Origin of the sequence: Inquilinus sp. NPDC058860 (assembly GCF_042743185.1) — a bacterium.
Lineage (GTDB): Bacteria > Pseudomonadota > Alphaproteobacteria > DSM-16000 > Inquilinaceae > Inquilinus.
Genome location: NZ_JBHYMS010000049.1, coordinates 1 through 55,619 on the forward strand (window position 1 = coordinate 1; position 55,619 = coordinate 55,619).

Below are 55,619 nucleotides of genomic sequence, written 5' to 3' on the forward strand. Positions count from 1 at the left end.
GGGCCCCGTCATCGCCGCCCACGGCGCCCTCTATCCCCGCGATAGAGACGTGGACGCGATGGTTGGGCGCCACCACCACCAACCACAGCCGCGGCGGCCTTGGCCCGCCCAGCACGCAGGCCAAGGCCGCCCGCAGCGTCTCGCCGCCGCTGAGGTCGCCGACCCGGCGCAGCGCCGCGTCGGCCCGGAACAGGAAGCGCGCCAGCGCCGCCCGGCAGGCATTGTCGGTCGCCTCCGGATGCATCGCCCGGAAGTTCTGCAGGATGGTGCGATCCGGCCGCAGCCCGCCGGCCCGCTGGTCGAGCACGGCGATGCCGCCGCCGAAGCGGCGGACCCGGCCCTCATCCGGCTGCAGCTCGCCGGCCGCGAGGCGCAGCAGCGTCGACTTGCCGGCGCCGTTCGGCCCGGTCACCGCCACCCGCTCCGGCCCGGCCAGGATGAAGGACAGGTCGCGCAGCACCGGTCGGGTCGCGCCGGGCGGCGACCAGGAGACGTGCTCGAAGGCGAGGACCGTGGTGCCGACGGCGAGCCCGGTGGACGGCAGCGAGGCCGCCAGAATCTCGGTGCGCTCGATCGCGGCGCGGGCCCCGGCCAGGGCCGCCTCGGCGGCCTCCTGCCGCCGGTCGTGAAGGCCGCTCTGGCGCGCCTGGGTGTGCCCGGCCCACTCCTTGGCGGCATCCAGCAGCAGCTTGGACTGGCTTCCGCTCGCCCGGGATCTGCGGGCTCGGGAATCGCTGCGGGCCTTCCGCTCCACGGCCGCCTGCCGCTCCCGCGCCAGCCGCGTCACCTCCTTCTCGGCATGGATCAGGCCACGCTGCGCCGCCTCGGCATCGGCCTCGCGCCGGGCCCGGTACTCGTCCCAGTTGCCGCCGTAGACCCGGGCGCCGAGGCCGGACAGCTCGACGATCCGGTCCATCCGGCGCAGCACCCCACGGTCGTGGCTGACCACCAGGGCGCCGCCGCGCCAGCTTTCCAGCAGGTCGCGGACGGCGTCGCGGCCGTCGGCGTCGAGGTTGTTGGTCGGCTCGTCCAGCACCAGCATGTCCGGCGGGTCGACCAGCAGCCCGGCCAGGGCCAGCCGGGTGGCCTCGCCGCCGCTCAGGGTGCCGAGCGGCCGGCGCAGGTCGAGATCGGCGGGCAGGCCCAGCCTGGGCAGCGCCGCGGCCGCCCGCTCCTCCACCGTCCAGTCGGCGGCGGCGAGGTCCTCTTCATTGCCCTCCCCCGCCAGCAGCCGGTCGAGCCGGGCCAGGGCCGGAGCGATGCCGAGCGCGTCGGCGGCGGTCATGCCGGGCGAGACCTGCACGGCCTGGGGCAGCAGGCCGATCCGGCCCTGCCGCAGGATGCGGCCGGATTGCGGCGGGATCTCGCCCAGCAGCAGGCGCAGCAGCGTCGACTTGCCGACGCCGTTGCGGCCGACGAGGCCGGTCCGCTCGGCCCCGAAGGCGAGCGTCAGATCCTCGAACAGCGGGCGGTGGTCAGGGGTGTGGTGGGACAGCGACTCGGCGGCAAGGAGAAGCATGACGGCTCGACGGAGGCAGCGTGACGGGGCGGGTGAAATGCCGTTCCGTCCTGCGTTCCATCGGGGCCTCTCCTGCTGTGTGAGGCCGGCAGCATAGCCGCAAAAATTATCCAGGCAAACCAGGGCACAGGCGCGCATCCTTGCGGCGGGGTGGGAATGAGGCCTGAGATGGCGGATGAAGAGACGGTCCGGCGGGCCGCGCTGGCCCTGCCGGAGGTGACGGAGGAGGCGCATTGGGAGCGGCCATCCTTCCGGGTCGGCGGCAGGATCTTCGCCGTGCTGCGCCCGGCGGAGCGTCGGGCGGTGCTGAAGCTGCCGCACGACCACCAGGAGATGCTGTTCGCGGCGCGTCCCGAGGCCTTCACACCGGCGCGCTGGGGCCGGCTGGTCTGGACCTTCGTCGCGCTGCCGCAGGTCGATGACGAGCAGATGGCGGCGCTGGTGGCCGAGGCCTGGCGCGAGGTGGCGCCGAAGCGGCTCGCGCGGCGGACGCGGTCCAGATGAGCCTGGAACTCCAATCGGTTGGGCAGAAAAGCTAAAGACGTTGGTTGGGTTCGCTCTTGCGAACCCGACACAGGATCAAGCCGTAAGATGTTGGGTTCGCGTGCGCGAACCCAACCTACGGATCAATGCACCGCCATCTCGGCCCGGATCTTCTGGCGCAGCAGGTCGATCGGCGCCAGCCGGTCGCGCTGCGCCTCGAAGTGCCAGAAGGTCCAGCCGTTGCAGGAGGGGGCGCCCTGCAGCGCCGCGCCGACCCGGTGGATCGACCCGGCGTGGTCGCCCTCGCTGTTGCTGGCGATCAGCGTGCCGTCGGCCCGCACCTTGGCGACATAGCGGCGCTGGGTGTCGAACAGCCGGTCGCCCGGCCGCAGCATGCCGCGCTCCACCACCCAGCCGAAGGGCACGCGCGGCGCCTGCCGCTTCGACAGGGTGTCGAGCATGCTCGGGTCGACCGGCGACTCGATCGCGGCGATGCGCTGGGCCGCCACGCGGGCATAGGCCTCCTCACGCTCGACGCCGATGAACCTGCGGCCCAGGCGCTTGGCCACGGCGCCGGTGGTGCCGCTGCCGAAGAACGGGTCGAGGATGGTCTCCCCCGCCCGGGTCGAGGACAAGAGGACGCGCCACAGCAGCGCCTCGGGCTTCTGCGTCGGATGCGCCTTGCGGCCGTCGATCTTCAGCCGCTCGCCGCCGCTGCAGATCGGCAGCGTCCAGTCGCTGCGCATCTGCAGCTCCTCGTTCAGCGCCTTCATGGCGTCGTAGTTGAAGGTGTAGCGGCTGTCGGGCGACTTGGCGGCCCAGATCAGCGTCTCATGCGCGTTGGTGAAGCGGGTACCGCGGAAGTTCGGCATCGGGTTCGACTTGCGCCAGACGATGTCGTTCAGGATCCAGAAGCCGAGATCCTGCAGGATGGCGCCGACCCGGAAGATGTTGTGGTAGGTGCCGATCACCCACAGCGTGCCGTCGTCCTTCAGCGCGTGGCGCGCTGCGGCCAGCCAGTCCCGCGTGAAGCGGTCATAGGTGGCGAGGTCGCTGAACTTGTCCCATTCCGCATCGACGCCGTCGACCCGGCTCTCATCCGGCCGGCGCAGCTCGCCCCCCAACTGCAAATTGTAGGGCGGGTCGGCGAACACGCAATCGACCGAGCCGGCGGGCAGCGACCGCATCGCCGAGATGCTGTCGCCGAGGACGATCCGGCAGCCCGGCGGCAGGCGCTCGGTGATGATGGGTGATTCGCTCATGAGGCGACGATGATTCGCCGCGGAGTCGCCGTCAATCCCCCGCTTGAATCAGCCTGTTATGGCGAGTCGCTGCAGCACCGGGGCAAAAGACCGCCGGTGATGCTCGCAGACCCCGATGCGGTCGAGCGCGGCGATGTGCTCGGGCGTGCCGTAGCCGACATTGCGTTCCCACCCATAGCCGGGATGAAGGGTGGAGAGACGCAACATCTCGTGGTCGCGCACAACTTTTGCGAGGATCGAGGCGGCCGCGATCGACAGCGACAAGGCGTCGCCGCCGACCACGGCCCGGCCGTCGCAGGGCAGCCCGTCGGGCACCTTGTTGCCGTCGACGAGCGCGATGTCGGGACGCTCCGGCAGGGCATCCAGCGCCCGGCGCATCGCCAGCATGCTGGCCTGGAGGATGTTGATTCGGTCGATCTCCTCGACCGAGGCCCAGCCGAAGCCGACCTGCGCCACCGCCCGGATGCGCGGCACCAGCGCCTCGCGCCGCTGCGCCGTCAGCACCTTGCTGTCGTCGATCAGGGCCGCGAGATCGGGGTCGAGCGGCCGGGTCAGCACCACGGCCGCGGCCAGCACCGGGCCGGCCAGCGGGCCGCGGCCGACCTCGTCCAGCCCGGCGACGTTCCGCACCGGCGCGCCGCACTCGATCTCGAGACTCCAATCCGGCATGCCGACCCTCCTGCCCCAGGGCATAGCGCCGGCGAGACGAAGAGCCAAGCCCGTAGCGTCCCGCAGTCCGAATGCGGCTACGCGGGCTGATCCGAAAGGTCGAGGCGACGCTCGATCCGGTCGAGCCGGTCATGAATGCGCTCGAATCGTCCACCGATTTCGGCGCGGAACTCGGCACCGTCGCGCTCCAGATGCGCCAGATGCCGCTTGATCGCGGCAAGGCGCACGCGCTGTTCGCGCTGTTCCGACCGCATCTCCGCCACATCGGCACGGACGGCACGTAGAAGCTCGATGACGAGGTTTTCAGGCTCGGTCGTCATGATACGAATCAGCGGTGAGCCGTGTGGGATGTCAAACCGTTGGCCAACACGCCCCCTCAGAACAAGCTCATCTGGTCGCCCGGCCGCGGCGGCGGGGAGAACTGGGTGATGTCCAACGTCCAGCGCTTGCGGTCGAGGCCGAGCCGGCGGACGGCGTGGTTGAAGCGGGCGCGGATCAGGTCGGCCACCGGCCCCTCGCCGCGATGCCGCTCGCCGAAGCCCGACTTGTAGAGTCGGCCGCCGCGGGTCTGGCGGATCAGCGACATCACCCGGCCCGCCCGGTCCGGCGCATGCGCCTGGAGCCATTCCTCGAACAGGCCGGCGATCTCCAGCGGCAGCCGCAGCAGCGTCCAGCCCGCCGCCGTGGCGCCGGCCTTCACCGCCGCCTCCAGCACCTGCTCCAGCGAATGGTCGTTGAGGCCCGGGATCATCGGCGAGGTCAGCACGATCACCGGGATGCCGGCCTGGGTCAGCTGCCGCATCGTCTCCAGCCGCCGCGGCGGCGTCGCCGCCCGCGGCTCCAGCGTCCGCGCCAGCTCGCGGTCCAGCGTCGACAGCGAGATGCAGACCGCCGCCAGCCCCTTCGCCGCCATCGGCGCCAGGAGGTCGATGTCGCGGGTGATCAGCGCCGATTTGGTGACGATGCCGAGCGGATGGTTGAAGCGCGACAGCACCTCGATCACCCGGCGGGTCAGCTTCAGCTCGCGCTCGATCGGCTGGTACGGATCGGTGTTGGTGCCCATCGCCATCACCGCCGGGACGTAGCCGGGCCGCCGCAACTCGGCCTCCAGCAGCTCCGGTGCGTCCGGCTTGTAGAACAGCTGGGTCTCGAAATCGAGGCCGGGCGACAGGCCGAGCCAGGCATGGGTCGGCCGGGCGAAGCAGTAGATGCAACCGTGCTCGCAGCCCCGGTAAGGGTTGATCGACCGGTCGAACATGATGTCCGGCGAGTCGTTGCGGGTGATGATGGTGCGGGCGGTGTCGACGTGCAGCTGCGTGCGCAGCGGCGGCTCCCCCTCCTCATCCTCCGGCGGCAGTCCCGCCCAGCCGTCGTCGACCCGGTGGCGGGTTGCGGCCTCGAAGCGGCCGGTGCGGTTGCTGACCGCACCGCGGCCCTTGCGCGGCTGGTCGGGCAGCTCGTCGAGTTCGGGTGGCTTGATCGGCATGAGAACAAATATAGAACATAAGAGCCGGCTTGCCAATCCCCTCCGGGCAGCCCCACATGTCGGCCGCAGGCGGCGCCGAGACTCGTCTTGACGCCCGGGCACGAAGGGACTATCAAGCGCCCTCGTTTTTCTTGGGGCCGTCGTTGGCCCGAACTGGGACCGACAATGGCCAACCACAAGTCCGCCGAGAAGCGCATCCGTCAGACCGAGCGTCGCACGGTCGTCAACCGCAATCGCGTCAGCCGCATCCGCACCTTCGTCAAGAAGGTCGAGGCGGCGATCGAGTCCGGCGACAAGGCCGCCGCGGCCGAGGCCTTCAAGGCGGCGCAGCCGGAGATGCATCGCGGCGTCACCAAGGGCGTGCTGCAGAAGAACACGGTCGCGCGCAAGCTGTCGCGCCTGTCCGGCCGCATCAAGGCCCTCTAAGCCCGGAACACCGACAAGCCGTTCCGCGACGGCGGTCGCGGGACGGCTTTCTCATGTCCAGGGGAACGGTGGATGCGGCACAACCGGCCGCCGTCCGGGACCGTTTTTTGCGTTTTGGGATGGTCCGGATTTGTTCCGTTGCCAGCCCGCGCCCACCCTGCATATGATCATCTTTCGCCCGCGCGTCAGCAGGTGAAGATGGTTTCAGGACACAACTTGCCCGGCTACCAGCCTTCCTCGCGAAGATTGGCAGAAGTCTGCGAGTGTCTCTGAAAAATACTTAAGCAGCTTCTATTACCCGATCTTTCGGCTTCATAAGTAGCCGCGAGGAATTGTTCCTGCATGTCGGTCGTGATACTCTGATTATTACAGTTTGAGTTCTGGAGCATGGCAGCCGCGCATCCGACATCGGGTGCCGCTGGTGGTGGGAACGGGTAAAGTCCGGGTCGCTGGCGGGGCCGCGCATCGCGGCCGCCGGAGTCGAATGAGGGGTCGGAAGGCAGCATGTCGTCGATGGGGGGAGTCATCGCATCGATCGATCAGCAATGGGCCCGGGTCTGCGGCCGGTTGCGCGAGGAGGTGGGCGAGGGCGCCTTCAAGAGCTGGCTGCGCCCTGTCGTCGTGGTCGATCTCGATGGCGGCGAGGTCCGCATCGCCGCCCCCACCCGCTTCATGCGCGACTGGGTCGCCGCCCACTACGCCGACCACATCCGCCGGCTGTGGCACTCCGAGAACCCCGACATCCACAGCGTCGACGTGATCGTCGTGCCGGACCGGCTGGCGAAGCCCCCGGCCGCGGACAGGCCGGCGGCGACCGCCCCGGCCTCGCGCGCCGAGTCGCGGCCGACCGCGACGGCGGAGCGCCCGCCCGAATCGGCGGCCGAATTCGGCGCCGTGCTCGACCAGCGCTTCACCTTCGACAACTTCGTCGTCGGCAAGCCGAACGAGCTGGCCCATGCCGCCGCCCGCCGGGTGGCGGAGGCCAACAGCGTCACCTTCAACCCGCTGTTCCTCTATGGCGGGGTGGGCCTGGGCAAGACCCACCTGATGCACGCCATCGCCTGGCACATCCGGCAGAAGCACCCGGAGCGGCGCGTGCTGTACATGTCCGCCGAGAAGTTCATGTACCAGTTCATCCGGGCCCTGCGGTTCAGGGACACGATGACGTTCAAGGAGATGTTCCGGTCGGTCGACGTGCTGATGATCGACGACGTGCAGTTCATCTCCGGCAAGGACTCCACCCAGGAGGAGTTCTTCCACACCTTCAACGCCCTGGTCGACCAGAACCGCCAGGTGGTGATCTCGGCCGACAAGTCGCCCTCCGACCTCGAGGGGATGGAGGAGCGGCTGCGCTCCCGCCTCGGCTGGGGCCTGGTCGCCGACATCCACCCCACCACCTACGAGCTGCGGCTGGGCATCCTGCAGGCCAAGGCGGAGACGGCGCGGGTCGAGATCCCGGCCAAGGTGATGGAGTTCCTGGCCCACAAGATCACCTCCAACGTGCGCGAGCTGGAGGGGGCGCTGAACCGCATCACCGCCCATGCCGAGCTGGTGCACCGGCCGATCACCCTGGAATCGACCCAGGAGCTGCTGCACGACCTGCTGCGCGCCTCCGACCGCCGGGTCACCATCGACGAGATCCAGAAGCGCGTCGCCGAGCACTACAACATCAAGGTCGCCGACATGCATTCGGCCCGCCGCGCCCGCACCGTGGCCCGGCCGCGGCAGGTGGCGATGTACCTGTCGAAGCAGCTCACCCCCCGCTCGCTGCCGGAGATCGGCCGCAAGTTCGGCGGCCGGGATCACACGACCGTGATGCATGCCGTGCGCAAGATCGAGGAGCTGTGCAGCGAGGACCGCTCCTTCGCCGAGGATGTCGAGCTGCTGCGCCGCATGCTTCAGGTTTGAACCCGCCGACTCCGGAGGCTGCTCGGCAGCCGGTCGGCAGGCCCGGAAAATCTGTCCGGCGCCGTGTCCGGCCCTGCGCCTGCCTCTCGCCACCGCCGCAGGCTTTCGGCTATAGTGCGCCCCCGCCGCGTCGGCCGGGCTCCTGCCCGCCCCGATGAACTGTCCGGCGGCCGGCATCGTCGAAGTGGAATCGGGATGAAGCTGATCATCGAGCGTGCCGCCCTTCTGAAGGGCCTGAGCCATGTGCAGAGCGTCGTCGAGCGGCGCAACACCATCCCGATCCTGTCCAATATCCTGCTGCGTGCCGATGGCGGCGCGCTGCGCCTGACGGCCACCGACATGGATCTCGAGATCGTCGAATCCGTGCCGGCCGAGATCCAGGCGCCGGGCGGCACCACCGCCCCGGCCCACACCCTCTACGACATCGTCCGCAAGCTGCCGGACGGCAGCCAGGTCGAGATCGAGACCAACCCCGACGGCGGCTCGCTGACGCTGCGCGCCGGCCGCTCGAACTTCCGGCTGGGCTGCCTGCCGGTCGAGGATTTCCCGAGCATGGCGGGCGGCGAGCTGAGCCACCGCTTCACCATCGCCGCCGGCGACCTCAGGGTGATGATCGACCGGACCAAGTTCGCGATCTCGACCGAGGAGACGCGCTACTACCTGAACGGCATCTACCTGCACGCCGCCACGGCCGACACCGTGCCGGTGCTGCGCGCCGTCGCCACCGACGGCCACCGCCTGGCCCGGGTCGAGATGCCGCTGCCGGACGGCGCCGACGGCATCCCCGGCGTGATCGTGCCGCGCAAGACCGTGATGGAGCTGCGCAAGCTGCTGGACGAGAGCGGCGAGACGGTCGAGGTGCAGCTGTCCGAGACCAAGACCCGCTTCACCCTGCCGGGTTCTGCGGGCGACGGCGTGGTGCTGACCTCGAAGCTGATCGACGGCACCTTCCCGGAATATGAGCGGGTGATCCCGAGCGGCAACGACAAGATCCTCGAGGTCGACGCCAAGGAGTTCGCCAAGGCGGTCGACCGCGTCTCCACCATCTCGACCGAGAAGAGCCGGGCGGTGAAGCTGACGATCGAGAACGGCTCGCTGACCCTTTCCGCCAACTCGGCCGAGCAGGGCAGCGCCACCGAGGAGATCGAGGTCAGCTACGAGGCGTCGAAGATCGAGATCGGCTTCAACAGCCGCTATCTTCTGGACATCACCCAGCAGATCGAGGGCGACGGCGCCCGCTTCGCCATGGCCGATGCCGGGTCGCCGACCATCGTCCGCGACACCGCCGATTCCAGCGCGCTGTACGTGCTGATGCCGATGCGGGTGTGACGGCTTGAACACAGGACAGCGGGCATTCGGGGCGAAGCATCCGCTTCGGATGCCTTGAGCCACATGTCCCAGGACCCCATGCCGGAGCAGGCGGCCGCCTCGTCCGGGCGCACCCCGGGAGCGGGGGGCCGGATCGCGGTGACGCGCCTGACGCTGACCGAGTTCCGCTGCTACGGCCAGCTGCGGATCGAGCTGGACCCGCGCCCGGTGGTGCTGACCGGGCCGAACGGCGCCGGCAAGACCAACCTGCTGGAAGCCGTGTCCTTCCTGTCGCCGGGCCGCGGCCTGCGCCGGGCGCCGCTGCCGGAGGTGACGCGCCGCCAGGCCACCGGCGGCGCCGGCTGGGCGGTCGCGGCCCGGCTGCTGACCCCGACCGGCGAGATCGCGCTGGGCACCCGGCTGGAGCCCGGCGAGGGCCGCCGCGCCGTGCAGATCGACGGCCGACCGGCGCAGAGCCAGGCGGCGTTCGGCGCCCGGGCGCCGATGGTCTGGCTGACGCCGCAGATGGACCGGCTGTTCGGCGACGCCGCCAGCCAGCGCCGCCGCTTCCTCGACCGGCTGGTGTTCGGCTTCCACCCCGACCATGCCGGGCAGCTCGGCGCCTATGAGCGGGCGATGCGCGAGCGCAACCGGCTGTTGAAGGAACCCCGCGCCGACCCGGCCTGGCTGGCGGCGCTGGAGGACACGATGGCGACCAGCGGCACCGCCGTCGCCGCCGCCCGGCGCGAGCTGGTGGCGCGGCTGCGCGGCGCCGAGTCGCTGATGATCGAAGGCCCCTTCCCCCGCGCCGAGCTGGCCGTGGAAGGCCGGATCGAGGCGTGGCTCGAGGATCGGCCGGCGGTCGATGCAGAAGAGGCTTTTCGGAACCTTTTGTGCGATAATCGCCGCATCGACGCTGCGGCCGGAGCCGCGACGGAAGGTCCGCACCGCAGCGACCTGTCCGTCCACCACCGGACCAAGGCGATGCCGGCGGCGCAGTGCTCGACCGGCGAGCAGAAGGCGCTCCTGATCGGCATCGTTCTTGCCAATGCCCGCCTGCTCGCCGGGGAACGCGGCGCCCCGCCCCTCCTCCTCCTCGACGAGGTGGCGGCGCATCTCGACGAGGCCCGTCGGGCAGCGTTGTACGAGGAGATCCTGGCGCTCGGCGCCCAGGCCTGGATGACCGGCACCGATCCGGCGCTGTTCGCGCCGCTCGGGGACCGGGCCCACCACCTTGGCGTCGACGACGCCCGGGTGGCGGCCCGGGACGCCGTTTGAAATGGATGAAGAAGTATGTCGGATTCTGCGATCCCGAACGACAACGGCGCCTATGATGCCGGTTCCATCACCGTGCTGCGCGGCCTCGAAGCGGTGCGCAAGCGGCCGGGCATGTATATCGGCGACACCGATGACGGCTCCGGCCTGCACCACATGGTGTACGAGGTCGTCGACAACGCCATCGACGAGGCGCTGGCCGGATACTGCGACACCGTCACGGTGACGCTGAACGCCGAGGGCTCGGTCTCGGTGACCGACAACGGCCGCGGCATTCCGGTCGCGATCCATGAGGAGGAGGGCATCAGCGCCGCCGAGGTGGTGATGACCCAGCTGCACGCCGGCGGCAAGTTCAACCAGAACTCCTACAAGGTGTCGGGCGGCCTGCACGGCGTCGGCGTCTCGGTGGTGAACGCGCTGTCGGAGACGCTGGACCTGCGCATCTTCCGCGACGGCCACGAATGGCACATGCGCTTCCGCGACGGCGAGAGCGAGGCGCCGCTGGCGGCGGTCGGGGCGCAGGGCGAGAACCGCGGCACCCATGTCACCTTCCTGCCGTCGAAGCAGACCTTCACCAAGACCGAGTTCGATTTCGGCACGCTGGAGCACCGGCTGCGCGAGCTGGCCTTCCTGAACTCCGGCGTCGCGCTGACCCTGACCGATGCGCGGGGGCCGGAGCCGCGGGTCGTCGAGATGCATTACGAGGGCGGGCTGAAGGCCTTCGTCAACTACCTCGACAAGGCCAAGCAGCCGCTGCACGGCGAGCCGATCACGGTGACGTCGGAGCGCGACGGCATCACGGTCGAAGTGGCGATGCAGTGGAACGACAGCTACCACGAGACCATGCTGTGCTTCACCAACAACATCCCGCAGCGTGACGGCGGCTCGCATCTGGCCGGGTTCCGCGGCGCGCTGACGCGGCAGGTGAACAGCTACGCCACCGAGAGCGGCATCCTGAAGAAGGAGAAGGTGGCGCTGACCGGCGACGACGCCCGCGAGGGGCTGACCTGCGTCCTGTCGGTGAAGGTGCCCGACCCGAAATTCTCCAGCCAGACCAAGGACAAGCTGGTCTCCTCCGAGGTCCGGCCGGTGGTCGAGGCGGTGGTCAGCGAGATGCTGGCGACCTGGTTCGAGGAGCACCCGAACGACGCCAAGCGGGTGATCCAGAAGGCGGTCGAGGCCGCCACCGCCCGCGAGGCGGCGCGCAAGGCGCGCGAGCTGACCCGGCGCAAGGGCGCGCTCGACTTTGCCTCCCTGCCCGGCAAGCTGGCCGACTGCCAGAACCGGGACCCGGCGGAATCCGAGCTGTTCCTGGTCGAGGGCGACAGCGCCGGCGGCTCGGCCAAGCAGGGCCGCGACCGCAAGTTCCAGGCCATCCTGCCGCTGCGCGGCAAGATCCTGAACGTCGAGCGGGCGCGGATCGACAAGATGCTGGGCTCGGCCGAGATCGGCACGCTGATCACGGCGCTGGGCACCAGCATCCGCGACGAGTTCGACGCCGACAAGGCGCGCTATCATCGCATCATCATCATGACCGACGCCGATGTGGACGGCAGCCATATCCGCACCCTGCTGCTGACCTTCTTCTACCGGCAGATGCCGCAGCTGATCGAGCGCGGCTACCTCTACATCGCCCAACCGCCGCTGTACCGCGCCGCCCGCGGCAAGGAGGCGGTGTATCTGAAGGACGATTCCGCGCTCGAGGCCTATCTGATCGACAGCGGCATGCGCGACCTGGTGTTCACCCCCTTCGACGGCGCCCAGGTGGCCGGCCTCGACCTGCGCGCCCGGATCGTGCAGGCGCTGGAGGTGAAGCACCAGCTGACCCCGCTGATCCGCAAGGTCGGCAGCCGCATGGTGGTCGAGCAGGTGGCGATCGCCGGCGCGCTGGCGTCGCGCATCGTCAACGACCCGACGCTGGCCACGGAGACCGCGACCTACATCTCCAACCGGCTCGACGCGCTGGAGCCGGAGTTCGAGCGCGGCTGGCAAGGGTCGCAGCTGCCGCCGCAGGGCAACCAGCCCGGCGGGCTGGTGTTCCGCCGCACCCTGCGGGGGGTGACCGAGGGCCGGGTCATCGATTCCGACATCATCCGCTCGGTCGAGGCGCACAAGCTGGACCGTTTGGCCGGCGAGCTGCAGGCGCTGTACAAGCGGCCGGGCGTGCTGACCTGGATGAACCCGAAGGGCCCGGCCCAGGAATGGCCGATCACCGGCCCGATCGACCTGATCGACCGGGTGCTGGAGCAGGGCCGCAAGGGCCTGGCGGTGCAGCGTTACAAGGGCCTGGGCGAGATGAACCCGGACCAGCTGTGGGAGACCACGCTGGACCCCAATGCCCGGGTGCTGCTGCGGGTCGAGGTCAAGCACGCCGACGACGCCGAGGAGGTGTTCTCGACCCTGATGGGCGACGTGGTCGAGCCGCGCCGCGACTTCATCCAGGAGAACGCGCTGAAGGTGACGAACCTGGACGTGTGATCCGGCAGGTCGGGAAGTGCCTTCGGCCCCTCCCGCGGGGCGGGAGAGGCAAAGAAGTCCGGGCGTCGTAGGTTGGGTTCGCGGCAGCGAACCCAACAGGATCGGAGGGCCGCGACGGCGGCGGCATGTTGGGTTCACGAAGGCGCGAACCCAACCTACGCGGTCATCCCGTGTCCGGGGATTTGGGCCTGCGGCCGGCCGGCTGGCCTCGATCAGCTCCGCCACCTCCGGCCGCTCCACCCGCTCGCACATCTCGGCGGCGCGGGCCGATCATCGCCGACAGCGCCCGGCCGGAGACCATCAGCTACATGCAGCGCCAGGGCTTCGGCAGCATCACGGGATCGATCAAGGGGGCGGGGTCGATGCAGGACGGGGTCGAGTTCCTGAAGGCGCACGACATCCTGGTGCATCCGCGCTGCCGGCACCTGATCGACGAGCTGGCGCTGTACAGCTACCGCACCCACCCGAAGACCGGCGCGATCCTGTCCGAGCTGGAGGACTGCGAGAACCACGCCGTCGAGGGGCTGCGGCGGGGCGGCTATGACAGCTCGATGAAGTGGGTGTGAGGGACAGCGGCGCCTGCTTCGGCGAGGGCGGAAACTGCGGGCGGGAATCCGGGCTTGTCGGGCATTCAGCCTCCGATCGCCCATGTCACCCTAATTCTTCTGTCTCAGTCCAGGGGTGCAGTCCATTGCGGTCTCCCGGCGCACCCGTCACCGAATTCACACTATGCCGTCCGCTCGCCGATCCAGTCGCTCAGAACTGCAGCACCGTGATGGAGGTGGGGTCGAGGGTGAGGATGAGGCGATTGCCCACTGGGGCGACAGAAGACTTGGCTCGATACACGGGAAAGAGATCATCGGGCCCGGCGCCGGACAGCGCCGTGACGGTCGCCGGCCTGGGCGCGTATTGGTTGAGCGTCAGCTCCGTGGATGTTTCCGCCATGCTCTTGTTGATGAGCCAGACGTTGAGACGCCCGCTCTCCGGATCGTGGCTGGCGAACGCACGGACGGTGGCGGTGCTGGTCGTCGCCACCATCCGCTCGAGCGAGAACCGCGAGAGCAGGCTGACGGCTATTCCCTGCGGCGCCAGCGTATTGTCCGGCTTGAGCGCGTCGGATTCGCTGCCGATATAGTTCGGCCAGATGTTGCCGGCGGCGTTTTGCTGGACCCAGCGTGTGTTCCAGAACTGGGTGAAGGCGACCCGCGCATCCTGCTGGAACTGTGCGAGCATATCGAGCGTCATCAGGGCGTGGCCGAGATCCCCCTGGGTCCAATTGCCAACGACGCCGAAGGTGAGGCCACCGGTTTCCGTGACCGCGATCTTGATGCGGTCGCGGTGCTCGGGATAGCCCTGCAACGCGCTCCACGCCGCGTCGATCGCGCCGATCGGGTCGAGGTCGGCACCGGCGTAATCCGGATAGCCGGCGAAGGTGTAGGCGTCATAGGCATGCACCGACAGGAAGCCGATCTCGGGTCCGGCGCCGGCAAGCAGGGTGGTCCAATCGGCCTTGCTCCTGGCGTAGACGCCGCACAGGATCGAGGGGTCGGCCTGTTTCATGGCCCCGCAGAACGCCACCACATCGGCGGCCTGCTGCCGGCGGCCCGGATCGCCGCCCATATACCCGGGGATGGAGGTTTCATTGCCGATTTCCCAGTAGCGAATGCCATAGCCCCTGACGATGTTGGCGTAGCGCACCCACGCCTTTGCGGCATCGAGCGCCTGCTGCCGCGTCAGCGACGTGCCATCGGGGAATGCCGGCTTGTAGATGCCGTCATAGGCGACCACCATCACCGGCGTGCATCGGCCCGCTTTGCAATCGGCCATGAACGTGTCGAAATCATAGGGCGGATGCGCCCAAGTGCCGGAAGCGCTCGCGCTCGGACGCCAATAGGCCGGGTCGTTCGACGGCCAGTCTTGTGAGCTGATGCGCGCAAGGCGGGGATTCGGCGCATCGAACGGCGGCGTCGACCACAGATAACCGTCGCTTTTCTCGCCGCCTGGATACCGCCAATACGTCGCGCCCATCTCGGTCAGTGCGGCGGGCAGGGTGCGCGCGCCGGCGACGCGGTTGGCCTGATGATCCCACCAATAATCGGTGTTGATGCCAAGCCGCGCGCCGTTTGCCGTGCCGGTGTTCAGCACGGACGCCGCATCGACGGCGACGTATTCGACAGCCGCGGCGGGCGCGCTGGCGAGGATCGCCCCGGCGCAGATCAGAGACGGCAGGAGGCGAGAGAACGGGAGAGCGCGACGTGGCCACATGTCGGACCTCTTCACGATGTCGCGGTGATCTCAGCGACCAGAGTGGCCTCTGACTGTAAACCGGCACGGGCTCGCGGCGCCGGCCTTTCGTAACCCGACGGCCGGCTTCGGCGAACCGGGTGTCGAGGCCCTCGCAGGCCCGAACGGGAGATCCGGATCGTGACCAAGCGCTTTCCTTCCCTGCCGGCCCTGGCCGGCGCCCTGTCGCTGCTCGCAATCGCCGCCGGGCTGTCGGTGACCGGATCCTCGGCCGAGGAGGCGCAGCTGGTGCCGCCGCCCGCGGTCGACGAGGCCCCCGGCGCGGCGTTGGAGACCGCGGTGCTGGCCGGCGGCTGCTTCTGGGGCATGCAGGGCGTGTTCCAGCACGTCGAGGGCGTGACCGGCGCCGTGTCCGGCTATGCCGGCGGCGATGCCGCGACGGCGCGGTACGAGACGGTCAGCGGCGGCGGCACCGGCCATGCGGAAGCGGTGAGGATCACCTACGACCCGCACCGGATCAGCTACGGCCGGATCCTGCAGATCTACTTCTCGGTGGCGCACGACCCGACCCAGCTGAACCGCCAGGGGCCGGATGTCGGCCCCCAGTACCGCTCGGCGATCTTCCCGGCGGATGCGGAGCAGGCGCGGGTGGCCAAGGCCTATGTCGAGCAGCTGGACCGGGCCGGGGTGTTCGACGCGAGGATCGCCACCCGGATCGAGCCGGGCCACGCCTTCTACCCGGCCGAGGACTACCACCAGGACTACTTGACGCTGCACCCGACCAGCCCCTACATCGCGATCAACGACCTGCCGAAGGTCGAGGCCTTGCAGCGGCTGTTCCCGGAATCCTACCGCGCCGACCCGGTACTGGTCTCGGCGCAGACCAACTGAGGGCAGCGGAGCGGCGACAAATCGCCCCTGGCCAGGACGGCCGTCTTGTCCGACCCTGCATAACCAGGAATGCGCCGGCCGAAATCCCGTGAGAGGACCGGCCGGCGGGCAAGGGACGGGTCTCCATGGGGCTGCTGAAGGCCGGCCGCATCGCTCTTGGAGTCGGGCTGCTGCTGATCGTGGGCGGCGCGGCGGGGCTTGTCGCCTATGCCTGGCGGCCGGCGATCGACCCGGTCGACCCGCCGGCGGCCGCCGGCTTCGACCCGGCGCTGGTCGAGACGGGCGCCGACCTGGCCGCGATCGGCAATTGCGGCACCTGCCACACCGCGCCGGGCGGCAAGCCCTTCGCCGGCGGGCTGCCGCTGCCGACGCCCTTCGGCACCATCACCAGCACCAACATCACCCCCGACCCCGAGACCGGCATCGGCCGCTGGTCCGAGGCGGCGTTCGGCCGGGCGATGCGCGAGGGCGTCGACCGCGCGGGCCGGCACCTCTACCCCGCCTTCCCCTACGACCATTTCACCCTGGTGACCGACGCGGACAACCGCGCCCTCTATGCTTTCCTGATGACGCGCCAGCCGGTCCGGGCGCCGGCGCCGGCCAACGACCTGCCCTTCCCGCTGAACCAGCGCTTCGTGCTGGCCGGCTGGAAGCTGCTGTTCCTGCAGCCGGGACCGTACACGCCCGACCCGGCGCATGACGCCGAGTGGAATCGCGGCGCCTACCTGGCCGAGGGGCTGGCGCATTGCGGCGCCTGCCACACGCCGCGCAACGCCTTCGGCGCGGAGGAGACCGACCGGCGCTTCGCCGGCGGCGTCGCCGAGGGCTGGCACGCCGTGCCGATCGGCAGCGGGTCGACGGCGCCGGTGCCCTGGACCGAGGAGTCGCTGTTCCAGTATCTGCGCGCCGGCTGGCACGGGCTGCACGGCACGGCGCAGGGGCCGATGGCGCCGGTGGCCGACAGCCTGGCCGCGGTGCCGGAGGCGGATGTGCGGGCGATCGCCGCCTATGTCGCCTCGGTGATGGGGTCGCCCGACGCCGATGCCCGCCGGCGCGGCGATACCCTGGCGGAAGCCGTCGCCAACCCGGCCGGCCCCGGCACCCGGCCGCAATCGGCCGGCAGCCAGACCATCGCCGCCGCCGGTCCGGCAGAGGATCCCGGCGCCGCGATCTATGCCGGCACCTGTGCCGCCTGCCACGAGAGCGGCCGCCCCTCGCCCTTCGGCGGCCTCGATCTCCGGCTCAGCTCCGCCATCACCGGCGACAGCCCGGCCAATCTGATCCGCATCATCCGCCACGGCGTCCCGGCGGCGAGCGGCGCCCGCGGCCCGATCATGCCGGGATTCGCCGCCGCCCTGTCGGACCGGCAGCTCACGGCGCTGGCGGCCTATCTGCGCGGCCGCTTCAGCGACCGGCCGGGCTGGACCGGCCTGAGCGATGCCGTCCGGACCGCCAGGGACGGCGAGGCCGCCTCGGCGGCCGCCGGCCACTAGGGAGGAGAGGTCATGATCGAGCTCGAGGTCAACGGCCGCCGGCAGAGCATTTCCGCCGATCCCGACACGCCGCTGCTGTACGTCCTGCGCGGCGAGCTGCAGCTCAACGCCGCCAAATACGGCTGCGGCCTGGGGCAGTGCGGCTCCTGCGCCGTGCTGATCGACGGCGAGGCGGTGTTCTCCTGCGTCGTCCCGGTGCTGCTGGCGGAGAACAAGGAGGTGACGACGCTGGAGGGGCTGGGCACCGAGGACGAGCCCGGCCCGCTGCAGCGCGCCTTCATCGCCGAGCAGGCGGCGCAGTGCGGCTACTGCATCCCCGGCATGATGATGCGGGCCCACGCCCTGCTGCGGAAGACCCTGACCCCGTCGGACGCCGAGATCCGCCGCCAGCTGCAGGGCCATCTGTGCCGCTGCGGCACCCATATGCGGATCCTGCGCGCGATCCGCCGCGCCGCGGAGGAGATGCGGAGCGCGGCGGTCACGCCACGACGGTCGGCGCCGCCGCGGGAGACGGCGCGGTGAGCGCCGGCCTGTCCCGCCGCTTCGTGCTGCAGGGCGCCGGCGGCCTGGTCGTCAGCTTCGCCCTGGCCCCCGCCGGCCTGGCGCAGCAGGCGGCCGAGACGCCGCAGCTGGGCGGCGCCCTGCCCGGCAGCCTGGAGGACGCCCCCTTCCTCGATGCCTGGATCCGGATCGATCCCAAGGGCGCGGTCACCGTCTTCACCGGCAAGGCCGAGCTGGGCCAGGGCATCGCCACCGCCCTGCAGCAGATCGCGGCGGAGGAGCTGGGCCTGTCCTTCGAGACGCCGACCATCGTCACCGCCGACACCGAGCGGACCGCCAATGAAGGCTACACCGCCGGCAGTCATTCGATGCAGGACAGCGGCACCGCCATCCGCCACGCCGCGGCCCAGGTCCGGGAGATCCTGCTGGGCGAGGCGGCGCGGCAGATGGGGGCGCCGGTCGACCAGCTGCGGCTCGAGGCCGGCAACGTGGTGGCGCCGGACGGCAACCGCCGCTCCTACGGCGCCCTGGCCGCCGGCCTGTCGCTCCACGTCGAGGCGCAGCCGGAGTCGAAGCTGACCGACCCCGGCGCCTTCCGGGTCATGGGCCGGCCGCTGCCGCGGATCGACATCCCGGCCAAGGTGACCGGCGGCGAGGCCTATGTGCAGGATCTGCGCCTGCCCGGCATGCTGCACGGCCGGATCGTGCGGCCGCCCAGCACCGGCGCCCGGCTGGCGGCGCTGGACAGCGGCGCGGTCGAGGCCCTGCCCGGCGTGGTCAAGGTGGTGCGCGACGGCAATTTCCTGGCGGTGGTGGCGGAGCAGGAGTTCCAGGCGATCAAGGCGATGCGGCTGCTGGCCGCCGCGGCGCAATGGGAAGAGGACGCCCAGCTGCCGGACCAGTCCCGGCTGGCGGAGGCGCTGCTGGCGCTGCCGGCCCGGGACCTCCCGATCCTCGACCGGCGCGCCGCCGTCGCGCCGTCCGGCCGGACGCTGGAGGCCCGCTATTCCCGGCCCTATCTGCTGCACGGGTCGATCGGCCCGTCCTGCGCCGTGGCGCAGCAGGACCCGGACGGGCTGCTGACGGTCTGGACCCACACCCAGGGCGTCTATCCCGACCGCAGGGCGATCGCCGAGATGCTGGGCCGGCCGCCCGAGCAGGTGCGCTGCATCCATGTCCAGGGCTCCGGCTGCTACGGCCACAACGGCGCCGACGACGCCGCGGCCGACGCCGCCCTGCTGGCCGCCGCCCTGCCCGGCCGCCCGGTGCGGGTGCAGTGGATGCGCGAGCAGGAGCATGCCTGGGAGCCCTACGGCCCGGCGATGGTGGCCCAGGCCCGGGCGACGCTGGACGAGGCCGGCCGCATCGCCGACTGGGATTACGGGGTGTGGAGCAACACCCATTCGATGCGCCCCGGCCCGGCCGGCAGCCTGCTGGCCGCCCGGTACCTGGCCAAGCCCTTCCCGGTGCCGGCGCCCCGGCCGCTGCCGCAGCCGGAGGGCGGCGGCGACCGCAACGCCATCCCGCTCTATACCCTGCCGAGCGCCCGGGTGGTGCACCATTTCCTGCCGGACATGCCGCTGCGCATCTCGGCCCTGCGCTCGCTGGGCGCGCAGATGAACGTGTTCGCGATCGAGAGCTTCATGGACGAGCTGGCGCTGGCCGCCGGCGCCGACCCGGTCGAGTTCCGCCTCGGGCACTTGGACGACCCGCGCGCCCGGGACGTGATCACCGCCGCCGCCGAGGCCTTCGGCTGGAGCCGGGGCAAGCCAGCCGCGCCGGGGCATGGCCGCGGCTTCGCCTTCGCCCGCTACAAGAACCTGGCCGCCTATTGCGCCGTGGCGGTGGAGGTCGCGGTCGAGCGCGAGACCGGGGAGGTGCGCGTGCCGCGCGTGGTCGCCGCGGTCGACACCGGCCAGGTGGTCAACCCCGACGGGGTGCGCAACCAGATCGAGGGCGCGGTGCTGCAGTCGATGAGCTGGACCCTGTATGAGAGCGTCGGCTTCGACCAGGGCCGGATCACCTCGGTCGACTGGTCGACCTATCCGATCCTGCGCTTCGACGCGGTGCCGGACAGCGTCGAGGTCCGCATCATCGACCGGCCCGGCGCGCCCTTCCTGGGCTGCGGCGAGACCGGCCAGGGCCCGGCCAGCGCCGCGCTGGGCAACGGCATCGCCGACGCCGCCGGCCGGCGCCTGCGCGACCTGCCGCTGACGGCGGCCAGGATAAAGGCCGCGATCGGGGTGTGAGGCATCCATGCCACACTCCGTCCCTTCGCCGCCGCGGATGGGAACGATCTCGCGACCCGCATCGTTTCCCACTCTGAATGTTTACAGGCACGGAGATGAGGATGTTGAAGCCGGCTATGCTTATCCTGGCGGCGGCGCTGTCACTGGCGGCGTGCGGCCGCGACCCCGGCACCCGGGCGCTCTCGGGTGGTGCGCTCGGCGCAGGACTTGGCGCCGGCACGGCGGCGATCACCGGCGGCAATGTCGGGACCGGCGCGATCATCGGCGGTGTCGGCGGCGCCGCCGTCGGCGGCCTGACGAACTGTCACGCCGTCGGACGCTGCTGACCCGGAGGTCGGTCGACGATCGGTTCGGGCCTGCGGAGATGCGTCTCCGCGGGCCCGAACTTTTTCCGGCGGGCGGCCGCTATGACCGGACCTTCGCCTGCAATCCGGCGAGCCGGTCGGCGGGGACCGCCGCGTCGAAAGCCGCCATCCGGAGGGCTTCGGACTCATACGCCTCGTCCGGCGCGTCGCCGGCCAGGACGATGGTGTAGCTCGTCACCACGGCGCCGTTCTCGTCGCACAGATCGACGATCCGCTCCGGCATGGCGGCCTCCCGGACCCGCCTCCGTCAGCGCGGCAACGGTCCCACCTTGTCGCCGGAGATCAGCGCGGTCGTCTCCTCACGATGCTCCATGACCGTCTCCTCGCGTCCCGTCTGCACGTATAACGGGAGGAGACGGCTGCTCGGTTCCGTTCCGGATGGTGCGATTTCGGAGCCTGCGGGACCGTTTCCGAACGTGGCCGGCTCACTCCGGCTGGAAGTCCAGCGCCACGCCGTTGATGCAATAGCGCAGCCCGCTTGGCGGCGGCCCGTCCTCGAAGACATGGCCGAGATGGCTGCCGCAGGTGGCGCAGTGCACCTCGATGCGGGTCATGCCGAAGCTGCGGTCGACCGTGGTCTCGACCGAGTCCGGCACCGGGTCATTGAAGCTGGGCCAGCCGGTGCCGCTCTCGAACTTCAGCTTCGATTCGAACAGCCTGCTGCCGCAGCCGGCACAACAGAAGGCGCCCGGCCGGTGCTCGGTCAAGAGGCCGCAGCTGCCCGGCCGCTCGGTGCCGTGCTGCCGCATCACCCGGTACTGGTCCGGCGTCAGGATCTGGCGCCACTCGTCGTCGCTGCGGGTCACGGGATAGGGTTCGGGCATGCTCGATCTCCTGAGCCGGTCCGGGGAGGCGCCGGCGTTCCGACCCTGATATAGGGTGGCATCACGAGTCGACACAGGGAGGATGGCATGGGCGGGCAGGATTTCGCCGGGCGGCGGGTGCTGGTGACCGGTGCCGGCAAGGGCATCGGCCGGGCGACCGCGGTGCTGCTGCACCGGCGCGGCGCCGAGGTGATCGCCGCCACCCGCAGCCCCGAGGACCTGGCGAACCTGGCGCAGCAGATCGGCTGCCGCACCATCGCGGTCGACCTGGGCGACGCCGAGGCGACGCGGCGGGCGGCCACCGAGGCGCTGCCGGTCGACGCGCTGGTGAATTGCGCCGGCACCACCACGCTGGAATCCTTCCTCGATACGTCGGTGGAGAATTTCGACCGGATCATGGCGGTGAACGCCCGGGCGCCGATGATCGCGGCCCAGGTGGTGGCGCGCGACCTGATCCGCCGTGGGCAGAAGGGCGCCATCGTCAACGTGTCGAGCGTGTCGTCGATGATCGGCCTGACCGACCACACCGCCTATTGCGCCTCGAAAGGCGCCCTGGACGAGATCACCCGGGTGATGGCGGTGGAGCTGGGGCCGCACGGCATCCGCACCAACAGCGTCAACCCGGTGGTGACGCTGACGCCGATGGCGGTGAAGGCGTGGAGCGACCCGGCCAAGTCCGGCCCAATGCTGGGCCGCATCCCGCTCGGCCGCTTCGCCCAGCCGGAGGAGGTCGCCGAGGTGATCCTGTACCTGCTCGGCGACGGCTCGGCGATGATGAACGGCGCCATCGTGCCGGTCGATGGCGGCTTCCTCGCCATGTGAGCTGTCAGGGCGCCTCGCGGCACACCGCCTCGACGTTGTGGCCGTCGGGGTCGAGCAGGAAGGCGCCGTAATAGTCGGGATGGTAGTGCGGCCGCAGCCCGGGCGCGCCGTTGTCGCGGCCGCCGGCGGCGAGGCCCGCCGCATGGAAGAGGTCGACGATACCCCGGTCCGGCGCCGCGAAGGCGACATGGGTGCCGGTGACGGGACCGTCCTGCAGGCCGATCCAGAAGAAGGCCCGGCGGCCCACGCCGTAGCCGGCGAAGGTCTCGCCATCGGCATAGAGGCGGGTGATGCCGAGCGGCGCCAGCAATGCGTCGTAGAAGGTCCTCGACCGTTCGAGATCGCCGACGCGGATGGTGACGTGGTCCAGCATCCAATCCTCCGAGCCCGTGGTGCCCCTATCCTACAGCCCCCACAGCCCCGGCTCGAAGCGCCAGGCGGCGATGCCGATGCCGGCCGACGGGACGGCGACGGCCGCCGCCGCGCCCTCGAGCGGCGGCAGGTCGTGCAGGTGCCAGTCGGCGCCGGCGAGATCCGGCGGCAGGACGGGGCGGCTGGTCCGCTCGGCCGGGTCCGCGCTGACGGTGAAGCCGGTGAAGTCGAAGGAGAAGCCGCGGCCGATGCCCTTGGACAGCGCCTCCTTGCGGGTCCAGACCGCGTAGAAGGCGGCGGTCAGCACCGGGCCGGACAGGCCGGCCAGGACCGCCCGCTCCGCCGCCGAATAGGCGATGCCGGCGACCTCGAGCGGCGGCGGGTGCGAGACGGCCTCGACATCGACCCCGACCTCGATCCCCCGGCCCAGCGCCACCACGGCCCAGGGGCCGCTGTGCGAGAGGTTGAAGCGCAGGTCGCCCTCCGCCAGCTCGGGCTTGCCCCAGGAATTCCGGCGGAAGCGCAGACGATTCGGGGGAACGTCGAGCGCGCGGCCGAGCAGCAGCCGCAGCGCCGCATGGGCGACGACGTAGCGGGCCCGCAGCAGGTCGGTGCGGAACCGGTCGGCGCGCTGCCGCTCCTCCGCCGACAGCAGCGCCAGGCCGGCCGCCGGATCGCGCTCGGTGCGCAGGCGCCAGGCATGGATGTGGCCCGGCGGCAGGTCGGGGACGCCCGACGGCATGGCCCAGGTGTCGGACATCGCCCCTCCTCGCCCCGCCCCCTTACCGTCATGCCCGGGCTTGACCCGGGCATCCAGAGATGTCGATGCCGCTCTGGCTGGCCCCTGGATCCTCGGGTCAAGCCCGAGGACGACAATAAAAATTAACTCTACCCTCTTTCACACCCCGAAAACCCTCAACCGGGCACCCGTGGGTCAAGCCCGGCAATGACAATAAGAAGGAGTGGCCCCGCCCTCACTCCCCGTAAGGCAACCAGATGTTCTTCACCTGGGTGGCCCGGCGCAGATAGTCGCGGCCTTGCCCTTCAACATCGGACAGCCAGTCGCGGCGGCGGCCCTGGTTGGTCCAGGTGGCCTTGAGGTTGCCGGCGCTGGCCTTCTCCACCGCAGCACCACCTTCGGCCGGGCCGACATACCAGAGGGCGGCGACGTCGTCGTGCTCGGCCAGGGTCCTGGCCAGGACGTCGCGCTCGCCGGTGACGATGTTGACCACGCCGTCTGGCACGTCGGAGGCGTCGAGCACCTGGTACAGGTCGGTCGCCGCCAGCGGGTGGCGCGGCGACGGCACCGCCACCACGCGGTTGCCCATGGCGATCGCCGGCGCCACCAGCGAGACGAAGCCGAGCAGCGGCGCCTCATCCGGGCACAGGAGGCCCATCACGCCCCAGGGCTCGTTCATCGCCAGCGTCACCTGGCGGGCGCGGGCATCATGCACCTGGCCGTCATATTTGTCGGCGAAACCGGCATAGAAGAAGATCCGCCGCACCGCGGCCTCGACCTCGGCCGCAGCGACCTTGGCCGAGGCGCCGGTCATGGCGGCGATCCGGTGGGCGAACTCCTCGGACCGTGCGGAGAGATTCTCGGCCAGGAAGTACAGCACCTGGGCGCGGTTGTGCCCGGCCAGGCTGCCCCAGCCCGTGGCCTTGTGCGCCGCCTCGACCGCGTTGCGGATGTCCTTGCGGTTGCCGAGGCCCGCCTGGCCCAGCGCCCGCCCCTTCGGATCGGTGACGGTATAGCTGTAGCCGCCGTCGGGCCGCGCCTGCTTGCCACCGACATAGAGCTTGGCGGTGCGGTCGATCGAGGGCAGGTCGTGGTCGCCGCCCAGCGGCACCGCCGCCAGCGGGGCCGCCGCCGCGGGCTTCAGCGCCGGTGCGTCCTTTTCCCAGCCCGGCACCAGGTATTCGAACATGCCCTCGCGCCCGCCCTCGCGGCCGAAGCCGCTCTCGCGGTAGCCGCCGAAGCCGACCGCGGCGTCGAAGGCGTTGGCGCAGTTGATCCAGACCACGCCGGCCTTGAGCCGGGCGGCGACGTGCAGCGCCTGGTTCACCGTCTCCGACCACACCGAGGACGCCAGGCCGTAGCGGGAGTTGTTGGCCAGGGCCACCGCCTCGTCCGGCGTGCGGAAGGTCGAGGCCGTCAGCACCGGGCCGAAGATCTCCTCCTGCGCGATGGTCGAGGCCGGCTCCGCCCCGGTGAACAGGGTCGGCGGGAAATAGAGGCCGCCCTTGGGCAGCGTCGCCGCCTCCTGCCAGCAGGCGGCGCCTTCGGTCTTGCCGAGCTCGACATAGTGCCGGATGCGATCGAGCTGCACCTGGGCCACGATCGGCCCCATGTCGGTCGATTTGTCGAGCGGATCGCCGACCCGCAGGGTCGCCATCCGGCGCTTCAGCTTGTCGTAGAGGCGGTCGGCCACGCTCTCCTGCACCAGCAGGCGCGAGCCGGCGCAGCAGACCTGGCCCTGGTTGAACCAGATCGAATCCACCACGCCCTCGACCGCGGCGTCGAGGTCGGCGTCGTCGAACACGATGAAGGGCGATTTGCCGCCCAGCTCCAGCGACAGCTTCTTGCCGGTGCCGGCGGTCGCCTCGCGGATCTTCCGCCCGACCTCGGTCGAGCCGGTGAAGGCGATCTTGTCGACATCGGCGTGCTCGACGATCAGCGCTCCGGTCAAGCCATCGCCGGTGACGATGTTCAGCACGCCCGGCGGCAGCCCGGCTTCTCGGGCGATCTCGGCGAAGAGCAGCGCGGTCAGCGGCGTGAACTCGGCCGGCTTCAGCACCACCGTGTTCCCGGCGGCCAGCGCCGGCGCCACCTTCCAGGCCAGCATCAAGAGCGGGAAGTTCCAGGGGATGATCTGGCCGCAGACCCCGACCGGGCGGTAGCCGGGGAACTCGGTCTCGACCAGCGAGGCCCAGCCGGCGTGATGGTAGAAGTGCCGGGCGACCAGCGGGATGTCGATGTCCCGGCTCTCGCGGATCGGCTTGCCGTTGTCCATGGTCTCGACCACGGACAGCAGCCGCTCGCGGCGCTGGACATGGCGGGCCAGGGCGTAGAGGTGGCGGGCGCGCTCGGACCCCGGCAGCGCCGCCCAGCTTTTCTGCGCCCGGCACGCGGCCTTGACCGCGGCGTCGACGTCCTTGGCCGTGCCCTGCGCCACCTGGGCCAGAGGCTTGCCCGTGGCCGGGTTCAGCACCTCGAAGCGGCCGCCCTCGGCCGGGGCGACGAATTTGCCGTCGATGAAATGGCCGAAGCCCGCCTCATGCCGCGCCAGCCAGTCGCGGGCGATGCCGCTGTCCTCGGGCGCCGGGCCGTACTCCATGGTGTCGAGAATCTCCGCGATCCGGGGCATAAGTGAGGCTCCTCAGGCGGAAGCGTGGCGGAAGCCGGCCGAATAGCGGCCGGTGACGAAATGCTCGATCTGGCGCTCGACATCGGCCAGCAGCGAGGAGGCGCCGATGCGGAACAGCTCCGGCTCCAGCCAGGGCCGGCCCAGCTCCTCCTTCATCAGGATCAGCCAGGCGATCGCGTCCTTGGCGGTGCGCAGGCCGCCGGCCGGCTTGAAGCCGACGCGCTCGCCGGTGCGGGCCTGGTAGTCGCGGATGGCACGGACCATGACCAGGCTGACCGGCAGGGTGGCGTTGACGTCCTCCTTGCCGGTCGAGGTCTTGATGAAGTCGGCGCCGGCCATCATGCAGACCAGGCTGGCGGCCTCGACATTGCGCAGGGTCCGCAAGTCGCCGGTGGCCAGGATTGTCTTCAGATGCGCCTCGCCGCAGGCCTCGCGCATCGCCCGCACCTCGTCGTAGAGGGCGGACCATTCGCGGTTCAGCACCTGGGCGCGGTGGATGACGATGTCGATCTCCGCCGCCCCCTCCTCCACCGCATAGCGGATCTCGGCCAGGCGCTGCGGCAGCGGGGTGAGACCCGCCGGGAAGCCGGTGGCGACCGAGGCGACCGGGATGAAGCTGCCGGCCAGCGCCTTCACCGCGGCGCCGACCATGGTCGGGTAGACGCAGACGGCGCCGACGGTCGGCGGCCGGTCGGCCAGGCCCAGCGCCTCGACCAGGTCGTCGCGCAGCGGGTGGCGGGCCTTGGCGCAGAGGCGCTGCACCCGGCCCGGCGTGTCGTCGCCGGCCAGGGTGGTCAGATCCATGCAGGTGATCGCCTTCACCAGCCAGGCGGCCTGCCACTCCTTCTTCACCGTGCGCCGCGTGGCCATGGTGGCGGCCCGGCGCTCCGCGGCGCTGAGATTGACCCGCGCCGCCTCGACCCAGTCCAGCTCCAGCGCCATGCCCGGGTTGCGGTGGGCATTCCTGGCCGGCACGATGCGGGCCACGGCCTCGCCGGTGCCGTCTCGACGATGGTCGGGCATGGGCTTCTCCCCTAGAAATCTGCGGGAACAGAGCGCCGCCGGCACCGGGCTGTCAAGGCGCAGCGCGGAGCGATACGCAGGCCGAACCAAGACTGTCGAAGGGGAGGCTCCATGACCGAGAGCGCGCGCATGCTGACCGGCAAATGTTATTGCGGCGCCGTCCACTACGAAGTGGCGGACGCGTTCCTCTATGCCATGAACTGCCACTGCTCGAACTGCCGGCGGACGACCGGTTCGGCCTTCAAGCCCTTCGCCGGGATCGAGCGCGCCAAGCTGACGGTCACTCAAGGCAGGGACGCGCTGATGATCTATGGCGAGCCGGACCACAACAACACGCATTGCCGGGCCTGCGGGTCGCTGCTGTTCTCGGTCGTCCGCGACGGCGCCTATGTCCATGTCGCCATGGGCACGCTGGTCGACGACCCGACCATCCGGCCGACCGAGCACATCTTCGTCGGCTCCAAGGCGCCCTGGTACAACATCACCGACGACCTGCCGCAGCACCAGGAATTCGGATAGGCCGCTCCGGCCATGTGACTATTCCGCCACACCTCCGGGCCGACCTGCGGCATCCGTGCCGCAGTCACCGACCCGGAGCTTGAGCCGGCGAGGCCTCCTCGCTATATGGGCGGCGACCAGGCCGGGCCCCTCTGGCAGATCCTCCGGGATCTGCGATGTCGGACTGGAGACTCCCTCGAGTGGCCCGCCTGCCGACCCTGACACGCTCCCCCGGGATGGCATGCAGGCCGCTCCTCGCGACGAAGAGGACGGTTCTCGCATGGAACATCTGCTGACGGGCGAAGCGCTGGCGGCCCTGGCCCAGGTCATCATGATCGACCTGGTGCTGGCGGGCGACAACGCCATCGTCATCGGCCTGGCCGCGGCCGGGCTGCCCAAGGAACAGCGCGGCAAGGCGATCCTGATCGGCATCGCCGCCGCCACGCTGCTGCGCATCGGCTTCGCCCTGATCACGACCCAGCTGCTGGCCATCGTCGGCCTGCTGCTGGCCGGCGGCGTGCTGCTGCTGTGGGTGTGCTGGAAGATGTGGCGCGAGCTGCGCCATACGGCCAAGGAGGAGCACCAGGCCGAGGAGGCGCTGGCCGGCCACGACGCCAACGGCAACGGCGCTCCGCGCAAGACCTTCGCCCAGGCCGCCTGGCAGATCGTCATCGCCGATGTGTCGATGTCGCTGGACAACGTGCTGGCCGTGGCCGGCGCGGCGCGCGAGCACCCGGTGATCCTGGTGTTCGGCCTGGCGCTGTCGATCGCGCTGATGGGCTTCGCCGCCTCCTTCATCGCCAAGCTGCTGAACCGCCACCGCTGGATCGCCTATGTCGGCCTGGCCGTCATCCTCTACGTGTCGATCGACATGATCTGGCGCGGCTCGGTGGAAGTGTGGCCGCACCTGCAGGCTGCGATGTAAATCACAAGGGCCGGGCGATTGCCCGGCCCTTTCGTTTCGATATCGTAGGTTGGGTTCGCGACAGCGAACCCAACGTTTGTTCAAGCGGCACGATGTTGGGTTCGCCAGAGCGAACCCAACCTACGCCAGCAGATCCTTGACGGCCAAGGCGATGACCTCGGTCGCCTTGTACAGGTCGTCCAGCTTCAGCCGCTCATCGGCGCGGTGGGCGTTGGCGTCCTCGATGGTGCGGGGGCCGGCGCCGTAGAGGGCGATCGGCACCCCGGCCGCGGCGTAGTGCCGGGCGTCGGTGTAGAGCGGCACGCCCTTGACCGGGATCTCCTCACCCAGCACCGGGGCGGCGCGGCGGCGGATCGCCTGGGCCAGCCGGTCGGTGCCCGGCAGCGGCGACAGCGGCTCGGCCAAGAGGATGCGGCGGACCGTTACGGTGGCCTTCGGGAAGGACTTCGCCGCGTCCTCGATCACGCCGCGCAGCTCCGCCTCCACCGCAGCGCCGTTCTCCTCCGGGATCAGCCGGCGGTCGAGGCGGAACGCGACGCGGTCGGGCACGACATTGGTGTTGATGCCGCCTTCGATCAGCCCGATGGTCAGCTGCGGCGAGCCGATGCCGCTGACCTTCGACATCGTGGTCCGGTAGAGGCGCCGGTGCTCGTACAGCCGCAGCAGGATCGGCGTCGCCGCCTCCAGCGCGTCGATGCCGGTGGAGGGCAGCGCGGCATGGGCCGACTTGCCGCGCACCTCGACCTCAAGATGCAGGCAGCCGTTGTGCGCCGTCACCACCGCATAGCTGAAGGCGGCGGCGATGGCGAAGTCGGGCTTGGACAGCCCCTGCTCCAGGATCAGCTTCGGCCCGATCTCGCCGCCCGATTCCTCGTCATAGGTCACGTGCAGCTCGACCGTGCCGCGGGTCAGCTGCCCCGCCTGCTCCAGCGCCTTCAGGGCGAAGGCGTAGCTGGCGATGTCGGATTTCGAGACGGCGGCGCCGCGGCCGTACATCCAGCCGTCGACCACCTCGGCGCCATAGGGGTCGTGGGTCCAGCCCTCGCCCGGCGCCACCACGTCGCCATGGGCGTTGAGCGCGATCACCGGCCCGTCGCCGAAGCGGCGGCGGACGATCAGGTTGCTGGCGCTGATCATGCCATGCGCCTGCGCAAGCTCGGCCGGCACCGGATGCACCTCGACCTCGAAGCCGAGCTCGCGCAGCAGCTCCGTGGTCCGCCGGGCATGCGCGTCGCAATCACCGGGCGGGTTGTCGGAGGGGACCTTCACCAGCTCCGCCAGGAACCGGGCCTGCTGCTCGCGCGCGCCGTGGAGATAGGTGCTGATGGCGGTGTCGATGCTGTCGGTCATCAAGTGAGCTTTCGTGTCAGGCAGGGTCGTACTGGCGGAGGAGGTCGAGCAGGACGCGGATGGCGAGGTCCGCATCCTCCACGGTGATGGATTCGGCCGGATTGTGGCTGATGCCGCCGCGGCAGCGCAGGAACAGCATGCCGACCGGGGTCAGCGACGCCATCGCCATGGCATCGTGGCCGGCGCCGCTGGGCAGGCGCCGCGCCGGCAGGCCGTGGCGGCGGATCGCCGTCTCCAGCCGCTCCATCAGCGCCTCGTCGCAGCGGACGGCGCCGGCGTCGTGGTAGCGGTCGAGCGTCAGATCGACGCCGCGGCCGCGGGCGATGCCCTCCAGCGCCGCCGTCATCTCGGCCATCGCGGCCAGGCGGTCGGAATCGTCCGGCGCCCGGATGTCGATGGCGAAGCGCACCGCGCCGGGGATGACGTTGACAGCGCCGGGCTGGACGTCGAGCTGCCCGACCGTCGCCACCACCTCGCGCCGCGCCTGGGCGCAGCGCTCGACCGCCAGCACCATCGAGGCGGCGGCGGCCAGCGCGTCGCGGCGCAGATCCATCGGCACGGTGCCGGCATGGCCGGCCATGCCGCGGACCGTGGCGTTGTAGCGCGCGGCGCCGTTGATCGCCGTGACGACGCCCAGCGGCAGGCCCTCGGCCTCCAGCACCGGCCCCTGTTCGATATGCAACTCGACATAGCCGAGCACGCGGTCGCGCCGCCGGGCCTCGGCCTGCAGCCCGTCCGGGTCGCCGCCGAAGTCGCGCAGCAGGTCGCCCAGGCGCAGCCCGTTGTCGTCGACCGCATCGGCCACCGCCGGGTCGACCGTGCCGGCGACGGTGCTGCTGCCGGTCAGGGTGACCGGGAAGCGCACGCCCTCCTCGTCGCCGAAGCCCAGCACCTCGACGGCGAAGGGCAGCCGCTCGCCGCGCCGGTGCAGCTCGCCGACCACGGCGATGGCGGCCAGCACGCCGAGATTGCCGTCGTATTTCCCGGCGTCGCGCACCGTGTCGATGTGGGAGCCCAGCAGCAGTGCGGGCCGGCCCGGCCGGTCGCCCTCGTAGCGGCCGACGACGTTGCCGGCGGCGTCGGTCCGCGCCGTCATCCCGGCCTCGCGCATCCAGGCCAGCACCTGGTCGGCCGCCTGGCGGTGCGCCGGCGACAGGAAGGTGCGGGTCAGCCGGTCCGGGTCCTCGCTGAAGCGGGCCAGGGCGTCCAGCCGCTGCATCAGCGCCGGGCCGTGGGCGAGGGTGTTCTGGGTCGGCGCTGTACCGAGGCTCACGGCAGCAGGTCCTTCAGTCGCAGCAGGGCGATGGTCTCCACCTCGGCCAGGGCCGTGGCGAATTCGGTGTCGCGCGGGTTGCCGACCCGGCGCTCGAAGGCGGCCAGGATCTCGGCCCGGCTGCGGCCCTTCACCGCCATGATGAAGGGGAAGCCGAAGCGCTCGACATAGGCGGCGTTGAGCTCCTGGAACCGCGCGAACTCCGCGGGCGTGCAGCGGTCGAGCCCGGCGCTGGCCTGCTCGGCGCTGGAGCTGGCGGTCAGCTCTCCCGCCACCGCCAGCCGGCCGGCCAGGTCGGGATGGGCGCACAGCACGCCGAGCTGGCGGTCGTGATCGGCGGCGCGGAACACGGCGCAGAGCGCGGCATGCAGCCCTTCGGCCGTGTCCTGCCCGTGGCTCAGCCCGGCCTCCCAGGCGGCTTCGGCGATCCAGGGCGAATGCTCGAATACGCCGCCGAAGCGGACGATGAACAGGTCGCGGTCCATGGTGCTGGGGCGGGGGACGGTCATGCCCCGCCCCTGGCATAGGGATGCTTCTCCCGCCAATGCCGGGCGATCTCGATGCGGCGGCAGAACCAGACGCCGTCATGCTGCTTCGCGTAGTCCAGGAACCGCTCCAGCGCCATGATCCGGCCGGGCCGGCCGACGATCCGGCAATGCAGCCCGACCGACATCATCCGCGGCGTCTCCGCCCCCTCCTGGTACAGCGCGTCGAAGCTGTCCTTGAGATAGGCGTAGAACTGGTCGCCGGAGTTGAAGCCCTGGACCGCGGCGAAGCGCATGTCGTTGGCGTCCAGCGTGTAGGGCACGATCAGCTGCGGCTTGCCGCCGACATCCTCCCAATACGGCAGGTCGTCGTCATAGGCGTCGGCGTCGTAGAGGAAGCCGCCATGCCCGGCCACCAGGCGCCGGGTGTTCGGGCTGGTGCGGCCGGTGTACCAGCCGAGCGGCTTCTCACCCGACACTTGCTCCAGGATCTCGACCGCCTTGCGGATGTGCTCGCGCTCGGTGTCCTCGCCGACATACTGGTAGTTGATCCAGCGATAGCCGTGGCTGGCGATCTCGTGCCCGGCCTCGACCATGGCGCGGATCACCTGCGGGTGCCGCTCCGCCGCCATGGCGACGGCATAGACCGTCAGCGGGATCTGCTTGCGCTCGAACAGCCTGAGGATCCGCCAGACGCCGACCCGGGCGCCGTAATCGTAGAGCGATTCCATCGAGATGTGGCGCACGCCCGGCAGCGGCTGGGCGGCAACGATCTCGGACAGAAAGCTCTCGGAGGCCGCGTCGCCGTGCAGGATCGAGTTCTCGGCCCCCTCCTCGTAGTTGAGGACGAACTGCAGCGCCAGCCGGGCCCCGCCCGGCCAGTCGGCCTGGGGCGGGTTCGGGCCGTAGCCGACCAGATTTCTCGGATAGACGGACACCGATCCTCCCCTCGCACGCGTGATCCCGGACATAGAATACGCCCGGAGCCAGCATCCACTTTTGCGATTGCGTTGAAAGTCTTTCCGCCGAACACCCGTTGAGCAAGGCGGGTCCCGGCGTGAAACATTGCGGAAACAACAGACGCGCCACACCTGAAACAGGGCGATAATGCCCGGTGGCGCGCCGGACCGCCAGGGACCGGCGGCAGACACGGAGAGGCAGGATGGCCGAGACACAGGCATCCCACCGGGGGCGACTGACCACCCATGTGCTCGACACGGCGCATGGCCGGCCGGGCATGGGCATCGGCGTGGCGCTCTATCGCCTCGACGGTGACCGCCGCACCCTCGTGACCGAGACCCGGACCAATGCCGACGGCCGCTGCGACGCGCCGCTGCTGGCCGGCGACGATTTCCGCCCCGGCACCTATGAGCTGGTCTTCGCCACCGGCGCCTATTTCAGCACCGCCGGGGTGGTCCTGACCGACCCGCCCTTCCTGGACCAAGTGCCGATCCGCTTCGGCATCGCCCATGCCGACCAGCACTATCACGTGCCGCTGCTGATCTCGCCCTGGTCCTACTCCACCTATCGCGGCAGCTGAGACATGCGAGACACCGTCCGTTTCCTCCTGGGCGACGAGCTGCGCGAGATCTGCACGGTCGATCCGACCCTGACCGTGCTGGACTGGCTGCGGATCGAGGAGCGCAAAACCGGCACCAAGGAAGGCTGCGCCGAGGGCGATTGCGGCGCCTGCACCGTGGTGGTCGGCCGGCGCGACGGCGACCGGGTGCGCTACGAGCCCGTGAACGCCTGCATCCGCTTCCTGGCGACGCTGGACGGCTGCCAGCTGCTGACGGTCGAGCATCTGAAGGCCGCCGACGGCGCGCTGCACCCGGTGCAGCAGGCGATGGTCGACTGCCACGGCTCGCAATGCGGCTTCTGCACCCCCGGCTTCGTCATGGCGCTGTTCGCGCTGTACCGCAACGACCCGGCGCCGGGCGAAGGCCGGATCGACGACGCGCTGGCCGGCAATCTGTGCCGCTGCACCGGCTATGCCCCGATCGTCGCCGCCGGGCAGCGCATGTATGAGCTGGGCGCGCCGGAGGCCGACCGCTTCGCCGTGGCCGAGGCCGGGATTGCCGAGCGCCTCGCCGCGCTGGAGGACGAGGAGACGGTCGTGGTCGGCGACGGTCCCCGCCGCTTCTACGCCCCGGCCACGGCCGACGCGATGGCGGAGCTGCTGCTGGAGCATCCGGACGCCACCATCGTCTCCGGCGCCACCGATGTCGGGCTGTGGGTCACCAAGCAGCAGCGGGTGCTGCCGGTGGTGATCTATACCGGCCGGGTGCGCGATCTGCGCGGCCTGCGCGAGACTGCCGACGGCTTCGAGATCGGCGCCGCCGTCACCTATGCCGAGGCGATCGGGCCGCTCGGCCGCGCCTATCCCGACCTGGGCGAGCTGATCCGCCGCATCGGGGCGGAGCAGGTTCGCGCGGTCGGCACCATCGGCGGCAACATCGCCAACGGCTCGCCGATCGGCGACATGCCGCCGGCCCTGATCGCCGCCGGCGCCACGCTGGTGCTGCGCCGGGGCGGGGAGCGCCGGTCGCTGCCGCTGGAGGAGTTCTTCATCGCCTATGGCCGGCAGGACCGGCGGCCGGGCGAGTTCGTCGAGAGCGTCTTCCTGCCGAAGCTGCAGCCCGGCGACAGGTTCCGCGCCTACAAGATCAGCAAGCGCTTCGACCAGGACATCTCCGCCGTCTGCGCCGCCTTCCGGCTGCGGGTGGAGGACGGCAAGGTCATTGACATCCGCATCGCCTATGGCGGCATGGCCGGCACCCCGAAGCGCGCGGCCGGGGCCGAGGCGGCGCTGACCGGCCAGCCCTGGACCGAGGACGCCGTCCGCGCCGCCCTGCCGGCGCTGGCCCGGGATTTCACGCCGCTGACCGACTGGCGCGCCAGCGCCGGCTATCGCGCCCGGGTGGCCGCCAACCTGCTGCTGAAGCTGCATGCCGAAACCGCCGATCCCGCAGCGGAAACCCGCCTGGTCGGTGAGCGGAGCCTGGCCCATGCCTGACACCACCTTGTCCCAGGCCAAAGCCCAGCCGGCGGCCGACCGCATCGACGGCGCGGTGCACGACCCGCGCCGGCACGACAGCGCCCACAAGCATGTCAGCGGCGAGGCCGTCTATATCGACGACATCCCGGAGCCGGCGGGCCTGCTGCATGTCTGCCTGGGGCTGAGCGAGAAGGCCCATGCCCGGATCCGGTCGATCGACCTGGCCAAGGTCCGCACCGCGCCCGGGGTGGTGCGCGTCTTCACCGCCGAGGACATCCCCGGTGAGAACGACATCGGCTGCAACCATCTGGGCGACGAGCCGCTGTTCGCCACCGAGCTGGTGCAGCATGTCGGCCAGCCGGTCTTCGCCGTGGCCGCCGAGACCCGTGACCAGGCCCGCCGCGCCGCCCGCCTAGCCGTGATCGACACTGAGGAGCTGGCGCCGGTCCTGGACTATGAGGCCGCGAAGTCTGCCGGCACGCTGGTGACCAAGCCGATGACGCTGAAGCGCGGCGACGCCGCTGCGGCGATCGCGGCGGCGCCGCGCAGGGTCGACGGCCGGATGCGGATCGGCGGGCAGGAGCATTTCTACCTGGAGAGCCAGGTGGCCCTGGCCCTGCCGGGCGAGGATGGCGACGTCACCGTCCATTCCTCGACCCAGCACCCGAGCGAGGTGCAGCACATCGTGGCCAGTGTCTTGGGCGTGCCGGACGGGGCGGTGACGGTCGAGATCAGGCGCATGGGCGGCGGCTTCGGCGGCAAGGAGACCCAGGCCAACCTGTTCGCCGCCGTGGCTGCCCTGGTGGCCAAGGCGACCGGCCGCGCCGCCAAGCTGCGGCCGGACCGCGACGACGACATGCTGATCACCGGCAAGCGCCACGATTTCGAGATCGACTATTCGGTCGGCTTCGACGACGAGGGCCGGATCGAGGGCGTCGAGATGCTGCTGGCGGCGCGCTGCGGCTGGTCCGCCGACCTGTCCGGGCCGGTCACCGACCGCGCCCTGTTCCATGCCGACAACGCCTATTACTACCCGACGGTGCAGCTGTCCTCTCTGCCCTTGAAGACCAACACCCAGTCGGCCACCGCCTTCCGCGGCTTCGGCGGGCCGCAGGGGCTGGTGGCCGGCGAAAGGCTGATCGAGGAGATCGCCTTCGCCGTCGGCCGCGATCCGCTCGAGATCCGCAAGCTGAACTTCTACGGCACCGACGACCGCAACGTGACGCCGTACCACCAGACGGTCGAGGACAACATCGCCCCCGAGCTGGTGGCGGAGCTGGAGCGCGACAGCGACTACCAGGCCCGGCGCGCCGAGATCCGCGCCTGGAACAAGACGAGCCGCTTTCTCAAGCGCGGCCTGGCGCTGACGCCGGTGAAGTTCGGCATCTCCTTCACCTTCACCGCCTACAACCAGGCCGGCGCGCTGGTGCATGTCTACAAGGACGGGTCGATCCACCTGAACCATGGCGGCACCGAGATGGGCCAGGGCCTGTACGTCAAGGTCGCCCAGGTCGTGGCCGAGGAGTTCCAGGTCGATATCGGCCGCGTCCACATCACCGCCACCACCACCGGCAAGGTGCCGAACACCTCGGCCACCGCCGCCTCCTCCGGCGCCGACCTGAACGGCATGGCGGCGCAGGCCGGGGCGCGGATGATCAAGGAGCGGCTGATCGCCTTCGCCGCCGAGCGCTGGCAGGTGAAGCCGGACCAGGTCGTGTTCCGCCGCAATATGGTGCGGATCGGCGACCAGGAGGTGCCGTTCCCGGAGCTGGTGCGCGCCGCCTATTTCGGCCGGGTCCAGCTGTCCGCCGCCGGCTTCTACAAGACGCCGAAGATCCATTGGGACCGCGCCGCCGGCCGCGGTCGGCCGTTCTACTACTTCGCCTATGGCGCCGCGGTCAGCGAGGTCACGGTCGACACCCTGACCGGCGAGTACCGGCTGGACCGGACGGACATCCTGCACGACGCCGGCCAGTCGCTGAACCCGGCGATCGACAAGGGCCAGATCGAGGGCGGCTTCGTCCAGGGCGCCGGCTGGCTGACCATGGAGGAGCTGTGGTGGGACGACAAGGGCTGCCTCAGGACCCATGCGCCGTCCACCTACAAGATCCCGGTGGCGAGCGACCGGCCGAAGATCTTCAACGTCCGGCTGGCCGACACGCGGAACCATGAGGAGACGATCTACCGCTCCAAGGCGGTGGGCGAGCCGCCGCTGATGCTGGGCGTCTCGGTGCTGCACGCGATCTCGGACGCCGTCGCCAGCGTCGCCGACCACAGGATCTGCCCCCGCCTCGACCCGCCGGCGACGCCGGAGAAGGTGCTGGACGCGGTGGAGCGGCTGAGGGCGGCGGGAGGGCTCGCATGACCCCCCTCGCCCCCACCCTGCGGCTGTGGCTCGGCGATGGGGAGCCGACGGTGCTGGTGACGCTGGCGGAGGCCCGCGGCTCGACCCCGCGCGAGGCCGGGGTGCACATGCTGGTCACCGCGACCGCCGCCCGCGGCACCATCGGCGGCGGGCGGATGGAATGGGACGCGATCGCCGCCGCCCGGGCGCAGATCATCGCCAAGGAGCGGTCGCAGCGGGTCGAGATCCCGCTCGGCCCCGCCATCGGCCAGTGCTGCGGCGGCTTCGTGGTCGTCGAGCTGGAGCTGGCCGACGGCGCCACCCTGGCCCGGATCGAGGCTGAGGAGGCCACAGAGGCCGCGACCCGCCCCAGCGTCCTGATCTTCGGCGCCGGCCATGTCGGCAAGGCGCTGGCCCGCGCGCTGGCGCCGCTGCCCGTGCGGATCCAGTGGGTCGACGGCCGCGCCGACGAGTTCCCGGCCGAGATCCCGGACGGCATCACCCGGCGGCTGACGCCGACCCCGACCGATGTCGTCGCCGAGGCCCCGCCCGGCGCCGCCTATCTGGTCATGACCCACAGCCACGCCATGGATTTCGAGGTCACCGAAGCGGTCCTGCGGCGCGGCGACGCCGCCTATGTCGGGCTGATCGGATCGGCCACCAAGCGCGAGCGCTTCGAGCGCTGGTTCCGGGCCCGCGGCAACGACCCGCGGCGCACGGAAACCCTGACCTGCCCGATCGGGGCGGGCCTCGGGCGGGACAAGCGCCCGTCCGTCATCGCCGCCATGGTCGCGGCGGAATTGCTCATCGCCTTCGCCAAGGCTAAGGACGTGTCCGCCCCCGCCGACAAACCGGCGGCGGGGGCGGCTCCAGAACAGGAGGCTGCATGGACCGCAACCCGGGGGCCGGCCCCGCGCGCATCGAACTCCGCGGCATCACCAAGAGGTTCGCGAGCCTCGTCGCGAACGACGGCGTAAGCTTCTCCGTCCGGCCCGGCGAGATCCACGCGCTGCTCGGCGAGAACGGCGCCGGCAAGTCGACGCTGGTGAAATCGATCTACGGCCTGCTGCAGCCCGATGCCGGCGAGATCCTGTGGAACGGCCAGCCGGCCCGCCCCGCCAGCCCGCACGAGGCCCGGCGCCTCGGCATCGGCATGGTGTTCCAGCACTTCTCGCTGTTCGAGGCGCTGACCGTGGCCGAGAACATCGCGCTCGGCCTGGAGAGCCCGCCCGACCGGCGCGTCCTGGCCAAGCGCATCCGCGAGGTGTCCGAGGCCTATGGCCTGCCGCTGGACCCGCATCGCGAGATCCACACTTTGTCGGTCGGCGAGCGCCAGCGGGTCGAGATCGTGCGCTGCCTGCTGCAGGACCCGAAGCTCCTGATCATGGACGAGCCGACCTCGGTCCTGACGCCGCAGGAGGTGGAGCGGCTGTTCGAGACCCTGCGCCGCCTGGCGTCGGAAGGCTGCTCGATCCTCTACATCAGCCACAAGCTGCACGAGATCAAGGCGTTGTGCGACGCGGCCACGATCATGCGCGGCGGCAAGGTGGTGGGCACCTGCGACCCGGCGGCCGAGACCGCGCGCAGCATGGCGCAGATGATGATCGGCGCCGAGCTGCGCACCCTGTCCCGCCGCGGCGCCCGCGGTGTGTCCGAGCCGCGGCTGGTGGTGGAGAATCTCAGCCTGCCCGCCGACGGCCCGTTCGGCACCGCGCTGAAGCAGATCGGCTTCACCGTCGGCGCCGGCGAGATCCTGGGCATCGCCGGCATCGCCGGCAACGGCCAGACCGAGCTGTCGCAGGCCCTGTCGGGCGAACGCCGGGTCCGCCCGGCCGGGGCCATCCGCATCGGCGCGAAGCCGGTCGCGCATCTGAGCGCGGAACAGCGCCGGCTGCTGGGGCTGTGCACCGTGCCGGAGGAGCGCAACGGCCATGCCGCGGTGCCGGAGATGAGCCTGGCCGCCAATGCCCTGCTGAGCGCCCGCAACCGGATGAAGCTGGCGCCCGGCGGGCTGATCCGCGCCGGCCTGGCCCGCCGCTATGCCGAGCGGGTGATCCACGAGTTCGGGGTCAAGGCGCGCGATGCCGAGGCACCGGCCGGCAGCCTGTCCGGCGGCAACCTGCAGAAATACGTGGTCGGGCGCGAGGTGCTGCAGACGCCCGAGATCTTCATCGTGTCGCAGCCGACCTGGGGCGTCGATGCCGGCGCCGCCACCGCGATCCACCAGGCGCTGATGACCCTGGCCCAGAACGGCGCCGCGGTGGTGGTGATCTCGCAGGATCTCGACGAGCTGCTGCAGATCACCGACCGGCTCGCGGTGATCAATCTGGGCCGCCTGTCCGAGGCGCGGCCGACCGCCGAGATCTCGGTCGCCGAGATCGGCCTGCTGATGGGCGGGCTGCACGGCGCCGAGCCGGAAGCGGCCGAGGAGAAGGAGCACGCAGCCCATGTCGCTTAGAATCGAGCCGAGGCGGGAACCGTCCCGCGCGATGGTCTGGCTGACGCCGCTGATCGCCATCGCCCTGACCATCGCCAGCGGCTGGCTGCTGTTCCTCGCCCTCGGCCTGGACCCGGCCGAGACGCTGTACCAGTTCCTGATCGCGCCGGTCGAAAGCTTCTACGGCTGGACCGAGCTGGGGGTGAAGGCGGCGCCCTTGATCCTGATCGCCATCGGGCTCGGCATCGGCTTCCGCGCCAATGTCTGGAACATCGGGGCGGAGGGCCAGCTGATCATGGGCGCCATCGCCGCCGCCGCGGTGGCGCTGGGCTTCTGGGGCGAGGAGGGCTGGTGGATCCTGCCGGCGATGTGCGTCGCCGGCGCCCTGGGCGGCATGGCCTATGCCGCGATCCCGGCCTTCCTGAAGACCCGCTTCGACGTCAGCGAGATCCTGACCAGCCTGATGCTGACCTATGTCGCCTCGCTGGTGTTGGGCATCCTGGTGTTCGGGCCGTGGAAGGACCCGGACGGCTACAACTTCCCGCAGACCCGGATGTTCACCGACGCCGCGGTGCTGCCGATCCTGGTCGAGGGCACCCGGCTGCATCTCGGAGTGCTGGTGGCCGGGCTGGTCGCGGTCGCCGCTTGGTTCCTGATGGGCCGCACCGTGTTCGGCTTCCAGATCCAGGTCGTCGGCCAGGCCCCGGCCGCGGCCCGCTTCGCCGGCTTCAGCCGCAAGCGCGTGACCTGGTTCGCCCTGCTGCTGTCCGGCGCGCTGGCCGGCCTGGCCGGAACCTTCGAGGCCGCCGGCCCGATCGGCCAGCTGATCCCGCAGCTGACCCCGGGCTACGGCTTCACCGGCATCATCGTCGCCTTCCTCGGCCGGCTGCACCCGATCGGCATCGTCGCCGCCGGGCTGGTCATGGCCCTGTCCTATATCGGCGGCGAGAACGCGCAGGTCTCGGCCGGGCTGCCGACCGCGGCGACCGGCGTGTTCCAGGGCATGCTGCTGTTCTACCTGCTGGCCGCCGACGTGCTGGTCCGCTACCGCCTGCGCTGGGCCTCGGCCCAGGCCAAGCCCGTGCCCGAACCCGTGACGGTGTCGTGATGGATATCCTGGTTCTGATTGCCGCGACGGTGATCACCGCCGCCACCCCCCTGCTGCTCGCCGCGCTGGGCGAGCTGGTGGTCGAGCGCTCCGGCGTCCTCAACCTCGGGGTCGAGGGCATGATGCTGATCGGCGCGGTCACCGGCTTCGCCGTGACCTTCACCACCGGCCAGCCGGCGCTGGGCATCCTGGCCGCCGCCCTGGCCGGCACGGCGATGTCGCTGATCTTCGCCGTGCTGACCCTGACGCTGATGGCCAACCAGGTCGCCACCGGCCTGGCCCTGACCATCTTCGGCGTGGGCCTGAGCGCGCTCTTGGGCTCCGGCTTCGTCGGCCACCCGATCGCGCCGCTGCCGAAGCTGGCGCTGCCGGTGCTGACCGGCCTGCCGGTCGTCGGGCCGCTGCTGTTCGGCCAGGACGCGCTGGTCTACCTGTCGGTCGCGATGACCTTCGGCGTGGCTTGGTTCCTGAAGCGCAGCCGCGCCGGGCTGGTGCTGCGCGCGGTCGGGGAATCCGCGGAATCGGCGCATTCGATCGGCCACCCGGTGCAGCTGGTGCGCTATCTCGCCTGCCTGTTCGGCGGCGCCATGGCCGGGTTGGCCGGGGCCTTCCTGTCGCTGTCCTACACGCCGCTGTGGATCGAGGGCATGACCGCCGGCCGCGGCTGGATCGCGCTGGCCCTGGTGGTGTTCGGGTCGTGGCGGCCGTGGCGGGTGCTGCTGGGCGCCTATCTGTTCGGCGGCGTCACCATCCTGCAGCTGCACGCCCAGGGCATCGGCGGCATCGAGGTGCCGCCGCAGGTCTTCACCATGCTGCCCTACCTCGCCACCATCGCGGTGCTGGTGATCATCGCCGCCGGGCCGTGGCGCGGCCGGCTGCAGGCGCCGGCGGCGCTGGGCAAGCCGTTCCGCCCTTCCGTCTGAGACGCGGATCGCTATCATCCGGTGAATCACAACAAGGAGGTCTTCATGTCGATGCGCTTCTCCCGCCGGTCGGTGCTGGCGGGTTCCGCGGCCACCCTGGCGACGACGATCCTGCCCGGCCGGGTCTGGTCGGCCGAGCCGCTGAAGGTCGGCTTCATCTATATCGGGCCGATCGGCGACTATGGCTGGACCCACGGCCACGACCTCGCCCGCCGCGAGATCGACGCGCATTTCGGCGACAAGGTGAAGACCAGCTATGTCGAGAGCGTGCCGGAGGGCCCGGACGCCGAGCGCGTGCTGCGCCAGCTGGCCCAGGCCGGCAACGACCTGATCTTCACGACGTCGTTCGGCTACATGAACCCGACGATCCGGGCCGCCAAATCGCTGCCGAAGGTGAAGTTCGAGCACGCCACCGGCTACCAGACCGCGCCGAATGTCAGCACCTACAACGCCCGCTTCCACGAGGGGCGCGCGGTGTGCGGCACCATCGCCGGCCACATGACCAAGTCCGGCGTCACCGGCTATATCGGCTCGGTGCCCATCCCCGAGGTGGTGATGGGCATCAACGCCTACACCCTGGCGGCGCGGAAGATCCGGCCGGACATGAAGGTGAAGGTGATCTGGGTCAACAGCTGGTACGACCCGGGCAAGGAGAGCGACGGCGCCAAGGCGCTGATCGACGGCGGCGCCGACATCCTGTGCCAGCACACCGACAGCCCGGCCGCGATCCAGGTGGCGGAGGCGCGCGGCATATATGCCTTCGGCCAGGCGTCGGACATGCGCAACTTCGCGCCCAAGGCGCAGCTGACCTCGATCGTCGACGAATGGGGCCCGTACTATATCGAGCGGGTGCAGGCGGTGCTCGACGGCACCTGGAAGACCTCCAGCATCTGGTGGGGCTTCAAGCACGGCATGGTCAAGCTGGCGCCGTACAACGAGGCGATCCCGGCCGAGGTCGTGGCCGCGGCGGAGAAGACCAAGGCCGACATCATCGCCGGCACGCTCAACCCCTTCGCCGGCCCGATCAAGAACCAGAAGGGCGAGCTGGTCGTGCCCGAGGGCAAGGCCCTCAGCGACGACGAGATCGCCAAGATGGACTGGTATGTCGAGGGCGTGGAGGCTTGAGAGGCGATCCTTCGTAGGTTGGGTTCGCGAACAGCGAACCCAACATGCCGGCTTGTCGGTTCGTAGGCTCGCTGTTGGGTTCGCATGCGCGAACCCAACCTACGGGCTGGCGTGGCGAGCCCAGCCCCAATGACCACCCCCCTCTATCTCGACCACCTCGCCTCAACCCCGCTGGATCCCGAGGTGCTGGACGCGATGCGGCCGTGGTTCGACCCGGCGGCGGTCGGCAACCCGCATGCGGCGCGGCACCGGCCGGGCTGGCGGGCGGCGGAGGCGATCGAGGCGGCGCGGGCGGAGGTGGCGGGGCTGATCGGCGCCCGGCCGGGCGAGATCCTGTTCACCGGCGGCGCCACCGAGGCCAACAACCTGGCCCTGCTGGGCGGCACGCCCCAGGGCTGGCCGGTGGTCGCCTCGGCAATCGAGCACCCCAGCGTCCTGGCCTGCCTGCCGGAGCTTTCCGCCCGCGGCCATCGCACCGCGACCCTGCCGGTCGGGCCGGACGGCACCGCCGATCTCGACGCACTGCGCAAGCTGCTGGCCGGCCGCCCGGCCCTGGTCTCGCTGATGGCCGCCAACAACGAGATCGGCACCATCCAGCCGCTCAAGGAGGCGGCGCGGATCTGTACCGAGGCCGGCGCCCTGCTGCACACGGACGCGGTGCAGATCCTGTCGACCGGCGCGATCGATGTCCGCGCCCTCGCCTTCCTCAGTCTGTCCGGACACAAGCTGTACGGCCCGATGGGGGTCGGCGCCCTGTTCGTGCGCGAGGGCATGGCTCTACGGCCCCTGCTCCATGGCGGCGGCCAGCAGCAGGGGCGCCGCGCCGGCACCCTGCCGACCGCGCTGTGCGTCGGGCTCGGCGCCGCCTGCCGCCTGGCCCGGCAGCGCCGGACGGCCGATGCGCGGCGCCTGTCCGCCCTGCGCGAGCGGCTGTTCGCGACTCTGCAGCGGGAGCTGCCGGACCTGCGCCGCAACGGCTCCCCGGATCACGGCCTGCCCGGCTGCCTCAACGTCAGCCTGCCCGGGCTGGACGCCGCCGACCTGCTGCTCGACCTGCCGGATCTGGCGCTGTCCACCGGCTCCGCCTGCTCCACCGGCAGCCCGGAGCCGTCGCATGTGCTGCGCGCCATCGGCCTGTCGCCGGAGGAGGCCCATGGCAGCCTGCGCTTCGGCCTCGGCCGCGGCACCACGGAGGCCGACGTCGATCAAGCCGCAGCGCGGCTGGCCGAGGCGATCAGAGCGCGAGGTCGGGGCTGAGCCGCGCCCGCGTGTGCTCGACCAGATAGTCAGAGAACACCCGCACCTTGGCCGGCAGGAAGCTGCGGTGCGGGTACAGCACCGCCAGCACCACCGGCTCGGGCGGATGGTCGGGCAGCACCACCTGCAGCGCGCCGCTGCGCAGATGCGCCGCCACCTCCCACACCGGCTTCATGACGATGCCGCGGCCGTCGACCGCCCATTGCGTCAGCACGTCGCCGTCATCGGCGTCGAAGCTGCCGCGCACCGGCACCTTGGACGGGCCGTCCCTGCCCTCCAGCGTCCACTGGTACTGCCGCGACCCGGGGAAGCGCAGCAGCAGGCAGTTGTGGCCCACCAGATCCTCGGGCGCCTTCGGCATGCCCCGGGCCTCGAGATAGGCCGGCGCGGCGCACAGCACCCGCCGGCAATCGGCGATCTTGCGCAGCACGAAGCTGGAATCCTTCATCTCCGCCATGCGGATCGCCAGGTCGACCGCCTCTCCCAGCAGGTCGAGCAGGTGGTCGGACAGGCGCAGCCGGACCTCGACCCGGGGGTAGAGCTCGTGGAACTGCGGCACCAGCGGCGCCAGGATGCGGCGGCCGAAGCCGAGCGGTGCCGTCACCCGCAGGCTGCCCGACGGCACGCCGCTGGTGGTGGCGACGCTGGTCTCGGCCCGTTCCACCGTGTCCAGCACCACCAGGCAGTGTCGGTAGAAGGTCTGGCCGTGCTCGGTGGGCTGCACCTGCCGCGTGGTGCGGTTCAGCAGGCGGACGCCGAGATGCTGCTCCAGCTGCTGGATGCGGTGGCTGACCACGGCCGGCGACATGCGCACCTGCCGGCCGGCCGCCGACAGGCTGCCGAGCTCGACCACGCGCACGAAGACCCGCATGTTCTCCAGCAGCGCCAATCCGTGCTCCCTGTTCCCGGATGCGAGTCTGGCGCATCCGCCGGGCGGGATTATAGCGATTCTTTTGAAAGTGCTGCGCTGCCGCATCGCTTCCCCAGCCGCGATGCTGTTCATTAGGCTGGCGGGAACGGACAATCAGCCAAGACGGCGGAGGCGGCGGCATGGAGCCGATCATCTGGGAATGGATCAACCTCGTGGCCCGCTGGGTGCACGTGATCACGGCCATCGCCTGGATCGGCTCGTCCTTCTACTTCGTTGCGCTGGACCTCAGCCTGAAGAAGCGCGAGGACCTGCCGGCGGGCGCCGGCGGCGAGGCCTGGCAGATCCATGGCGGCGGCTTCTACAACATGGTCAAGTACCTGGTGGCGCCGGACCGGCTGCCGAAGGAGCTGACCTGGTTCAAATGGGAGGCCTATTCCACCTGGATCAGCGGCTTCTTCCTGCTCTGCGTGCTGTACTACCGCGGCGCCGACCTGTTCCTGATCGACCCGCAGGTCTCGCTGGTCTCGCCCAAGGAAGCGATCGCGATCAGCGTGGTCAGCCTCGCCCTCGGCTGGCTGGCCTACGATCTCCTGTGCAAGTCGCCCTTAGGCGAGAGCGACGTCAAGCTGGCCGCGGCCGGTTTCGTCGTGCTGGTCGCGGCGGCCTGGGGCTTCTCCCAGGTGTTCAGCGGCCGCGGCGCCATGCTGCAGATGGGCGCCCTGATCGGCACCATGATGGTGGCCAACGTCTTCTTCCTGATCATCCCGAACCAGCGCAAGGTCGTGGACGCCCTGCTGGCCGGGCAGACGCCGGACCCCAATCTCGGCCGGCAGGCCAAGCAGCGGTCGCTGCACAACAACTACCTGACCCTGCCGGTGCTGTTCCTGATGCTCAGCAATCATTACCCGCTGGCCTTCGGGTCGCACTGGGCCTGGGTGATGACGGCGCTGGTGCTGGTGATGGGCGGGGTGATCCGGCACTTCTTCAACTCGCGCCATGCCGGCAAGGCGACGCCGTGGTGGACCTGGGCCGCGGCGGCCGCGTGCATGGCGGCGATCGTCTGGCTGTCCACCCTGCCGCCGCCGCGCGAGCACGAGGTGGCGACCACGACCAAGCCCTGGATCGGGCTGCAGCCCGAGGCTCCGGTGCAGACAGCCTCGGCGGCGGACCCGAAGCCGGTGTCCTTCGCCCAGGTGACCGACATCGTCGTCTCCCGCTGCAGCATGTGCCATTCCAGCATGCCGGGCTGGGAGGGCATCCAAGAGGCGCCGCGCGGCGTGCTGCTGGACTCGCCGGAGGAGATCCGGCGCCATGCCGGCCTGATCCGCCTGCAGGCGGTGCTGACCCATGCCATGCCGCCGGCCAATGTCAGCCAGATCACCCCGGAGGAGCGCGACCTCCTCGGGCGCTGGACGGCCGATCCCGACCAGGCCGTGCAGTAACAGGAGCCTTGCGATGACCACCACCGCCCTGCCCTCCACTGCATTACGAGGGCGCCTGCTGAGCTTCCTCAGCCCCCCGAAGGGCGCCGGCGACAGCGCCAGCTATCGCTATACCCCCGACGGGGTCGTGGTGGTCGAGAATGGCCGGATCGCCCGGGTCGGCCCGGCGGCGGAAATGCTGCCGGCGCTGCCGGCCGGCACCGCGGTCGACCACCACCCGGACGAGCTGATCCTGCCCGGCTTCATCGACGCGCATCTGCACTTCCCGCAGACCCAGGTGATCGCCTCCTACGGCGCGCAGCTGCTGGACTGGCTGCAGAAATACACCTTCGTCGCCGAGCAGCGTTACGCCGACCCGGATTTCGCCGAGCGCCAGGCGCAATGGTTCCTGGCCGAGCTCTTGGCCAACGGCACCACCACCGCCGCGGTCTACGGCTCGGTCCATCCCGGGTCGGCCGAGGCCTTCTTCGCGGAATCCGAGCGGCTGGGCACCGCCATGATCGCCGGCAAGGTGATGATGGACCGCAACGCGCCGCCCGCCCTGATGGACACCGCCCAATCCTCCTATGACGACAGCAGGCGCCTGCTGCAGCGCTGGCACGGCAACGGGCGGCAGCGCTATGCCATCACCCCGCGCTTCGCCATCACCTCGACCGAGGCGCAGCTGGAGGCGGCCGGGGCGCTGGCCCGGGAGTTCCCGGACGCCTATGTCCAGACTCACATCGCCGAGAACCTCAAGGAGATCGAGGCGGTGAAGGCGCTGTTTCCGGACAGCCGCGATTATCTCGACGTCTACGACAAGTACGGCCTGCTCGGGCCGAAGACCCTGTTCGGCCACTGCATCCACCTGGAGGAGCGCGAGCGGCAGCGCATGGCCGAGACCAGCTCGGTCGCGGTGTTCTGCCCGACCTCGAACCTGTTCATCGGCAGCGGCCTGTTCCCGATGCAGGACCTGGCGCGGCGCGACCCGCCAGTGCGGATCGCGGCTGCGACCGATGTCGGCGGCGGCACCAGCTATTCGATGCTGCGGACGCTGAGCGAGGGCTACAAGGTGCAGCAGCTGCAGGGCACCAACCTGTCGGCGCTGGAGGCCTTCCACCTGGTGACCGCCGGCAATGCCGAGGCGCTGGGGCTGGAGCAGGAGATCGGCACCATCGCCCCGGGCCGCTGTGCCGACCTGGTGGTGCTGGACGCCCGCGCCACCGCCGCCATGGCGCACCGGATGGAGGCGGTCGAGGCCGATCTCGAGGAAGAACTGTTCATCCTCATGACTTTGGGCGATGATCGGTCGATCAAGGCGACCTATATACAAGGGCGCCGCATCCACGAACGGGAGGGTACGCGAAGCCGGTCACCGGCCTGAGCGTCCAGTCAGGAGCGCCATGGCCGAGATCGATCGCGACAGCGGCATCGACGAACCGAAGACCGGGCAGGTCCGGTCCCTGCTCCGCGCCCTGCGGCTGCTCGACACCGTGGCCGGCCGGGCCGAGGGCATGAGCCTGACCGAGCTGGCCCGCGCCACCGGCCTCTCCGCCCCCACCGTCCACCGCCTGCTGACCACGCTGGAGGAGGCGCATTACGTGCGCTTCGACCCGGCGACGCGGCGCTGGGCGGTCGGGGTGCAGGCCTTCCTCTCCGGCCTCGCCTATGCCGACGGCATGGGGTTGCGCCGGCTGGCCGACCCGCCGATGCGCACCCTGTTCGGCCTGTGCCACGAGACCGTGAACCTGGCGGTGGAGGAGCGCGGCACCATTCTCTATCTGCACCAGCTCGGCGACCCCGGCGCCAGCCTGCCGGGGTCGACGCCGCTGCCGGTGCACGGCTCCGGCGTCGGCAAGGCGCTGCTCTCGGCCAAGACCGACCCGGTGCTGTCGCGCACCCTGCCGGCCCTGGCCCTGACCCGGCTGACCGAGAAGACGGTGCCGGATCTGCCGAGCCTGCGCGACCAGATCTCCCGCGCCCGCCGCTCCGGTTACGCCATCGACGACGAGGAGCACCTGTCCGGCATTCGCTGCGTCGCCGCGCCGATCCTCGATCGCGGCGGCCGCCCGGTGGCGGCCCTGTCGATCTCCGCCCCGCGCGAGCGCATGGGCGACGACCGCATCGGCCAGATCGGCATGCTGGTGCGCCAGGCAGCGGAGAAGGTGACCCTGCAGCTGGGTGGGCGGCCGCACTAGAGACCGCCTGTAAATGCTACTGGTGCGGCCGTCTGACGGCGGACTCGAAGCTTCCGGTGCTCACGGACCCAGACGTCCGCTGCGCGCCGGTTCTCGAAACCACCCCCAGCCGACTCACACCAGCGCATTCCCAAACGGTCTCTGATGCCTTGCCCTCCCCTCGATTGTCATTGCCGGGCTTGACCCGGCAATCCAGAGAGCGTCGACATCCACTGGATGCCCGGGTCAAGCCCGGGCATGACAGGAAGGGGATGGGCGCGACCTGCTCCAGCCCTTCCACCAGGTGAAAAAGACCGATCCCGACCTGCCGCTTTTCACGCCCTGGAATGTTTCGGGCCGCCGCTGGCCCTGCCCTGCCCCACCCGCCACCATCGCCCGAGAACCTTCGAACGGGAGGGCATGATGCCCAAGATGACGGCGATGGAAGCGGCGGTGCATGTGCTGCGCAGCGAGGGGGTGGAGGTGGCGTTCGGCGTGCCGGGTGCGGCGATCCTGCCCTTCTACGAGGCGCTGAAGGACAGCGGCATCCGCCATGTGCTGGTGCGGCACGAGGAGGGCGGCACCCATGCCGCCGAGGGCTACACCCGGGCCCGCGCCGGCGCCATCGGCGTCTGCATCGGCACCTCCGGCCCGGCCGGCACCAACATGATCACCGGCCTGTACTCCGCCATCGCGGATTCGATCCCGATCCTGTGCATCACCGGCCAGGCGCCGCGCGCCAAGCTGCACAAGGAGGATTTCCAGGCGGTCGACATCGCCGCCATCGCCCGGCCGGTGACCAAATGGGCGATCACGGTGATGGAGGGCGCCCAGGTGCCCTGGGTGTTCCGCCGCGCCTTCCAGATCATGCGCTCCGAACGCCCCGGCCCGGTCCATATCGACCTGCCGATCGACGTGCAGAAGGAGATCATCGATTACGATCCGGAGACCGACGCGCCGCTGCCGGTGTCGCGGCCGGCGCCGAACCCGAGCGCCATCGCCCGCGCCGTCGACATGCTGCTGGCGGCGGAGAAGCCGCTGATCGTCGCCGGCGGCGGCATCATCAACGCCGAGGCCTCCGACCTGCTGGTCGAGTTCGCCGAGCTGACGGGCGTGCCGGTGGTGCCGACGCTGATGGGCTGGGGCACCATCCCCGACGACCACCCGCTGAACGCCGGCATGGTCGGGCTGCAGACCCAGCACCGCTACGGCAACGCCACCTTCCTGCAGAGCGATTTGGTGCTGGGCATCGGCAACCGCTGGGCCAACCGGCACACCGGATCAACTGAGGTTTATACGAAGGGCCGCAGGTTCATCCATGTCGACATCGAGCCGACTCAGATCGGCCGGGTGTTCTGCCCGGACCTGGGCATTGTCGCCGACGCCAAGCTGGCGCTGCAGGCGCTGATCGCCGAGGCGCGCGGCCGGAAGCTGCCGAAGCGCGAGAGCTGGACCGCCGCGGTGCAGGAGCGCAAGCGCACCATGCTGCGCCGGACCGATTTCGACGCCACGCCGATCAAGCCGCAGCGGGCGTTCCAGGAGATCAACGCCGCCTTCGGCCGCGACACCCGCTTCGTCACCGCGATCGGCCTGTACCAGATCGCCTCGGGCCAGTTCCAGAAGGTGTACAAGCCGCGCAACTACATCATCTGCGGCCAGGCCGGCCCCTTGGGCTGGGAGGTCTCGGCCTGCACCGGCGCCAAGCTGGCCGACCCGTCGGCCGAGGTGGTCGGCATCGTCGGCGACTATTCGCTGCAGTTCCTGATCGAGGAGCTGGCGGTGGCCGCGCAGTACCGCATCCCCTTCGTGCTGGTGGTGCTGAACAACGCCTATCTCGGCCTGATCCGCCAAGCGGAGCGCGGCTACGACATGGATTACGAGGTCCAGCTCTCGTTCCAGAACATCAACGCGCCGGAGATCGGCGATTACGGCGTCGACCACATCAAGGCGGCGGAGGCCTTCGGCTGCATCGCCCGCCGGGTGTTCGACCCGGAGGAGATCGGCCCGGCGCTGCAATGGGCCCGCACCCGCGCCACCCAGGCCAGCCTTCCGGTGCTGGTCGAGATCATCACCGAGCGGGTGACCAACATCGCCATGGGGCCGGAGATCGACAAGGTCACCGAGTTCGAGGAGACCATCGACCTCGCCCCCGCCGATGCCCGCGAGCCGGAAACCGTCTGAGCCCGGAGGCCGCCATGCCGCGCTTCGCCGCCAACCTCACCATGCTGTTCAACGAGCATTCGCTCCTCGACCGCATCGCCCGTGCCGCCGAGGCCGGGTTCACCGGGGTCGAGTACCTGTTCCCCTACCCCTATCCGAAGGAGGAGCTGGCCGAGCGGCTGCAGCGCCACGGCCTGACCCAGGTGCTGCACAACCTGCCGGCCGGCGACTGGGCCAAGGGCGAGCGCGGCATCGCCTGCCTGCCCGACCGCAAGGGCGAGTTCCAGGACGGGGTCAGCCAGGCCATCGACTACGCCACCGCGCTGGGCTGCCGGCAGCTCAACTGCCTGGCCGGCAAGCGGCCGGCGGGCGTGGCCGAGACGGTGCTGGGCGACACGCTGGTCGACAACCTGCGCTTCGCCGCCAAGGCGCTGGGCGAGGCCGGCATCGACCTGCTGGTCGAGCCGATCAACACCCGCGACATCCCGGGCTTCTTCCTCAGCGGATCGCAGCAGACGCTCGACCTGCTCGATGCGGTCGAGGCGCCGAACACCAAGCTGCAATACGACATCTACCACATGCAGATCATGGAGGGAGATTTGGGGCCGACGCTGCAGGCGCTGATCTCCCGCATCGGCCACATCCAGGTCGCCGACAATCCCGGCCGGCACGAGCCGGGCACCGGCGAGATCCACCACCCCTTCCTGTTCCGCCTGCTCGACGCGCTCGGCTATGCCGGCTGGGTCGGCGCCGAATACGTGCCGCAGGCGGGCACCGAAGCCGGCCTCGGCTGGTTCGCGCCGTACCGCGCCAAAACGACGGTCGCGGCTTAGCCGAAGCCCCCTCAGCCCCCTCTTGCTGTCATTGCCGGGCTTGACCCGGCAATCCAGGGGCCGTCGAGAACGGCTTTGGCAGCCCCTGGATCCTCGGGTCAAGCCCGAGGATGACAAGAGAAGAGAGGCCGGCTCTGGCGCCTCCACTTCCTCTCCTCACAGGAGTTCGTCATGAACGTCGCCTTCATCGGCCTCGGCATCATGGGCCGGCCCATGGCCGGCCACCTGATCGCCGCCGGGCACAGCCTGTTCCTCCACGACATCACCGGCGTGCCGGAGGGGCTGGCCGGCACCGCCGTGTCCTCCGTCGCCGAGGCGGCGCGCCGGGCCGACATCGTCATCACCATGGTGCCCGACACGCCGCATGTGGAGGCGGCGCTGTTCGGCCCCGGCGGCGTCGCCGAGGGGCTGTCGCCCGGCAAGGTCGTGGTCGATATGAGCTCGATTTCGCCGATCGCCACCAAGGGCTTCGCCGAGAAGGTCAACGCGCTGGGCTGCGACTATCTCGACGCCCCGGTCTCGGGCGGCGAGGTCGGGGCCAAGGCCGCCAGCCTGACGATCATGGTCGGCGGGCCGCAGGCCGCCTTCGACCGGGTGCGCCCGCTGTTCGAGGCGATGGGCAAGAATGTCACCCTGGTCGGCGGCAATGGCGACGGCCAGACCACCAAGGTCGCCAACCAGATCATCGTCGCCCTGACCATCGAGGCGGTGGCCGAGGCCCTGCTGTTCGCGGCCAAGGCCGGCGCCGACCCGGCCCGGGTGCGGCAGGCGCTGATGGGCGGCTTCGCCGCCTCGCGCATCCTCGAGGTGCATGGCGAGCGCATGATCCAGCGCAACTTCGCCCCCGGCTTCCGCATCGCCCTGCACCAGAAGGACCTGGCCCTGGCGCTGGACGGCGCCAAGGCGCTGAGCGTGCCGCTGCCGAACACCGCGGCGACGCAGCAGCTGCTGCACGCCGCCATCGCCCAGGGCGGCGCCGCCTGGGACCATTCCGCCATCCTCAAGGTGCTGGAGCGCCAGGCCGGTTTCGAGATCGCCGGCCCGGCGGACGCACGGCAGGACGCGGCGTAGTTCGTAGGTTGGGTTCGCGACCGCGAACCCAACATCCCGCGGCCTGAGCCAGTGTTGGGTTCGCCGGAGCGAACCCAACCTACGCCCTCCACTTGAAGCAGTTTCAAAACCATCCCACCCCTCCCGTCCCCGCCACCCGGTGCTACGCTCCGGACGAACGGGACGGGAGGCGCGCGATGCGGCTGTGGATCAAGGACCCGCTGGCAATCCTGGCGGAGGGCGCCGAACGCGGCGTGGTGGTCGAGGACGGCCGGATCACCGAGCTGGTGCCGGCGGGGCGGGAGCCGGCGGCGCCGGCCGACAGCGTGTTCGACGCCGGCGCCCATGTCGTCCTGCCCGGGCTGATCAACACCCACCATCATTTCTACCAGACCCTGACCCGCGCTTTGCCGGCGGCTCTGGACCGCGAGCTGTTCCCCTGGCTGCAGGCGCTGTACCCGGTCTGGGCCCGGCTGGACCCGGAGGCGCTGCGCAGCGCCGTCACCGTGGCGATGGCGGAGCTGCTGCTGGCCGGCTGCACCACCACCTCGGACCACCACTACGTCTTCCCGGACGGGCTGGAGCACGCCATCGACATCGAGGTCGAGGTGGCGCGCTCGCTCGGCCTGCGCGCCGTGCTGACCCGCGGCTCGATGAACCTGTCGGTGCGCGACGGCGGCCTGCCGCCGGACAGCGTGGTGCAGGACGAGGACACGATCCTGGCCGACAGCGAGCGGCTGATCGCGGCGCATCACCAGGCGGGCGACGGCGCCATGGTGCAGATCGCGCTGGCCCCCTGCTCGCCCTTCTCGGTCACCGGATCGCTGATGCGGCGGACCGCGGAGCTGGCCGAGCGGCACGACGTGCGGCTGCACACCCATCTGGCCGAGACCGAGGACGAAAACCGCTTCTGCGTCGAAAAATTCGGCTGCCGGCCGCTGGACTATCTGGAGGAATGCGGCTGGCTGGGCCCCCGCACCTGGCTGGCCCACGGCATCCATTTCAACGAGCCCGAGATCGGCCGGCTGGCCCGGGCCGGCACGGCGGTGACGCATTGCCCCTGCTCGAACCAGGTGCTGGCCTCGGGCCATTGCCCGGTGCACGGCATGGAGCAGGCGGGCATGAGCATCGGCCTCGGCGTCGACGGCTCGGCCTCCAATGACGGCTCGAACCTGATGCAGGAGGTGCGCGCCGCCTTCCTGCTGCAGCGGCACCATTACGGCGTGACCGCGATCAGCCACCGCGACGCGCTGCGCTGGGCCACCGCCGGTTCCGCCGCCTGCCTCGGCCGGCCGGATCTGGGCGTGATCGCGCCGGGCAAGCAGGCCGATCTCGCCCTGTTCGCGCTGGACGAGCTGCGCTTCGCCGGCCATGGCGACCCGCTGGCCGCCCTGGTGCTGTGCGGCGCGCACCGGGCGGATTTCGTCATGATCGGCGGCACCTGGCGGGTGCGGAACGGAACGATCCCCGGCCTGGACCTGCCCCGGCTGATCCGCGGGCACCAGGCCCTGGCCGCCCGGCTTCAGGCCGGCTGAGCGCAGCGACCGGCTTGACACTGCAAGAGCAATGGCCGTATTGAACCACTCGGTTGTTTAACCATTCGGTTCGATACATGCCGGCGGATCCCCTTAGCCTCACCCTGGCCGCCCTCGCCGATCCCACCCGACGGGCCATCCTGGCGCGGCTGGCCCAGGGCGAGGCCTCGGTGACCGAGCTCGGCGCCCCCTTCGCCATGAGCCTCACCGCCGTGTCCAAGCACCTGAAGGTGCTGGAACGGGCGGGGCTGGTGGCGCGCGGCCGCTCGGCGCAATGGCGCCCCTGCCGGCTGCAGGCCGGGCCGCTGAAGGACATTGCGGACTGGGTCGAACGCTATCGCCCGTTCTGGGACGCCGGCTTCGACCGGCTGGAGGACTATCTGCGCCGCCTGCAGGACAAGGAGCCCGACGATGACCGGACGCAATGACAGCCCCGGCAGCGCCCCGGAGACGGGCCCGGAACTGGTCATCACCCGACTGTTCGACGCGCCGCGCAGCCTCGTCTTCAAGGCCTGGACAGAGCCGGAGCACCTGGTGCGCTGGCTCGGGCCGAAGGATTTCGCCGCCTCCGCGGTTCGGCTCGACGTCCGGCCGGGCGGTACCTGGAGCGCCGTCATCACCTCGCCCGAGGGCAGGAGCCACGGCATGGCGGGCGTCTATCGCGAGGTGGCGCCGCCGGAGCGGCTGGTCTTCACCTTCGCCTGGGACGAGGAAGAGGCGGAGCGGATGCTGATCGCCCTCACCTTCTTGGAGCGCGGCGGCAGGACCGAGATGACCTTCCGGCAGACGGGCTTCCGCTCGGCCGAGAGCCGCGACAGCCATCGCGAGGGCTGGAACGAATGCTTCGACAAGCTGCCGGGCTTTTTGGCGCAGGCCTGAACAATCGGGAGGGAACGCGATGAAACGCACCTATCGCGGCAGCTGCCATTGCGGCGCCGTGCGCTTCGAATGCGAGGCCGACCTGGGGGCCGGCACCAGCCGCTGCAACTGCTCGATCTGCGGCAAGGGCCGGTTCTGGAAGGCGATCGTCAGGGCGCCCGACTTCCGCCTGGTGCAGGGCGAGGAGGCGTTGTCGGACTACCAGTTCGCCGGCGCCGCCGGCGGCACGATTCACCACCTGTTCTGCCGCCGCTGCGGCGTCAAGCCGTTCGGGCGAGGCCACATGGAGGCGCTGGGCGGCACCTTCTACGCCATCAACATCGCCTGCCTGGACGATGTGACGCCCGAGGAACTGGCCGGGATGCCGGTCCGGTACGAGGACGGCCGCGCCGACCAGTGGGACAGGGCGCCGGCGGAGACGCGCCACCTGTGAGGCCGCGCGGCTTCGCCGGCATCGACCATCAGTAGGACGGCGTCACCACGGTGGTACGCGGCGGCGGCGTCACCACGGTGGATGGTGCCGGCTGGGTCACCACGGTGGTCGGCTTCTCCGGCGGCGTGTTGTTGACCGTGCAGGCGGCCAGGAGCGGCAGCCCGATCACGGCGGCGGCAAGGGTCATGGAGCGCATGTCCAATCCTCCCATTCCGTGAAGCGGCGTGTCTCGACACCGCGCTCAGACAGCAACGGGGCGATTCGCAGCCCCGTTCCCGAAAGCGCGGCACGGCGGCACGGCGGCCCGGGAAGCGGGCGTCGACGCCCAGGCGGCCGAAGCCGCAGGCCGCCGTGCCGGATCGTCCTCAGTAGGCCGGCGTCACCACAGTCGTGCGCGGCGGGGTGACATAGGTCGTGCTCGGCGTGGTCACCACGGTCGGCGCCGGCTGGGCCACCACTGCAGCCGGGGCCGGCTGCGTCACGACGGTGGTCGGCCGGTCCGGGGTGGTGTTCACCGTGCAGGCGGCCGCCAGCAGCGACAGGCCTGCCAGGGCGAAAGCCGTGGAAATGG

The 55,619-nt window shown here is 70.7% G+C and carries 53 protein-coding genes (1 of these 53 running past the window's edge); 34 read left to right on the forward strand and 19 right to left on the reverse strand.

The genetic code is table 11. The features are described 5' to 3' along the window. A partial coding sequence (locus ACFW16_RS26845; protein WP_380310882.1) for an ATP-binding cassette domain-containing protein occupies positions 1-1,519 on the reverse strand: 1,519 nt, incomplete at its 3' end. 168 nt (positions 1,520-1,687) lie between these two features. Between ACFW16_RS26845 and ACFW16_RS26850 the strand changes: the two genes are divergently transcribed. Then, positions 1,688-2,023, forward strand: coding sequence for an MmcQ/YjbR family DNA-binding protein (locus ACFW16_RS26850; RefSeq protein ID WP_380310884.1), 336 nt, complete (start codon positions 1,688-1,690; stop codon positions 2,021-2,023). Positions 2,024-2,145: 122 nt separating this feature from the next. Here the strand turns inward: ACFW16_RS26850 and ACFW16_RS26855 are convergent, their stop codons facing one another. From ACFW16_RS26855 to ACFW16_RS26870, 4 genes are all read right to left on the reverse strand, one after another. After that, positions 2,146-3,264, reverse strand: a complete 1,119-nt coding sequence (locus tag ACFW16_RS26855; RefSeq protein WP_380310886.1) for a site-specific DNA-methyltransferase — start codon at positions 3,262-3,264, stop codon at positions 2,146-2,148. A 48-nt stretch (positions 3,265-3,312) separates the two neighbouring features. Next, positions 3,313-3,933 carry a ribonuclease HII gene (locus tag ACFW16_RS26860; RefSeq protein WP_380310888.1) on the reverse strand — a complete coding sequence of 207 codons (621 nt, stop codon included), beginning with the start codon at positions 3,931-3,933 and terminating at the stop codon, positions 3,313-3,315. A 77-nt stretch (positions 3,934-4,010) separates the two neighbouring features. Further along, entirely contained in the window at positions 4,011-4,253 is a 243-nt protein-coding gene (locus tag ACFW16_RS26865; RefSeq protein WP_380310889.1) for a hypothetical protein, read from the reverse strand. A 56-nt stretch (positions 4,254-4,309) separates the two neighbouring features. Then, the gene (locus ACFW16_RS26870) at positions 4,310-5,419 is read right to left on the reverse strand and encodes a PA0069 family radical SAM protein (RefSeq protein WP_380310891.1); all 1,110 of its coding nucleotides are present in this window, start codon (positions 5,417-5,419) and stop codon (positions 4,310-4,312) included. Between the two features lie 165 nt (positions 5,420-5,584). Between ACFW16_RS26870 and rpsT the strand changes: the two genes are divergently transcribed. The 6 genes from rpsT to ACFW16_RS26900 all read left to right on the forward strand — a co-directional run bounded on the left by rpsT (position 5,585) and on the right by ACFW16_RS26900 (position 13,380). After that, positions 5,585-5,845, forward strand: a complete 261-nt coding sequence (gene rpsT, locus ACFW16_RS26875) for a 30S ribosomal protein S20 (protein WP_034847866.1) — start codon at positions 5,585-5,587, stop codon at positions 5,843-5,845. A 513-nt stretch (positions 5,846-6,358) separates the two neighbouring features. After that, entirely contained in the window at positions 6,359-7,753 is a 1,395-nt protein-coding gene (dnaA, locus tag ACFW16_RS26880) for a chromosomal replication initiator protein DnaA (protein WP_380310894.1), read from the forward strand. A gap of 195 nt (positions 7,754-7,948) precedes the next feature. After that, complete coding sequence (dnaN, locus tag ACFW16_RS26885) at positions 7,949-9,082, forward strand: DNA polymerase III subunit beta (protein WP_380310896.1); 1,134 nt, start codon at positions 7,949-7,951, stop codon at positions 9,080-9,082. A 63-nt stretch (positions 9,083-9,145) separates the two neighbouring features. Beyond that, positions 9,146-10,339, forward strand: a complete 1,194-nt coding sequence (recF, locus tag ACFW16_RS26890; protein WP_380310898.1) for a DNA replication/repair protein RecF — start codon at positions 9,146-9,148, stop codon at positions 10,337-10,339. Between the two features lie 15 nt (positions 10,340-10,354). Beyond that, entirely contained in the window at positions 10,355-12,814 is a 2,460-nt protein-coding gene (gene gyrB, locus ACFW16_RS26895; RefSeq protein ID WP_380310900.1) for a DNA topoisomerase (ATP-hydrolyzing) subunit B, read from the forward strand. A gap of 125 nt (positions 12,815-12,939) precedes the next feature. Further along, positions 12,940-13,380 carry a terminase large subunit gene (locus ACFW16_RS26900; protein WP_380310902.1) on the forward strand — a complete coding sequence of 147 codons (441 nt, stop codon included), beginning with the start codon at positions 12,940-12,942 and terminating at the stop codon, positions 13,378-13,380. A gap of 190 nt (positions 13,381-13,570) precedes the next feature. Here the strand turns inward: ACFW16_RS26900 and ACFW16_RS26905 are convergent, their stop codons facing one another. After that, positions 13,571-15,079: a hypothetical protein gene (locus tag ACFW16_RS26905; protein ID WP_380310904.1), complete on the reverse strand. Its 1,509-nt coding sequence runs from the start codon at positions 15,077-15,079 to the stop codon at positions 13,571-13,573. A gap of 159 nt (positions 15,080-15,238) precedes the next feature. Here ACFW16_RS26905 and msrA point away from each other — a divergent pair, with 159 nt between their 5' ends. The 5 genes from msrA (at position 15,239) to ACFW16_RS26930 (ending at position 20,518) form a co-directional block, all read left to right on the forward strand. Further along, positions 15,239-15,949 carry a peptide-methionine (S)-S-oxide reductase MsrA gene (gene msrA / locus ACFW16_RS26910; protein ID WP_380310906.1) on the forward strand — a complete coding sequence of 237 codons (711 nt, stop codon included), beginning with the start codon at positions 15,239-15,241 and terminating at the stop codon, positions 15,947-15,949. Between the two features lie 125 nt (positions 15,950-16,074). Next, complete coding sequence (locus ACFW16_RS26915; protein ID WP_380310908.1) at positions 16,075-17,442, forward strand: c-type cytochrome; 1,368 nt, start codon at positions 16,075-16,077, stop codon at positions 17,440-17,442. 12 nt (positions 17,443-17,454) lie between these two features. Then, positions 17,455-17,964: a (2Fe-2S)-binding protein gene (locus tag ACFW16_RS26920; RefSeq protein ID WP_380310910.1), complete on the forward strand. Its 510-nt coding sequence runs from the start codon at positions 17,455-17,457 to the stop codon at positions 17,962-17,964. Further along, entirely contained in the window at positions 17,961-20,192 is a 2,232-nt protein-coding gene (locus ACFW16_RS26925) for a molybdopterin cofactor-binding domain-containing protein (RefSeq protein WP_380310912.1), read from the forward strand. Before ACFW16_RS26920 ends, ACFW16_RS26925 begins: the two co-directional genes overlap by 4 nt. A gap of 116 nt (positions 20,193-20,308) precedes the next feature. Beyond that, on the forward strand, positions 20,309-20,518 hold the full coding sequence (locus ACFW16_RS26930) for a hypothetical protein (protein WP_380310914.1): 210 nt from the start codon (positions 20,309-20,311) through the stop codon (positions 20,516-20,518). A 79-nt stretch (positions 20,519-20,597) separates the two neighbouring features. Here the strand turns inward: ACFW16_RS26930 and ACFW16_RS26935 are convergent, their stop codons facing one another. Then, positions 20,598-20,780 (reverse strand): hypothetical protein, encoded by a 183-nt coding sequence (locus ACFW16_RS26935; protein WP_380310916.1) that lies wholly within the window; start codon positions 20,778-20,780, stop codon positions 20,598-20,600. Positions 20,781-20,982: 202 nt separating this feature from the next. Further along, the gene (gene msrB / locus ACFW16_RS26940) at positions 20,983-21,381 is read right to left on the reverse strand and encodes a peptide-methionine (R)-S-oxide reductase MsrB (RefSeq protein WP_380310918.1); all 399 of its coding nucleotides are present in this window, start codon (positions 21,379-21,381) and stop codon (positions 20,983-20,985) included. 87 nt (positions 21,382-21,468) lie between these two features. Here msrB and ACFW16_RS26945 point away from each other — a divergent pair, with 87 nt between their 5' ends. Further along, positions 21,469-22,203 (forward strand): SDR family oxidoreductase, encoded by a 735-nt coding sequence (locus tag ACFW16_RS26945; protein ID WP_380310920.1) that lies wholly within the window; start codon positions 21,469-21,471, stop codon positions 22,201-22,203. A 4-nt stretch (positions 22,204-22,207) separates the two neighbouring features. Here ACFW16_RS26945 and ACFW16_RS26950 read toward each other — a convergent pair whose 3' ends face one another. From ACFW16_RS26950 to deoC, 4 genes are all read right to left on the reverse strand, one after another. Continuing rightward, complete coding sequence (locus ACFW16_RS26950; protein ID WP_380310922.1) at positions 22,208-22,576, reverse strand: VOC family protein; 369 nt, start codon at positions 22,574-22,576, stop codon at positions 22,208-22,210. A 30-nt stretch (positions 22,577-22,606) separates the two neighbouring features. Further along, positions 22,607-23,335, reverse strand: a complete 729-nt coding sequence (locus ACFW16_RS26955) for a 4'-phosphopantetheinyl transferase family protein (protein WP_380310924.1) — start codon at positions 23,333-23,335, stop codon at positions 22,607-22,609. Between the two features lie 214 nt (positions 23,336-23,549). Continuing rightward, positions 23,550-25,943 carry an aldehyde dehydrogenase family protein gene (locus ACFW16_RS26960; RefSeq protein ID WP_380310926.1) on the reverse strand — a complete coding sequence of 798 codons (2,394 nt, stop codon included), beginning with the start codon at positions 25,941-25,943 and terminating at the stop codon, positions 23,550-23,552. A 12-nt stretch (positions 25,944-25,955) separates the two neighbouring features. Continuing rightward, positions 25,956-26,966, reverse strand: coding sequence for a deoxyribose-phosphate aldolase (deoC, locus tag ACFW16_RS26965; protein WP_380310928.1), 1,011 nt, complete (start codon positions 26,964-26,966; stop codon positions 25,956-25,958). Positions 26,967-27,077: 111 nt separating this feature from the next. Between deoC and ACFW16_RS26970 the strand changes: the two genes are divergently transcribed. Further along, positions 27,078-27,485, forward strand: coding sequence for a GFA family protein (locus ACFW16_RS26970; RefSeq protein WP_380310930.1), 408 nt, complete (start codon positions 27,078-27,080; stop codon positions 27,483-27,485). Between the two features lie 259 nt (positions 27,486-27,744). Next, a complete protein-coding gene (locus ACFW16_RS26975; protein ID WP_380310932.1) occupies positions 27,745-28,389 on the forward strand; it encodes a TerC family protein in 645 nt (214 codons plus the stop codon). Between the two features lie 120 nt (positions 28,390-28,509). Here ACFW16_RS26975 and ACFW16_RS26980 read toward each other — a convergent pair whose 3' ends face one another. The 4 genes from ACFW16_RS26980 to puuE are packed head-to-tail and all read right to left on the reverse strand — an operon-like array spanning position 28,510 to position 32,435. Further along, positions 28,510-29,739: an ArgE/DapE family deacylase gene (locus tag ACFW16_RS26980; RefSeq protein WP_380310934.1), complete on the reverse strand. Its 1,230-nt coding sequence runs from the start codon at positions 29,737-29,739 to the stop codon at positions 28,510-28,512. A 16-nt stretch (positions 29,740-29,755) separates the two neighbouring features. Beyond that, on the reverse strand, positions 29,756-31,012 hold the full coding sequence (locus ACFW16_RS26985) for an allantoate amidohydrolase (RefSeq protein ID WP_380310936.1): 1,257 nt from the start codon (positions 31,010-31,012) through the stop codon (positions 29,756-29,758). Then, on the reverse strand, positions 31,009-31,521 hold the full coding sequence (uraD, locus tag ACFW16_RS26990) for a 2-oxo-4-hydroxy-4-carboxy-5-ureidoimidazoline decarboxylase (protein WP_380310938.1): 513 nt from the start codon (positions 31,519-31,521) through the stop codon (positions 31,009-31,011). Before uraD ends, ACFW16_RS26985 begins: the two co-directional genes overlap by 4 nt. Further along, on the reverse strand, positions 31,518-32,435 hold the full coding sequence (gene puuE / locus ACFW16_RS26995) for an allantoinase PuuE (RefSeq protein ID WP_380310940.1): 918 nt from the start codon (positions 32,433-32,435) through the stop codon (positions 31,518-31,520). The genes uraD and puuE overlap by 4 nt, the downstream gene beginning before the upstream one ends. Before the next feature lie 224 nt (positions 32,436-32,659). On the opposite strand from puuE, the gene uraH reads away from it, so the two are divergent. From uraH to ACFW16_RS27040, 9 genes are all read left to right on the forward strand, one after another. After that, a complete protein-coding gene (gene uraH, locus ACFW16_RS27000; RefSeq protein ID WP_380310942.1) occupies positions 32,660-33,037 on the forward strand; it encodes a hydroxyisourate hydrolase in 378 nt (125 codons plus the stop codon). 3 nt (positions 33,038-33,040) lie between these two features. After that, positions 33,041-34,513 (forward strand): xanthine dehydrogenase small subunit, encoded by a 1,473-nt coding sequence (gene xdhA, locus ACFW16_RS27005; protein WP_380310944.1) that lies wholly within the window; start codon positions 33,041-33,043, stop codon positions 34,511-34,513. Beyond that, positions 34,506-36,860 carry a xanthine dehydrogenase molybdopterin binding subunit gene (xdhB, locus tag ACFW16_RS27010; protein ID WP_380310946.1) on the forward strand — a complete coding sequence of 785 codons (2,355 nt, stop codon included), beginning with the start codon at positions 34,506-34,508 and terminating at the stop codon, positions 36,858-36,860. Before xdhA ends, xdhB begins: the two co-directional genes overlap by 8 nt. Then, entirely contained in the window at positions 36,857-37,816 is a 960-nt protein-coding gene (gene xdhC / locus ACFW16_RS27015) for a xanthine dehydrogenase accessory protein XdhC (RefSeq protein ID WP_380310948.1), read from the forward strand. The genes xdhB and xdhC overlap by 4 nt, the downstream gene beginning before the upstream one ends. After that, the gene (locus tag ACFW16_RS27020; RefSeq protein WP_380310950.1) at positions 37,726-39,297 is read left to right on the forward strand and encodes an ABC transporter ATP-binding protein; all 1,572 of its coding nucleotides are present in this window, start codon (positions 37,726-37,728) and stop codon (positions 39,295-39,297) included. The genes xdhC and ACFW16_RS27020 overlap by 91 nt, the downstream gene beginning before the upstream one ends. Next, positions 39,287-40,384, forward strand: a complete 1,098-nt coding sequence (locus ACFW16_RS27025; protein WP_380310952.1) for an ABC transporter permease — start codon at positions 39,287-39,289, stop codon at positions 40,382-40,384. The genes ACFW16_RS27020 and ACFW16_RS27025 overlap by 11 nt, the downstream gene beginning before the upstream one ends. Further along, positions 40,384-41,307, forward strand: a complete 924-nt coding sequence (locus tag ACFW16_RS27030) for an ABC transporter permease (protein WP_380310954.1) — start codon at positions 40,384-40,386, stop codon at positions 41,305-41,307. The genes ACFW16_RS27025 and ACFW16_RS27030 overlap by 1 nt, the downstream gene beginning before the upstream one ends. A gap of 51 nt (positions 41,308-41,358) precedes the next feature. Next, a complete protein-coding gene (locus ACFW16_RS27035; RefSeq protein ID WP_380310990.1) occupies positions 41,359-42,432 on the forward strand; it encodes a BMP family ABC transporter substrate-binding protein in 1,074 nt (357 codons plus the stop codon). A 129-nt stretch (positions 42,433-42,561) separates the two neighbouring features. Beyond that, positions 42,562-43,689, forward strand: a complete 1,128-nt coding sequence (locus ACFW16_RS27040) for a cysteine desulfurase family protein (protein ID WP_380310956.1) — start codon at positions 42,562-42,564, stop codon at positions 43,687-43,689. Here ACFW16_RS27040 and ACFW16_RS27045 read toward each other — a convergent pair. After that, positions 43,667-44,578 carry a LysR family transcriptional regulator gene (locus ACFW16_RS27045; RefSeq protein WP_380310958.1) on the reverse strand — a complete coding sequence of 304 codons (912 nt, stop codon included), beginning with the start codon at positions 44,576-44,578 and terminating at the stop codon, positions 43,667-43,669. The two genes, ACFW16_RS27040 and ACFW16_RS27045, sit on opposite strands and share 23 nt — an antisense overlap. 161 nt (positions 44,579-44,739) lie before the next feature. Here ACFW16_RS27045 and ACFW16_RS27050 point away from each other — a divergent pair, with 161 nt between their 5' ends. The 10 genes from ACFW16_RS27050 (at position 44,740) to ACFW16_RS27095 (ending at position 55,048) form a co-directional block, all read left to right on the forward strand. Beyond that, positions 44,740-46,002, forward strand: coding sequence for a urate hydroxylase PuuD (locus ACFW16_RS27050; RefSeq protein WP_380310960.1), 1,263 nt, complete (start codon positions 44,740-44,742; stop codon positions 46,000-46,002). 13 nt (positions 46,003-46,015) lie between these two features. Then, positions 46,016-47,365, forward strand: coding sequence for a guanine deaminase (gene guaD / locus ACFW16_RS27055; protein WP_380310961.1), 1,350 nt, complete (start codon positions 46,016-46,018; stop codon positions 47,363-47,365). A gap of 19 nt (positions 47,366-47,384) precedes the next feature. Beyond that, positions 47,385-48,179, forward strand: a complete 795-nt coding sequence (locus ACFW16_RS27060; protein ID WP_380310963.1) for an IclR family transcriptional regulator — start codon at positions 47,385-47,387, stop codon at positions 48,177-48,179. 402 nt (positions 48,180-48,581) lie between these two features. Beyond that, complete coding sequence (gene gcl / locus ACFW16_RS27065) at positions 48,582-50,339, forward strand: glyoxylate carboligase (RefSeq protein WP_380310965.1); 1,758 nt, start codon at positions 48,582-48,584, stop codon at positions 50,337-50,339. Between the two features lie 14 nt (positions 50,340-50,353). Beyond that, complete coding sequence (hyi, locus tag ACFW16_RS27070; protein WP_380310967.1) at positions 50,354-51,151, forward strand: hydroxypyruvate isomerase; 798 nt, start codon at positions 50,354-50,356, stop codon at positions 51,149-51,151. A gap of 171 nt (positions 51,152-51,322) precedes the next feature. Next, positions 51,323-52,222: a 2-hydroxy-3-oxopropionate reductase gene (locus ACFW16_RS27075; protein WP_380310969.1), complete on the forward strand. Its 900-nt coding sequence runs from the start codon at positions 51,323-51,325 to the stop codon at positions 52,220-52,222. Between the two features lie 176 nt (positions 52,223-52,398). Beyond that, positions 52,399-53,736, forward strand: coding sequence for an 8-oxoguanine deaminase (locus ACFW16_RS27080; protein ID WP_380310971.1), 1,338 nt, complete (start codon positions 52,399-52,401; stop codon positions 53,734-53,736). A gap of 77 nt (positions 53,737-53,813) precedes the next feature. Next, complete coding sequence (locus tag ACFW16_RS27085; RefSeq protein ID WP_380310973.1) at positions 53,814-54,164, forward strand: ArsR/SmtB family transcription factor; 351 nt, start codon at positions 53,814-53,816, stop codon at positions 54,162-54,164. After that, a complete protein-coding gene (locus ACFW16_RS27090) occupies positions 54,148-54,615 on the forward strand; it encodes an SRPBCC domain-containing protein (protein WP_380310974.1) in 468 nt (155 codons plus the stop codon). Before ACFW16_RS27085 ends, ACFW16_RS27090 begins: the two co-directional genes overlap by 17 nt. Positions 54,616-54,634: 19 nt before the next feature. Further along, entirely contained in the window at positions 54,635-55,048 is a 414-nt protein-coding gene (locus tag ACFW16_RS27095; RefSeq protein WP_380310976.1) for a GFA family protein, read from the forward strand. Positions 55,049-55,076: 28 nt separating this feature from the next. Here ACFW16_RS27095 and ACFW16_RS27100 read toward each other — a convergent pair whose 3' ends face one another. Both ACFW16_RS27100 and ACFW16_RS27105 read right to left on the reverse strand, forming a co-directional pair. After that, the gene (locus ACFW16_RS27100) at positions 55,077-55,244 is read right to left on the reverse strand and encodes a hypothetical protein (RefSeq protein ID WP_380310978.1); all 168 of its coding nucleotides are present in this window, start codon (positions 55,242-55,244) and stop codon (positions 55,077-55,079) included. Positions 55,245-55,413: 169 nt separating this feature from the next. Then, positions 55,414-55,619: the 3' portion of a hypothetical protein gene (locus ACFW16_RS27105; RefSeq protein WP_380310980.1), read on the reverse strand. It continues 7 nt past the right edge of the window; 206 of the gene's 213 nt are visible here — the last part of the coding sequence; its start codon lies beyond the right edge, outside the window — the gene reads right to left on this strand; the stop codon is at positions 55,414-55,416.

What these genes read in the sequence shown, in the direction of transcription:
- recF (WP_380310898.1), top strand. Translation starts at nt 9,146, where the DNA reads ATGTCCCAGGACCCCATGCCGGAGCAGGCGGCCGCCTCGTCCGGGCGC.
- ACFW16_RS26950 (WP_380310922.1), bottom strand. Translation starts at nt 22,576, where the DNA reads ATGCTGGACCACGTCACCATCCGCGTCGGCGATCTCGAACGGTCGAGG.
- ACFW16_RS27030 (WP_380310954.1), top strand. Translation starts at nt 40,384, where the DNA reads ATGGATATCCTGGTTCTGATTGCCGCGACGGTGATCACCGCCGCCACC.
- ACFW16_RS26905 (WP_380310904.1), bottom strand. Translation starts at nt 15,079, where the DNA reads ATGTGGCCACGTCGCGCTCTCCCGTTCTCTCGCCTCCTGCCGTCTCTG.
- ACFW16_RS27090 (WP_380310974.1), top strand. Translation starts at nt 54,148, where the DNA reads ATGACCGGACGCAATGACAGCCCCGGCAGCGCCCCGGAGACGGGCCCG.
- ACFW16_RS27020 (WP_380310950.1), top strand. Translation starts at nt 37,726, where the DNA reads ATGGACCGCAACCCGGGGGCCGGCCCCGCGCGCATCGAACTCCGCGGC.
- uraD (WP_380310938.1), bottom strand. Translation starts at nt 31,521, where the DNA reads ATGACCGTCCCCCGCCCCAGCACCATGGACCGCGACCTGTTCATCGTC.
- dnaA (WP_380310894.1), top strand. Translation starts at nt 6,359, where the DNA reads ATGGGGGGAGTCATCGCATCGATCGATCAGCAATGGGCCCGGGTCTGC.
- xdhC (WP_380310948.1), top strand. Translation starts at nt 36,857, where the DNA reads ATGACCCCCCTCGCCCCCACCCTGCGGCTGTGGCTCGGCGATGGGGAG.
- ACFW16_RS27035 (WP_380310990.1), top strand. Translation starts at nt 41,359, where the DNA reads ATGCGCTTCTCCCGCCGGTCGGTGCTGGCGGGTTCCGCGGCCACCCTG.
- ACFW16_RS27060 (WP_380310963.1), top strand. Translation starts at nt 47,385, where the DNA reads ATGGCCGAGATCGATCGCGACAGCGGCATCGACGAACCGAAGACCGGG.
- ACFW16_RS26900 (WP_380310902.1), top strand. Translation starts at nt 12,940, where the DNA reads ATGTTGGGTTCACGAAGGCGCGAACCCAACCTACGCGGTCATCCCGTG.
- guaD (WP_380310961.1), top strand. Translation starts at nt 46,016, where the DNA reads ATGACCACCACCGCCCTGCCCTCCACTGCATTACGAGGGCGCCTGCTG.
- dnaN (WP_380310896.1), top strand. Translation starts at nt 7,949, where the DNA reads ATGAAGCTGATCATCGAGCGTGCCGCCCTTCTGAAGGGCCTGAGCCAT.
- ACFW16_RS26860 (WP_380310888.1), bottom strand. Translation starts at nt 3,933, where the DNA reads ATGCCGGATTGGAGTCTCGAGATCGAGTGCGGCGCGCCGGTGCGGAAC.
- ACFW16_RS27075 (WP_380310969.1), top strand. Translation starts at nt 51,323, where the DNA reads ATGAACGTCGCCTTCATCGGCCTCGGCATCATGGGCCGGCCCATGGCC.
- ACFW16_RS26970 (WP_380310930.1), top strand. Translation starts at nt 27,078, where the DNA reads ATGACCGAGAGCGCGCGCATGCTGACCGGCAAATGTTATTGCGGCGCC.
- xdhA (WP_380310944.1), top strand. Translation starts at nt 33,041, where the DNA reads ATGCGAGACACCGTCCGTTTCCTCCTGGGCGACGAGCTGCGCGAGATC.
- ACFW16_RS27100 (WP_380310978.1), bottom strand. Translation starts at nt 55,244, where the DNA reads ATGCGCTCCATGACCCTTGCCGCCGCCGTGATCGGGCTGCCGCTCCTG.
- gyrB (WP_380310900.1), top strand. Translation starts at nt 10,355, where the DNA reads ATGTCGGATTCTGCGATCCCGAACGACAACGGCGCCTATGATGCCGGT.
- ACFW16_RS26920 (WP_380310910.1), top strand. Translation starts at nt 17,455, where the DNA reads ATGATCGAGCTCGAGGTCAACGGCCGCCGGCAGAGCATTTCCGCCGAT.
- ACFW16_RS27080 (WP_380310971.1), top strand. Translation starts at nt 52,399, where the DNA reads ATGCGGCTGTGGATCAAGGACCCGCTGGCAATCCTGGCGGAGGGCGCC.
- ACFW16_RS27085 (WP_380310973.1), top strand. Translation starts at nt 53,814, where the DNA reads ATGCCGGCGGATCCCCTTAGCCTCACCCTGGCCGCCCTCGCCGATCCC.
- ACFW16_RS27050 (WP_380310960.1), top strand. Translation starts at nt 44,740, where the DNA reads ATGGAGCCGATCATCTGGGAATGGATCAACCTCGTGGCCCGCTGGGTG.
- ACFW16_RS26865 (WP_380310889.1), bottom strand. Translation starts at nt 4,253, where the DNA reads ATGACGACCGAGCCTGAAAACCTCGTCATCGAGCTTCTACGTGCCGTC.
- ACFW16_RS26850 (WP_380310884.1), top strand. Translation starts at nt 1,688, where the DNA reads ATGGCGGATGAAGAGACGGTCCGGCGGGCCGCGCTGGCCCTGCCGGAG.
- hyi (WP_380310967.1), top strand. Translation starts at nt 50,354, where the DNA reads ATGCCGCGCTTCGCCGCCAACCTCACCATGCTGTTCAACGAGCATTCG.
- ACFW16_RS26915 (WP_380310908.1), top strand. Translation starts at nt 16,075, where the DNA reads ATGGGGCTGCTGAAGGCCGGCCGCATCGCTCTTGGAGTCGGGCTGCTG.
- ACFW16_RS26935 (WP_380310916.1), bottom strand. Translation starts at nt 20,780, where the DNA reads ATGCCGGAGCGGATCGTCGATCTGTGCGACGAGAACGGCGCCGTGGTG.
- ACFW16_RS26945 (WP_380310920.1), top strand. Translation starts at nt 21,469, where the DNA reads ATGGGCGGGCAGGATTTCGCCGGGCGGCGGGTGCTGGTGACCGGTGCC.
- ACFW16_RS26960 (WP_380310926.1), bottom strand. Translation starts at nt 25,943, where the DNA reads ATGCCCCGGATCGCGGAGATTCTCGACACCATGGAGTACGGCCCGGCG.
- deoC (WP_380310928.1), bottom strand. Translation starts at nt 26,966, where the DNA reads ATGCCCGACCATCGTCGAGACGGCACCGGCGAGGCCGTGGCCCGCATC.
- gcl (WP_380310965.1), top strand. Translation starts at nt 48,582, where the DNA reads ATGCCCAAGATGACGGCGATGGAAGCGGCGGTGCATGTGCTGCGCAGC.
- ACFW16_RS26975 (WP_380310932.1), top strand. Translation starts at nt 27,745, where the DNA reads ATGGAACATCTGCTGACGGGCGAAGCGCTGGCGGCCCTGGCCCAGGTC.
- ACFW16_RS26855 (WP_380310886.1), bottom strand. Translation starts at nt 3,264, where the DNA reads ATGAGCGAATCACCCATCATCACCGAGCGCCTGCCGCCGGGCTGCCGG.
- ACFW16_RS26930 (WP_380310914.1), top strand. Translation starts at nt 20,309, where the DNA reads ATGCTTATCCTGGCGGCGGCGCTGTCACTGGCGGCGTGCGGCCGCGAC.
- uraH (WP_380310942.1), top strand. Translation starts at nt 32,660, where the DNA reads ATGGCCGAGACACAGGCATCCCACCGGGGGCGACTGACCACCCATGTG.
- xdhB (WP_380310946.1), top strand. Translation starts at nt 34,506, where the DNA reads ATGCCTGACACCACCTTGTCCCAGGCCAAAGCCCAGCCGGCGGCCGAC.
- ACFW16_RS27095 (WP_380310976.1), top strand. Translation starts at nt 54,635, where the DNA reads ATGAAACGCACCTATCGCGGCAGCTGCCATTGCGGCGCCGTGCGCTTC.
- msrB (WP_380310918.1), bottom strand. Translation starts at nt 21,381, where the DNA reads ATGCCCGAACCCTATCCCGTGACCCGCAGCGACGACGAGTGGCGCCAG.
- ACFW16_RS26955 (WP_380310924.1), bottom strand. Translation starts at nt 23,335, where the DNA reads ATGTCCGACACCTGGGCCATGCCGTCGGGCGTCCCCGACCTGCCGCCG.
- ACFW16_RS27025 (WP_380310952.1), top strand. Translation starts at nt 39,287, where the DNA reads ATGTCGCTTAGAATCGAGCCGAGGCGGGAACCGTCCCGCGCGATGGTC.
- ACFW16_RS27040 (WP_380310956.1), top strand. Translation starts at nt 42,562, where the DNA reads ATGACCACCCCCCTCTATCTCGACCACCTCGCCTCAACCCCGCTGGAT.
- ACFW16_RS26870 (WP_380310891.1), bottom strand. Translation starts at nt 5,419, where the DNA reads ATGCCGATCAAGCCACCCGAACTCGACGAGCTGCCCGACCAGCCGCGC.
- ACFW16_RS26980 (WP_380310934.1), bottom strand. Translation starts at nt 29,739, where the DNA reads ATGACCGACAGCATCGACACCGCCATCAGCACCTATCTCCACGGCGCG.
- rpsT (WP_034847866.1), top strand. Translation starts at nt 5,585, where the DNA reads ATGGCCAACCACAAGTCCGCCGAGAAGCGCATCCGTCAGACCGAGCGT.